Origin of the sequence: Rhodoferax sp. BLA1 (assembly GCF_013416775.1) — a bacterium.
Classification (GTDB): Bacteria; Pseudomonadota; Gammaproteobacteria; order Burkholderiales; family Burkholderiaceae_C; genus Rhodoferax.
Genome location: NZ_SZVI01000003.1, coordinates 1 through 56,929, shown reverse-complemented (window position 1 = coordinate 56,929; position 56,929 = coordinate 1). Strand labels below are relative to the sequence as shown.

The 56,929-nt window shown below is 60.3% G+C and carries 52 protein-coding genes and 2 tRNA genes (1 of these 54 cut by a window edge); 21 read left to right on the top strand and 33 right to left on the bottom strand.

The window, feature by feature from the left end; genetic code table 11:
• Together FDG13_RS03805 and FDG13_RS03800 are read right to left on the bottom strand one after the other, a co-directional pair.
• Positions 1–131: the 5' portion of a lipoprotein insertase outer membrane protein LolB gene (locus FDG13_RS03805; protein WP_255435083.1), read on the bottom strand. 262 nt of this gene lie to the left of the window's left edge; the window shows 131 of its 393 coding nt (coding positions 1–131); it begins with the start codon at positions 129–131; its stop codon lies beyond the left edge, outside the window.
• A 122-nt stretch (positions 132–253) separates the two neighbouring features.
• Positions 254–1,984, bottom strand: a complete 1,731-nt coding sequence (locus FDG13_RS03800) for a tetratricopeptide repeat protein (RefSeq protein ID WP_180125489.1) — start codon at positions 1,982–1,984, stop codon at positions 254–256.
• 38 nt (positions 1,985–2,022) lie between these two features.
• On the opposite strand from FDG13_RS03800, the gene mutM reads away from it, so the two are divergent.
• The 3 genes from mutM to mutY all read left to right on the top strand — a co-directional run bounded on the left by mutM (position 2,023) and on the right by mutY (position 5,893).
• Entirely contained in the window at positions 2,023–2,838 is an 816-nt protein-coding gene (gene mutM / locus FDG13_RS03795; RefSeq protein WP_180125488.1) for a bifunctional DNA-formamidopyrimidine glycosylase/DNA-(apurinic or apyrimidinic site) lyase, read from the top strand.
• A 69-nt stretch (positions 2,839–2,907) separates the two neighbouring features.
• Complete coding sequence (locus FDG13_RS03790; RefSeq protein ID WP_180125487.1) at positions 2,908–4,857, top strand: dynamin family protein; 1,950 nt, start codon at positions 2,908–2,910, stop codon at positions 4,855–4,857.
• Positions 4,847–5,893, top strand: a complete 1,047-nt coding sequence (gene mutY, locus FDG13_RS03785; protein ID WP_180125486.1) for an A/G-specific adenine glycosylase — start codon at positions 4,847–4,849, stop codon at positions 5,891–5,893. Before FDG13_RS03790 ends, mutY begins: the two co-directional genes overlap by 11 nt.
• On the opposite strand, the gene rapZ is transcribed toward mutY, so the two are convergent.
• The 3 genes from rapZ to FDG13_RS03770 are packed head-to-tail and all read right to left on the bottom strand — an operon-like array spanning position 5,871 to position 9,332.
• Positions 5,871–6,779: an RNase adapter RapZ gene (rapZ, locus tag FDG13_RS03780; RefSeq protein WP_180125485.1), complete on the bottom strand. Its 909-nt coding sequence runs from the start codon at positions 6,777–6,779 to the stop codon at positions 5,871–5,873. The genes mutY and rapZ overlap by 23 nt on opposite strands.
• A gap of 1 nt (position 6,780) precedes the next feature.
• On the bottom strand, positions 6,781–8,433 hold the full coding sequence (gene recN, locus FDG13_RS03775; protein ID WP_180125484.1) for a DNA repair protein RecN: 1,653 nt from the start codon (positions 8,431–8,433) through the stop codon (positions 6,781–6,783).
• Complete coding sequence (locus FDG13_RS03770) at positions 8,430–9,332, bottom strand: NAD kinase (protein ID WP_180125483.1); 903 nt, start codon at positions 9,330–9,332, stop codon at positions 8,430–8,432. The genes recN and FDG13_RS03770 overlap by 4 nt, the downstream gene beginning before the upstream one ends.
• 145 nt (positions 9,333–9,477) lie before the next feature.
• Here FDG13_RS03770 and hrcA point away from each other — a divergent pair, with 145 nt between their 5' ends.
• The 3 genes from hrcA (at position 9,478) to FDG13_RS03755 (ending at position 10,685) form a co-directional block, all read left to right on the top strand.
• Positions 9,478–10,482 carry a heat-inducible transcriptional repressor HrcA gene (hrcA, locus tag FDG13_RS03765; RefSeq protein ID WP_180125482.1) on the top strand — a complete coding sequence of 335 codons (1,005 nt, stop codon included), beginning with the start codon at positions 9,478–9,480 and terminating at the stop codon, positions 10,480–10,482.
• Between the two features lie 23 nt (positions 10,483–10,505).
• Positions 10,506–10,582, top strand: a tRNA-Ile gene (locus FDG13_RS03760).
• Positions 10,583–10,608: 26 nt separating this feature from the next.
• Positions 10,609–10,685 (top strand) — tRNA-Arg (locus FDG13_RS03755).
• 93 nt (positions 10,686–10,778) lie between these two features.
• On the opposite strand, the gene FDG13_RS03750 is transcribed toward FDG13_RS03755, so the two are convergent.
• The 10 genes from FDG13_RS03750 to FDG13_RS03705 form a co-directional block, all read right to left on the bottom strand.
• The gene (locus FDG13_RS03750; protein WP_180125481.1) at positions 10,779–11,873 is read right to left on the bottom strand and encodes a tyrosine-type recombinase/integrase; all 1,095 of its coding nucleotides are present in this window, start codon (positions 11,871–11,873) and stop codon (positions 10,779–10,781) included.
• A 248-nt stretch (positions 11,874–12,121) separates the two neighbouring features.
• On the bottom strand, positions 12,122–12,571 hold the full coding sequence (locus tag FDG13_RS03745) for a hypothetical protein (protein ID WP_180125480.1): 450 nt from the start codon (positions 12,569–12,571) through the stop codon (positions 12,122–12,124).
• 120 nt (positions 12,572–12,691) lie between these two features.
• The gene (locus FDG13_RS03740) at positions 12,692–12,997 is read right to left on the bottom strand and encodes a hypothetical protein (RefSeq protein WP_180125479.1); all 306 of its coding nucleotides are present in this window, start codon (positions 12,995–12,997) and stop codon (positions 12,692–12,694) included.
• Positions 12,998–13,019: 22 nt separating this feature from the next.
• Positions 13,020–14,252 carry a phage/plasmid replication protein, II/X family gene (locus FDG13_RS03735; RefSeq protein WP_180125478.1) on the bottom strand — a complete coding sequence of 411 codons (1,233 nt, stop codon included), beginning with the start codon at positions 14,250–14,252 and terminating at the stop codon, positions 13,020–13,022.
• A gap of 946 nt (positions 14,253–15,198) precedes the next feature.
• Positions 15,199–15,954, bottom strand: a complete 756-nt coding sequence (locus FDG13_RS03730) for a helix-turn-helix transcriptional regulator (protein WP_180125477.1) — start codon at positions 15,952–15,954, stop codon at positions 15,199–15,201.
• A gap of 89 nt (positions 15,955–16,043) precedes the next feature.
• Entirely contained in the window at positions 16,044–16,541 is a 498-nt protein-coding gene (locus tag FDG13_RS03725) for a helix-turn-helix transcriptional regulator (protein ID WP_180125476.1), read from the bottom strand.
• A 424-nt stretch (positions 16,542–16,965) separates the two neighbouring features.
• Positions 16,966–19,251, bottom strand: coding sequence for a bifunctional (p)ppGpp synthetase/guanosine-3',5'-bis(diphosphate) 3'-pyrophosphohydrolase (locus FDG13_RS03720; protein ID WP_180125475.1), 2,286 nt, complete (start codon positions 19,249–19,251; stop codon positions 16,966–16,968).
• A gap of 92 nt (positions 19,252–19,343) precedes the next feature.
• Entirely contained in the window at positions 19,344–19,547 is a 204-nt protein-coding gene (rpoZ, locus tag FDG13_RS03715; RefSeq protein WP_180125474.1) for a DNA-directed RNA polymerase subunit omega, read from the bottom strand.
• Between the two features lie 26 nt (positions 19,548–19,573).
• Positions 19,574–20,194 (bottom strand): guanylate kinase, encoded by a 621-nt coding sequence (gene gmk / locus FDG13_RS03710; protein ID WP_180125473.1) that lies wholly within the window; start codon positions 20,192–20,194, stop codon positions 19,574–19,576.
• 6 nt (positions 20,195–20,200) lie between these two features.
• On the bottom strand, positions 20,201–21,118 hold the full coding sequence (locus tag FDG13_RS03705) for a YicC/YloC family endoribonuclease (RefSeq protein ID WP_180125472.1): 918 nt from the start codon (positions 21,116–21,118) through the stop codon (positions 20,201–20,203).
• A 77-nt stretch (positions 21,119–21,195) separates the two neighbouring features.
• Between FDG13_RS03705 and FDG13_RS03700 the strand changes: the two genes are divergently transcribed.
• From FDG13_RS03700 to FDG13_RS03675, 6 genes are all read left to right on the top strand, one after another.
• Positions 21,196–22,203 carry a serine/threonine-protein kinase gene (locus FDG13_RS03700; RefSeq protein WP_180125471.1) on the top strand — a complete coding sequence of 336 codons (1,008 nt, stop codon included), beginning with the start codon at positions 21,196–21,198 and terminating at the stop codon, positions 22,201–22,203.
• The gene (locus tag FDG13_RS03695) at positions 22,200–23,114 is read left to right on the top strand and encodes a PP2C family serine/threonine-protein phosphatase (RefSeq protein ID WP_180125470.1); all 915 of its coding nucleotides are present in this window, start codon (positions 22,200–22,202) and stop codon (positions 23,112–23,114) included. The genes FDG13_RS03700 and FDG13_RS03695 overlap by 4 nt, the downstream gene beginning before the upstream one ends.
• Before the next feature lie 24 nt (positions 23,115–23,138).
• Positions 23,139–23,861, top strand: coding sequence for a ribonuclease PH (gene rph, locus FDG13_RS03690; RefSeq protein WP_180125469.1), 723 nt, complete (start codon positions 23,139–23,141; stop codon positions 23,859–23,861).
• 50 nt (positions 23,862–23,911) lie between these two features.
• Positions 23,912–24,511 carry an RdgB/HAM1 family non-canonical purine NTP pyrophosphatase gene (gene rdgB / locus FDG13_RS03685; protein ID WP_180125468.1) on the top strand — a complete coding sequence of 200 codons (600 nt, stop codon included), beginning with the start codon at positions 23,912–23,914 and terminating at the stop codon, positions 24,509–24,511.
• A 447-nt stretch (positions 24,512–24,958) separates the two neighbouring features.
• Positions 24,959–26,197 carry a radical SAM family heme chaperone HemW gene (gene hemW / locus FDG13_RS03680; protein ID WP_180125467.1) on the top strand — a complete coding sequence of 413 codons (1,239 nt, stop codon included), beginning with the start codon at positions 24,959–24,961 and terminating at the stop codon, positions 26,195–26,197.
• 122 nt (positions 26,198–26,319) lie between these two features.
• Positions 26,320–27,018, top strand: coding sequence for an HPP family protein (locus tag FDG13_RS03675; protein ID WP_180125466.1), 699 nt, complete (start codon positions 26,320–26,322; stop codon positions 27,016–27,018).
• Positions 27,019–27,029: 11 nt separating this feature from the next.
• On the opposite strand, the gene FDG13_RS03670 is transcribed toward FDG13_RS03675, so the two are convergent.
• The 12 genes from FDG13_RS03670 to FDG13_RS03615 form a co-directional block, all read right to left on the bottom strand.
• Positions 27,030–27,455, bottom strand: coding sequence for a DUF1850 domain-containing protein (locus tag FDG13_RS03670; protein WP_180125465.1), 426 nt, complete (start codon positions 27,453–27,455; stop codon positions 27,030–27,032).
• Positions 27,456–27,483: 28 nt separating this feature from the next.
• Entirely contained in the window at positions 27,484–29,514 is a 2,031-nt protein-coding gene (locus FDG13_RS03665) for a TRAP transporter permease (protein ID WP_180125464.1), read from the bottom strand.
• Positions 29,515–29,648: 134 nt separating this feature from the next.
• Positions 29,649–30,602, bottom strand: a complete 954-nt coding sequence (locus tag FDG13_RS03660) for a TAXI family TRAP transporter solute-binding subunit (protein WP_180125463.1) — start codon at positions 30,600–30,602, stop codon at positions 29,649–29,651.
• A 93-nt stretch (positions 30,603–30,695) separates the two neighbouring features.
• Positions 30,696–32,354: a response regulator gene (locus FDG13_RS03655; RefSeq protein ID WP_180125462.1), complete on the bottom strand. Its 1,659-nt coding sequence runs from the start codon at positions 32,352–32,354 to the stop codon at positions 30,696–30,698.
• 115 nt (positions 32,355–32,469) lie between these two features.
• A complete protein-coding gene (gene ureG, locus FDG13_RS03650; RefSeq protein WP_180125461.1) occupies positions 32,470–33,132 on the bottom strand; it encodes an urease accessory protein UreG in 663 nt (220 codons plus the stop codon).
• A 48-nt stretch (positions 33,133–33,180) separates the two neighbouring features.
• Positions 33,181–33,858 (bottom strand): urease accessory protein UreF, encoded by a 678-nt coding sequence (locus FDG13_RS03645; protein ID WP_180125460.1) that lies wholly within the window; start codon positions 33,856–33,858, stop codon positions 33,181–33,183.
• A gap of 21 nt (positions 33,859–33,879) precedes the next feature.
• Entirely contained in the window at positions 33,880–34,470 is a 591-nt protein-coding gene (ureE, locus tag FDG13_RS03640; protein WP_180125459.1) for an urease accessory protein UreE, read from the bottom strand.
• A gap of 60 nt (positions 34,471–34,530) precedes the next feature.
• On the bottom strand, positions 34,531–35,010 hold the full coding sequence (locus FDG13_RS03635) for a GNAT family N-acetyltransferase (protein ID WP_180125458.1): 480 nt from the start codon (positions 35,008–35,010) through the stop codon (positions 34,531–34,533).
• 5 nt (positions 35,011–35,015) lie between these two features.
• Positions 35,016–36,779 (bottom strand): urease subunit alpha, encoded by a 1,764-nt coding sequence (ureC, locus tag FDG13_RS03630; protein ID WP_180125457.1) that lies wholly within the window; start codon positions 36,777–36,779, stop codon positions 35,016–35,018.
• A 140-nt stretch (positions 36,780–36,919) separates the two neighbouring features.
• Positions 36,920–37,225, bottom strand: coding sequence for an urease subunit beta (locus FDG13_RS03625; RefSeq protein ID WP_180125456.1), 306 nt, complete (start codon positions 37,223–37,225; stop codon positions 36,920–36,922).
• A 10-nt stretch (positions 37,226–37,235) separates the two neighbouring features.
• On the bottom strand, positions 37,236–37,829 hold the full coding sequence (locus FDG13_RS03620; protein ID WP_180125455.1) for a HupE/UreJ family protein: 594 nt from the start codon (positions 37,827–37,829) through the stop codon (positions 37,236–37,238).
• Between the two features lie 32 nt (positions 37,830–37,861).
• Positions 37,862–38,164: an urease subunit gamma gene (locus FDG13_RS03615; RefSeq protein ID WP_078366433.1), complete on the bottom strand. Its 303-nt coding sequence runs from the start codon at positions 38,162–38,164 to the stop codon at positions 37,862–37,864.
• Positions 38,165–38,312: 148 nt separating this feature from the next.
• On the opposite strand from FDG13_RS03615, the gene FDG13_RS03610 reads away from it, so the two are divergent.
• The gene (locus tag FDG13_RS03610) at positions 38,313–41,954 is read left to right on the top strand and encodes an ATP-binding protein (RefSeq protein ID WP_255435082.1); all 3,642 of its coding nucleotides are present in this window, start codon (positions 38,313–38,315) and stop codon (positions 41,952–41,954) included.
• Positions 41,938–42,942 (top strand): response regulator transcription factor, encoded by a 1,005-nt coding sequence (locus tag FDG13_RS03605; RefSeq protein ID WP_180125454.1) that lies wholly within the window; start codon positions 41,938–41,940, stop codon positions 42,940–42,942. The genes FDG13_RS03610 and FDG13_RS03605 overlap by 17 nt, the downstream gene beginning before the upstream one ends.
• Positions 42,943–43,012: 70 nt before the next feature.
• Here FDG13_RS03605 and FDG13_RS03600 read toward each other — a convergent pair whose 3' ends face one another.
• On the bottom strand, positions 43,013–44,059 hold the full coding sequence (locus tag FDG13_RS03600; protein WP_180125453.1) for an SGNH/GDSL hydrolase family protein: 1,047 nt from the start codon (positions 44,057–44,059) through the stop codon (positions 43,013–43,015).
• 352 nt (positions 44,060–44,411) lie between these two features.
• On the opposite strand from FDG13_RS03600, the gene FDG13_RS03595 reads away from it, so the two are divergent.
• The 4 genes from FDG13_RS03595 (at position 44,412) to FDG13_RS03580 (ending at position 50,774) form a co-directional block, all read left to right on the top strand.
• Positions 44,412–45,941 carry a diguanylate cyclase domain-containing protein gene (locus FDG13_RS03595; protein ID WP_180125452.1) on the top strand — a complete coding sequence of 510 codons (1,530 nt, stop codon included), beginning with the start codon at positions 44,412–44,414 and terminating at the stop codon, positions 45,939–45,941.
• A 216-nt stretch (positions 45,942–46,157) separates the two neighbouring features.
• Positions 46,158–47,711, top strand: a complete 1,554-nt coding sequence (locus tag FDG13_RS03590; RefSeq protein WP_180125451.1) for a diguanylate cyclase domain-containing protein — start codon at positions 46,158–46,160, stop codon at positions 47,709–47,711.
• Positions 47,712–47,952: 241 nt separating this feature from the next.
• Positions 47,953–49,572 (top strand): PAS domain-containing methyl-accepting chemotaxis protein, encoded by a 1,620-nt coding sequence (locus FDG13_RS03585; protein ID WP_180125450.1) that lies wholly within the window; start codon positions 47,953–47,955, stop codon positions 49,570–49,572.
• A 110-nt stretch (positions 49,573–49,682) separates the two neighbouring features.
• Positions 49,683–50,774, top strand: coding sequence for a low specificity L-threonine aldolase (locus FDG13_RS03580; protein ID WP_370528154.1), 1,092 nt, complete (start codon positions 49,683–49,685; stop codon positions 50,772–50,774).
• Positions 50,775–50,782: 8 nt separating this feature from the next.
• Here FDG13_RS03580 and FDG13_RS03575 read toward each other — a convergent pair whose 3' ends face one another.
• Both FDG13_RS03575 and FDG13_RS03570 read right to left on the bottom strand, forming a co-directional pair.
• Positions 50,783–51,283 carry a cytochrome c gene (locus FDG13_RS03575; protein WP_180125449.1) on the bottom strand — a complete coding sequence of 167 codons (501 nt, stop codon included), beginning with the start codon at positions 51,281–51,283 and terminating at the stop codon, positions 50,783–50,785.
• Positions 51,284–51,378: 95 nt separating this feature from the next.
• Positions 51,379–51,876 carry an Lrp/AsnC family transcriptional regulator gene (locus FDG13_RS03570; RefSeq protein ID WP_180125448.1) on the bottom strand — a complete coding sequence of 166 codons (498 nt, stop codon included), beginning with the start codon at positions 51,874–51,876 and terminating at the stop codon, positions 51,379–51,381.
• A gap of 114 nt (positions 51,877–51,990) precedes the next feature.
• Between FDG13_RS03570 and FDG13_RS03565 the strand changes: the two genes are divergently transcribed.
• Entirely contained in the window at positions 51,991–52,647 is a 657-nt protein-coding gene (locus FDG13_RS03565; protein WP_078366425.1) for a YitT family protein, read from the top strand.
• A 60-nt stretch (positions 52,648–52,707) separates the two neighbouring features.
• Here the strand turns inward: FDG13_RS03565 and FDG13_RS03560 are convergent, their stop codons facing one another.
• Together FDG13_RS03560 and FDG13_RS03555 are read right to left on the bottom strand one after the other, a co-directional pair.
• On the bottom strand, positions 52,708–53,664 hold the full coding sequence (locus FDG13_RS03560; protein WP_180125447.1) for a TIGR01212 family radical SAM protein: 957 nt from the start codon (positions 53,662–53,664) through the stop codon (positions 52,708–52,710).
• Between the two features lie 57 nt (positions 53,665–53,721).
• A complete protein-coding gene (locus FDG13_RS03555; protein ID WP_180125692.1) occupies positions 53,722–54,651 on the bottom strand; it encodes a LysR family transcriptional regulator in 930 nt (309 codons plus the stop codon).
• 100 nt (positions 54,652–54,751) lie between these two features.
• Here FDG13_RS03555 and FDG13_RS03550 point away from each other — a divergent pair, with 100 nt between their 5' ends.
• Together FDG13_RS03550 and FDG13_RS03545 are read left to right on the top strand one after the other, a co-directional pair.
• Complete coding sequence (locus FDG13_RS03550) at positions 54,752–55,351, top strand: FMN-dependent NADH-azoreductase (RefSeq protein WP_180125446.1); 600 nt, start codon at positions 54,752–54,754, stop codon at positions 55,349–55,351.
• Between the two features lie 70 nt (positions 55,352–55,421).
• Positions 55,422–56,294, top strand: a complete 873-nt coding sequence (locus FDG13_RS03545) for a pirin family protein (RefSeq protein ID WP_180125445.1) — start codon at positions 55,422–55,424, stop codon at positions 56,292–56,294.
• Here the strand turns inward: FDG13_RS03545 and FDG13_RS03540 are convergent.
• Entirely contained in the window at positions 56,260–56,781 is a 522-nt protein-coding gene (locus FDG13_RS03540; RefSeq protein ID WP_180125444.1) for a GNAT family N-acetyltransferase, read from the bottom strand. The two genes, FDG13_RS03545 and FDG13_RS03540, sit on opposite strands and share 35 nt — an antisense overlap.
• Positions 56,782–56,929 lie beyond the last annotated feature (148 nt).

Below are 56,929 nucleotides of genomic sequence, written 5' to 3'. Positions count from 1 at the left end.
GCCGTGCTGCCCAGTGGGGTGAAGAACTGCAACTCGCCCTGCGCCGGGTTGCCCTGCAATTCAAAGGCTGCACTGAAGGACTGGCCTTGTTGCGATACCGCCTTGGCATCCTCCTGCACACGCAAGGACAAACGCCCGCGCCAGATCAGAGGTTCAAGACCATTTTTGCCCCTAGCCCTTGTATTGCTTGCACACCCAGCTGCTAAAAATATAGCTGACAATATGCCCGAGGCGAGTACGGCGCGGCGACTCTTCACAGCGGAACACGCAGGCGTTGGATGGTGTCGCTGAGGGTGTCGTTGTCGGGATTGATTTTGAGACCATCACGAAACACCTGGATGGCCTCTTGCTGCTGACCCGCTTGCCACAGTACCTCGCCCAAATGGGCGGCAATTTCAGCGTCTGGCCGCTCTTTGTACGCACTGCGCAACAGCCGCACAGCCTCGGTGAAGTTGCCGCTGCGGAACTCGGCCCAGGCCAGGCTGTCGGTGATAAAGGGGTTGTTGGGTGAAAGCTCCAGGGCTTTTTTGATCAGTGTGATGGCTTCGGGCAGCCGCATGTTGTGGTCGGCCAGCGAATAACCCAGGGCGTTGTAGGCGTTGGCGTCATCCGGCCGGGCTGCTATCAGTGTACGCAACAGACGTTCCATCTCAGCCAGGTTGCCCAGTTTCTCATGTGCCATGGCCAATTCGTAGAGAAGTTCGAGGTCGTCGGGAAACTGTGTGGTGAGTTGCTGCAGTCTGTCGCGCGCACGGGCGTAGAGTTTTTCATCCCGCAGCAGCTGCACCTCGGCCGAGCGTTTGAGACCGGCGTCGGCATCCGAGTTCTCGGGCAGACTCTGGATCAAGCTGATGGCCTCGTCCACCCGGCCTTGTTTGGCGATCAACGCGGCCCGGCGGACCTGTGCACGCAACACATCTTCCGGGTTGTCGATCCGTTGCAACCAGGCCTCGGCGGCTTGGAGATCCTTGCGCTGTTGCGCCAGCTGCGACAAGGACAAAAAGGCTTGTGAGCGGCCGCGTTTGGTCTCTGCTGCTTGTTGCAGCGCAGGCTGGGCGTCAACCAGCTCCAGGTAACGCTGGAACTGTCTTTCAGCCAGGGCAGACTGGCCAGCCTGCATGGCCAATGCGCCGTCAATCAGCCAGGCATCGGGGTAGTCGGGGGTGTCGGTCCGGATGGTTTGCAACTGGCGCTGTGCTTCGTCTTCGCGTCGGTTTTTCAGCAGAACCTTGATGTAGGCCATGCGGAACTCTGGCCGGGCATTGGGCAAATGTTTCTTGACCAGACTCTCGGCCTGGGGCGTCTGTGGCTGCATCAGCGACAGCGCCAGAAGCGCCGGGTGTTCGGAGCGTGGGTCCATGGCCAAGCCCTTGGTGGCGGCATCCAGGGCCTTGGTGTTGTCATTGGCGGCTTGCCACAAACGCCCGACGACGGCCCACGCGGTGGCGCCCAAGCCTGGGTCGCTGAGCCAAGGGCTCAGGGCTTTTTGGATGGTGGAGGCTGCCAGTGGCCGATCACTCATGCGCTCAAATGCTTGGGGCAGAGACCAGATCAAATCACGTCGCTCTTTGGCGGGGGCCAAGCTGATCTCGCGTTTGAGGACCTCCTGGGTCTCGGCAACACGGTTCAAGCCGAGCAGAATCTGCACGACAAAATGGTTCGCTTCCCTGGAGTCGGGAATGGCCTGGCTCCAGGCTCTGGCGGCCTGCAGTGCGGAGTCGCCTGAGCGCGCCTGCAAAGCGACCTGAACCGCACGCCGAAACAACGCGGGCTCTTTGGTTTTTTGCGCCGCATCCAGCAGCAGCGAAAAAGCCGCCCCCGGCTCCTGCACGCGGGCGTTGATTTCACCCAGCAAGATTTCATAGAACAGAGGTGCGTCCAGTGCAGAGCGTTTGGAGACGGGCTCTTTGGGGCTGGCAGTCTGGGCATGTATCCCGAGCGAGCAGGACAGCAGCAGGGGCAGTAGGACGGATGTGAGGCGCATCCATTCATAATAATCCAAGCCCCAAGGATATTTGTCTCATGCCTGAATTACCTGAAGTAGAAGTCACCCGCCGCAGTTTTGTGGATGCCATTGAGGGCGCTCAGGTGTTGGCGGTATTCCTGGGCAAACCGCTGCGCTGGCCGCTCGCTTGCTTGCCGCAGGAATTGGTGGGCCGATCGGTCAAAACCGTAGACCGGCGCGGCAAATACCTGTTGATTGCATTGAGTCAGGGTTGGTTGCTGGTGCACCTGGGCATGTCGGGGAGCCTGCGTTTTGCCGCAGATCTGCCTGCTCCGGGTGTCCATGACCATTTTGAACTGCTCACCACGCGCGGTTGTCTGCGCTTGAACGACCCACGCCGTTTTGGTGCGGTGGTGTATGTGGAGAGTTTGAGCGCCTCTCTGGCGATCAAGCTACTGGGGCATCTGGGCATGGAGCCTTTGTCGGAAGCCTTTGAGCTCGGCCTGTTTGCCCAGGGCCTCAAGCGCCGGCAGGCGCCGATCAAACAGGTGTTGCTGGCGGGTGAGCTGGTGGTGGGGGTGGGCAATATTTATGCCTCCGAAGCCTTGTTTCTGGCTGGTATCCGACCCACCAGCCCAGCCCATACACTCAGCAGACCCAAGGTGACCAGATTACATGCGGCGATACGTGATGTGCTGGCCAGGGCGGTGGAGCAGGGGGGCAGCACTTTGCGCGATTTCTCCAGCAGTGACGGCAAACCCGGCTATTTCCAGCTGGAAGCCATGGTTTATGGCCGTGCGGGTTTACCGTGCAGGCGGTGTGACACGGTCATCAAACTGCTGCGCCAGGGCCAGCGATCCACGTTTTACTGCCCGACTTGTCAAAAAGCCTGACAAGTGTCGCGCAGGGGACGCGTTGGCGAGGGTGCTATATTGATCGACGACCCACGTTTTGGAGGCAGATTGGGAACTTCATTCAACGACAAATTTGACCAGCACAGTGCCTGGCGGCGTGAGTTTGCCTTGCGCCTCAAGCTGTTGTCCCAATGGTTGAAGGACCAAGATCTGCTGGATGCATCGGTGGAGGACCGTTTGCACCGGCTCGAAACCCAGGTGCGTGTCGACAAGGTGACTGTGGCCTTTGTGGCAGAGTTTTCGCGTGGTAAGTCGGAGTTGATCAACGCGATTTTTTTTGCAGGTTATGGTCGGCGCATCATGCCTGCCAGCGCCGGGCGCACCACCATGTGTCCCACCGAGATGGCCTACGACCCGGAGGTGCCACCGTGTTTGCGCCTGTTGCCCATCGAGACCCGCCTGCAGCCGCAGTCCCTCATGGAGTGGCGCCTGGCACCCGAGAAGTGGGAGCGCCTGGAGCTGGAGGTCAACAACCCGAAGCAACTGGCCGAAGCTTTTGCCAAAGTGGCAGAAACCCGCCGTGTCACCCAGGACGAGGCGCGTGCCCTGGGCTTCTGGCACAGCGACGATGGCAACGTGATGCCGGATGCCCATGGCCTGCTGGAGGTGCCCAAGTGGCGCCACGCCTTGATCAACATCGCCCACCCTTTGCTCAAGCAGGGCCTGGTCATTTTGGATACACCAGGCTTGAATGCGATTGGTGCCGAGCCTGAACTCACGGTCAGCCTGATCCCGCAAGCGCAGGCGGTGGTGTTTATCCTGGGCGCCGACACCGGGGTGACCCAATCTGATCTGTCGATCTGGCGTGAACACCTGGTGGAAGACGGGCAAGACCTGTCCACACGCCTGGTGGTGCTGAACAAGATCGACACCTTGTGGGACGCACTGGACAGCCCGCAGGAGGTCCAGGCACAGATTGAGCGCCAAAAACGCGGCTCGGCCGAGATTCTGGGTATTCCCGTAGACCAAGTGGTGGCAGTGTCGGCCCAGAAAGGCCTGCTTGCCAAGGTCAAGAACGACGCAGCGCTGCTCAAACGCAGTTGCCTGGAGCAGCTGGAAGACGCCTTGAGCCAGGACATCATGGGGCGGCGGCAAAAAATTCTGGGCGCTGCGGTGACCCGTGGTATCACTGCGCTGCGCGGAGAGACCGGTCGCTGTGTGCACATCCGCCGCCGCGACCTGACCGAGCAGTTGCTGGAACTCAAAGGGCTGCAGGGCAAGAACCAACCTGTGATCAAAAACATGCGGGCGCGGGTGGCGCAGGAGCAGGCCGAATTTGATGCGGCCGGCGTCAAAATTCACGCGGTGCGTTCGGTGCATTTGAAACTGATTCGGGAAATTTTTGGTTTGCTCGGGCCCAAGGCACTCAAGGATGAGATGGCACAGCTGACCGCCGCGCTCAAACAAAAGGGCTTCAAGCTGGGCATCAAGCGCTCATATGGTGAAACCTTCGATCGCTTGCGTGCCAATTTGCGCCAAGTGCATGCCAAGGGGCTCGACATCCACGCCATGTTGGCGGCCACCTTTTTGCAGCTCAATACCGAATACGGCTTTTCGCTGCAGGTGCCCGATGAGCCACAGATGGAGCCGTACCTGAGTGACCTTGACCTGATCGAGCGCAGCCATGTGCAATACCTCGGTATCGGCAATGCGTTCAGACTGGCGCAGCCCGAGTTTGCGGATCGTCTGGTGCGGGCGCTGAGCACCCGCATGCGCACCGTCAATGAGACCGTGCTGGGTGATATTGAGGCTTGGAGCAAATCGGCTGCGTCACAGCTGGACTCGCAGCTGCGCGAACGACGCAGAAACTTTGTGCGGCGGCTCGAAGCGATTGACCGTATCGGCCAGGCCTCAAGTGGACTCGACGAACGCATTGAGGACATCAATGCTCGCAGCACCGAGTTGGATCAGGTTGAACTCAAGCTGGTGGAGTTGACCGACTCGCTGCTGCAGATGACCACCCCCGCGCGTTTTGGGGTGGCCGTGCATGCCTCCTGAGTTGGTCGCGCAGAACTTTGCGCAGAGATTGGTGGACTGGCAGCGTGCCCACGGCCGGCACGACCTGCCCTGGCAGGCCACGCGCGAGCCCTACCATGTCTGGCTGTCTGAGATCATGCTGCAGCAAACCCAGGTGGTCACCGTGCGCGACTACTTCACCCGGTTTGTGGCGCGCTTTCCAAACGTGGCGGCGCTGGCGCAAGCGCCGCTGGACGATGTGCTGGGCCTGTGGAGTGGTCTGGGTTACTACAGTCGCGCCCGCAACATGCACCTGTGTGCGCAGCAGGTGATGGCGGTGCATGGTGGTGCCTTTCCCCGCACTGCGGCGCTGTTGCAGACCCTGCCGGGCATTGGCCCGTCCACGGCGGCGGCGGTGGCATCGATCTGTTTTGGTGAACGCGTGGCGATTCTGGATGGCAACGTCAAACGGGTGCTGACACGTTTCCTGGGTTTTGAGGCTGATCTGGCACTCTCTGCCAACGAGCGGTTGTTGTGGCAGGAGGCCAACCGCCTGCTGCCTGACCATGACCTGGCTCATACCATGCCACGTTACACCCAGGCCATCATGGACCTGGGGGCCACGGTTTGCACTGCCAGAAAACCCACCTGCGCTGCCTGTCCGTTCCACGGACAATGCCGGGCTGAAGCTTTGGCTCGCCAGGAAAATTTTCCGGTCAAAACCCGCAAACTCAAGAGAACGGCGCAAACGATCTGGTTGCTGTGGGCCGTGTCGGACGATGCTGCAGTCTGGCTGAGCCAACGGCCCACACCGGGCGTCTGGGCGGGTCTGTACTGCCTGCCTCTGTTTGGTGACCGGGAAGCCTTGTTGGCCAGTGTGCCACCGGCGCGACACAGTCAGCTGCAAGACCAGCCGGTGTTTAAGCATGTGTTGACACACAAAGACCTGTATTTGCATCCGGTATCTGTGGTGTTGCCAAAGGGCTCACCACCGGATGTGGCCGGCGCCTGGGTGGAGGCTGAACGCTGGCCAGGTCTGGGTCTGCCAGCACCGATCAGGAAGTTGCTGACGGGCTAAAACGGGCATCCATTTCACGGTGCCGCTTGAGTGTGACCCAGTGTGGCGCAAACAAGGCGGTGAGTTGCTCCACCAGGTACACCGAGCGGTGTTGCCCGCCGGTGCAGCCGATGGCCACGGTCACATAACTTCGGTGGTTTTGCGCCAGATCGTTCATCCAGTTGTTCAGGAAGGTGTGAATCTGGTCCAGCATGCGCTGCACCTCGGGTTGCCGCTTCAGGTAGTCGGCCACCGGCACATCCTGCCCGGTCAGGGCACGCAGTTCGGGCTCGTAATGTGGGTTGGGCAACATGCGCACATCAAACACAAAATCGGCGTCACTCGGGATGCCGCGTTTGAACGAAAAGGATTCAAACACCAGCGTCAGTTGTTCACCGGGCGCGGCGATAAAGGCTTTGACATAACTCTGCAGCTGTGTCGGACGGATCACACTGGAGTCGATCACATGCGCCTGCATGCGCAGGTCGCTGAGCAAATCACGCTCTAGCTCGATGGCATCGGCCAGCGCATGGCGTTGGTCCAGCAGGGCATTTTCCGGTCCGCCCCGGGATAACGGGTGGCGCCTGCGGGTTTCGGAGAAGCGGCGAATCAGCGTTTCGGTGGTGGCATCCAGAAAGATGGAATCCACCTGCAGCCCGCGCGCCTTGAGCTGTTTCAACTGCTCAGGCACCAGTGGCAGCGAGCTGGCGCTGCGCACGTCGATGGCAATCGCCAGATGTTTGGCGTGGTGGGCATGCTCCAGATCCACCAGCTGCATCAGCAGCTCAGGTGGCAGGTTGTCCACACAATAAAAACCCAGGTCTTCCAGCGCGTGCAAGGCCACCGATTTGCCCGAGCCGGACATGCCGGTGATCAGCACAATCTGCACATTTGGGCTGGTGTTCATGTCAGGCTCCCTGCACTTGCAGCATGTCGCGCGCATGGCTGAGGGTGCTGGCCAGGATGCGTTCACCACCCAGCATACGGGCCAGTTCGGTGACGCGCTCTTCGCCTTTGACCGGGGTGACCGAGCTGACGGTGGCGCTGCCCGCCAGTTGTTTGCTGACCACCAGGTGCTGGTCGGCACAAGCGGCCACCTGCGGCAGATGGGTCACCGCCAGTACCTGCCGGTCGACCCCGAGCTGGCGCATCAGCCGGCCCACGGTTTCGGCCACGGCACCGCCGACACCGGCGTCGACCTCGTCAAAAATCAGAGTTTGGGCGGTGCCCAGTTGGCTGGTGGTGACGGCAATGGCCAGCGCCAAGCGCGACAACTCACCACCCGAAGCCACTTTGTTGACCGGGCGCGGGGTGCTGCCGGCATGTCCTGCCACCAGGAACTGGATGTCTTCCAGCCCAGTCATCAAAGGCTGGCTCGCAGGCTGGATGGCCACTTCGAACTGGCCACCTTGCATGCCCAGCCCCTGCATCGCCTGGGTGATGGTTTGGGCCAGCTTGGGGGCTGACTTTTGCCGAGCCCGGGTTACCTTGCCAGCCTCCACCTGATAACTTTGCCAGGCAGAGGCCACCGCACCCTCCAGCGCCTGCAGGTCGGCCGCGGCGTCCAGCGCACGCAGCTGAGCTTTCCAGCCAGACAACAGGTCCACCAGTTCCTCCGGGCTGCGCTTGTAACGGCGCGCCAATGCCACCCACAGCCCCAGGCGTTCATCCAGCGCACTGAGTCGATCCGGGTCCAGCTCGGTTTTGCGCAGGTAGGCACGCAGTGAATGCACCACATCCTCCAGCTGCGCCAGGCTTGATGCCAAAACCTCACTCAGCCCTTTGAATATGGGCTCTATGTGCTCTTGTTTTTGAAGTTCGTCACATGCACTGCCGGTCAGGCTGCTGGCACTGTTGTCGGCCTCATCGAGCGCCTGCAAGGCCGATTGCGCAGCGTCCAGCAGGGCCTGGGCGTTGGAGAGGCGGCCGTGCTCGGCATTGAGCGCGGGCCATTCGTCTGCGCCTGGGGCGAGTTTTTCCAGTTCACCAATCTGCCAGCTCAAGCGCTCACGTTCGTTGAGCAGTGAGTCCTGCGAGGCGCGGGCCTGTGCCAGCTGGTCCTGGGCGGTGCGCCACAGCTGCCACTGCACCGACACGACATCGGTGGCCACCTTGGCATAGGCGTCGAGCAGGCCACGCACCGACTCCGGGCGCGTCAGGCTTTGCCAGGCGTGTTGGCCGTGAATGTCAAGCAGCTGTTCCCCCAAGGCGCGCAACTGGGTGGCGGTGGCGGGGCTGCCGTTGATCCAGGCGCGGCTTTTGCCCTGGGTGTCGACGGTGCGGCGCAGCAGCAGGCTGCTGTCATGCTCGAACCCTGCCTCGTCCAGCCAGCTGGCCACGCTGGTTGTGGCCTCGAATTCGGCACTGACGTCGGTGCGGGCCGCACCTTCGCGGATCACACTGACATCAGCGCGCCCGCCGGTCACGAGTTGCAGGGCATCCACCAGGATGGATTTGCCGGCGCCGGTCTCACCAGTCAACACGGTGAAGCCGTTGGCCAGTTCCAGGTCAAGTTCGCTGACGATGACAAAGTCGCGCAAGACGATGCGTTTGAGGCTCACGTTGAGGTTACTCCTTCGTTCCAATGCAGTTTTTCGCGCAGGGTATCAAAGTAGGACCAGCCCTTGGGATGCAAAAACCGCACATGGTGGTTGGACCGGGTGACTTCAATCCGGTCACCATGCATCAGGGACGCCAGAGATTGCTGGTCAAAACTCGCGCTGGCATCCCGGCCAGCTACTATTTCAATAGCTATATGCGATGTGTTGGCAAGGACTATCGGCCGATTTGACAATGTGTGTGGGGCAATCGGTACCATCACCCAGCCGGGAATGGATGGATGCAGCAAGGGGCCGCCCGATGACAAGGCATACGCTGTTGACCCGGTAGGTGTGGCAATGATCAGCCCATCGGCGCGCTGGTTGGCGACAAAATGGCCATCCACTTCCACGCGCAACTCCACCATGCCCGAGGTGGCGCCACGGTTCACCACCACATCGTTGAGTGCCGTGGCGTTGTAGACGCGGCGCCCGTCACGCATGACCCGGCCGCTCATCAGGCTGCGGTGGTCTTCCACATATTCACCACGCAACATGTCGCTCAGACACGCGGCAAAGTTGTCGTAACGGATGTCGGTGATGAAACCCAGGCGGCCCTGGTTGATACCAATCAGCGGCACACCATATGCGGCCAATTGCCTGCCAATGCCCAGCATGGTGCCGTCACCACCCACCACCAGGCCCAGGTCGCATTGTTGGCCAATTTGTGGCACGGTCAGCGTGGGGTAACGCGTCATGCCCATGTTGCGTGCGGTATCTGCCTCCAGCACCACGTCACAGCCTTGGTCGTGCAGAAAATGGGCCACCGCTTCCAGCGCAGCACGCGCGCTGGAGACGGCGGCGGCACTAGCGCTGGTCTGGTATTTGCCGATCAGGGCAACGAGCTTGAATTTGGAGTCCATCTGCAAATTACAACATCAAAGACCCGGCCGCTTTGTGTCGCCTTTGAAAATAGCGGCAATACATTCAAGGGTGTCAAACATCGCGCCGGTTTGAAGAGACATTTGAGTCGGGTTGCCCGAGTTCAGATGTCCGTAAAATCACCACATGCTGGATGACCGTGCCAAGTTATTACTCAAAGCGCTGGTTGAGCGTTACATCGCTGATGGCCAGCCGGTGGGGTCGCGCACCTTGTCCAAGGCCTCTGGTCTGGAGCTCTCACCCGCCACCATTCGCAACGTGATGTCTGACCTGGAGGATTTGGGTCTGATCGTCAGCCCACACACCTCCGCCGGGCGCATTCCCACCGCGCGCGGCTACCGCTTGTTTGTGGACACCATGTTGACGGTCCAGCGCAATCCGTTTGGTGAACACAGCCTGGCCCATGACCAGCCGCAAAAGGTGATTTCCAACGCGGCCAATCTGCTCTCCAGCCTGTCCCAATTCGTGGGTGTGGTGGTGGCGCCGCGGCGCACCACAGTGTTTCGGCACATCGAATTTTTGCGGCTGTCCGAGCGGCGTTTGCTGGTGATCATCGTCTCGCCGGAAGGGGATGTGCAAAACCGGGTGATCTTTACCGAGGTGGACTACGAGCAGCAACAGTTGGTGGAGGCGGCCAATTTCCTGAATGCCAACTACATCGGCCTGGACATCGAACAGGTGCGCGAACGGCTGAAAAACGAGGTGGAGTCCTTGCGTGCAGAGATTGCCAGCCTGATGACAGCCGCCGTGGCAGCCAATTCCGAGGTGTTGTCTGAAACTGCAGACGAGGTGATTATTTCGGGTGAGAGAAACCTGTTGTCGGTCAGCGACTTTGCCAACGACATGGGCCATTTGCGCCGTGCATTTGACCTGTTTGAGCAAAAAGCCCAGTTGATGCGTTTGCTGGACGTGACTGGCCGCGCCGAGGGTGTGCGCATCTTCATTGGCGGCGAAAGCCAGGTGATTCCATTTGAGGACCTGTCCATTGTCAGCGCACCCTACGAGGTTGACGGCCAGGTGGTTGGTACCCTCGGTGTGGTTGGTCCCACCCGCATGCCTTATGACCGCATGATTCAAATTGTGGACATCACCTCCAAACTGGTCAGCAACGCGCTGAGCCACCACAAGTAGCCCCTACAATTGCCGGTTCGGTTGGGGCGTTAGCTCAGTTGGTTAGAGCAGAGGACTCATAATCCTTTGGTCCACAGTTCAAGTCTGTGACGCCCTACCAATTTTTAGGCTATAATTGATAGCTTAGCGGCTGTAGCTCAGTTGGATAGAGTACTTGGCTACGAACCAAGGGGTCGTGGGTTCAATTCCTGCCAGCCGCACCAAACGACAAGCCCTAGAACAGAGATGTTCTAGGGCCTTTTCGTTTTTGCAGTCGCCACCTACTTGCGTGACTTTCTGCGTAACTTTCCCCCAATTCAACCATTTACCACCCGCAGCAAGGTTGTCCGGTCAACGGTGAATGCAACTTTATTGGCAGCGTCCACCAGTCTGGCGACCGTCGCCGTGGCGTAGTGCTGGGGCATACCTTCAATCGCATGGCCCAACAACAGCGCCCGATCTTCTTCACTTACCCCGGCATCGCGTAGCCGTTGGCCGTAGGTGTGGCGCAGATCATGCACGCGCACTTTTGCCAAACCAACTGCTGCCCGTGCGTTTTGCCAGCCGGTGTTGTTGATGGTCCCAATGCGACCCGGCTCGTGACCAGGTGCAGCGTACACAAAAACAAAATCCGAATGCTGCCCACGGCATGCCTCCACGATGCTCCAAGCCGCATCATTCAAAATAAGCACGTGGTCGCGCTGGCCTTTGAATTCTGCTGCCGGGATCACAAAAACACTGCGTTTTAGCTCCTTCACCTTCACTTCCCAGCTCCACCGCAAACCGCACACGTTGTTGTCGCGTGCGCCTGTGTTCAAAGCAAACAGCACCGGCCGCTGCAAGTGTGATGCCAATGCCGGAACCAGCTTGGCCTGTTCTTCCCACGAAAGCGGGTAGGGTGGTCGGCGTTGCTGCGTTTCGTCCAACATCTCGATCAGGGGTGCCGTTGAAAGCCATGGTTTGCCGTTCTCCCTCCATACCCTTGCCGCTCGGTTCATCACCGTCCTGACCACCTCAAGGCTACGGTTCACCGTGGCGTTTTTTGCACCATCTTCAACCCGCTCATCTTTGAACGACTCCATTGCCTCATTGCACACATCGCGCATGGCCATGGAACCGATGTAGGGCAACAAGATGCGGACGTGGTAGCCAATCAGATCGAGCGTTCGCACTTTGCGTTGCTGGCACTCGGTCAGGTACTTTGCCGCACCATCTGCCCACAAGCGATCAGAGCCTGCTCGAAGTTGCTGCTGCCGACCGATGTCGAGCTGGGCCTGGCGCTCCCTGAGCCACGCTTCAGCCGCGTCTTGTGAGACGTTGCCGAGCCGCTGGAAGATGCGCTCCCCCCGGTACTGCTTGTCAATGATTCGCTCTGTACCTTCGAGCTGAATCCCTTTTGTTCGGGTTCGCATAAATTTTCTCCTTTTCCACGGTTGCGACCCGGACGCCCACGAGCTGCAATATACGCCTCAACCCATGAATCCAGCTCCAGGCGATCAAAGCCAATGCCGCGATCACCAACAGGGATTTCAGTCAGGAAGGGCCTCACGTCTTCGTCAAAGCGATTGCGATCCATGCCGAGGTAGGCTGACGCGTCGCGGTGGCGAATGATGCGGGGGAGAAATTGCAGCGTCACGGCAAATCCAGAGTGGCCGCGGTTTTATCTTGAAGCGAGTCGCTTCAGTGTGGCGCGATCAGCATGCGCAACTGTGTTGCTTTCATCAAGCGGTTCGCCCCAAGTGTTCAAACGCCATTCCTTCAGCTCTGGAAGTTGGTCAAAGTAGGCCTCGTTTGCAGAGCCCGTTTGGAGCTTTCGCAGGGCTGTCACGATATCTTTTGCGCACTGATATTGCTCGGTCAGTATGTGAATGCGCTGGTAGAGAAGTCTGATTTCGTTGACTTGGTCAGTGTCGATCAGAGATCGCCCGTATTGAGTTTCCCAATAGAGCGCCAAAATTGCAGCACGGGGAGCGTTTTCTTCCGCGAGCCAACGCCACACAGTTCGCTCCGTGACGTCCAGAAATTTTGCTACCAATTTGGGGCCACCCAACTCATGAACAAAAGCCCCGAACATAGTTGCCCCACGAATGCAATTTTCAGCCTTGATCATGATTGACTCTTTTGATATTGGCCCCGGTGCTGCTCATTTGCGGTAAGCTGCCGGAGCCGGTCATGGATGGTTTTTGTGAATCGGTGAGCGCTCTTGTGTGTCAGCACCTGAGCGCTTTTTTCATCGTGCTTGTGCCAAGGTGAAGGCCTGTACGAATTTGGCCTGTGTCACCACAACGGTGGCTTGCCCGTCCTTCCCCGGCTTGGTGCGGGTGTTGATTTGATAGATGCCTGGCGCCTTGTTTTTCTTGACTTCCATGAAAACTTCTTCACTGGCGGCGACCTTCATCGGGGCATCTCCCACGGCTGTTTCTGTTTCTACTTGGTAGTCATTGATAAAGTGGACATTGCAACCTTTGATCGTCTCGCCTTTGTCGCTGACAAAGTCGTATTTGGAGGCACGGAGGATCAGGACTGTTTCGCTCATGATGGTCTTTCGGATTTCGGCCTTATGTGGCCAGTTGGAGTAAACCGCGCTCGTAACTAAACGCGGGGACTTCGCGCACCAGGCATTTGCAGCGCCTTGGGTTTGCACGAACTGGTGAGAAGTCAGCAGGCAGCATTTGCCCCTGACGTTCAATAAGTTGCATGTCGGTGGCCAGCCAGGACACACCGCTATCGACAAGCTGCTTGCGACGTCGGTAAAAGGTGGGCCGGGTGAAGCGCTTTTTCATGTCGTCTTCGCCGTGGGTCGCCAGCCCCAGCCAGAACCCGTGCAGTAGTCCCGCCAGCTCCTGGGTGAAGCGGGCATCGAGACGGTCTCGAACGGCCATGCTGGTGCGCACGATCTGGACGGCTCCACTGCCTTCCCGCAGCAGACGATGAATTTCCTTGTCGAAAACGGCTTGCAGGTACTCCGTGGTGATCTCGCGAACCTTGGGTTTGTGGCCAAAGTCGTAATCCAGCTTTTCGGCGTGCAATTCGACTTCAGCCCGAAGCCGGTTATTTGCCAGCCGCTGCAATGCTGTGAGCCTGCGTGATGCCTTGTTGTTTGCCCATTCAACCGGCGCGCCATTGGGCCGGTTTTGCTGGTACTCACTTCGCAGCACATGAAAAAGACGCTTGCGGTCGTTCTTCTGGAACTCTGGCCCCTTGTGATACAGCTTGATGGTGGTGGTCGTGCCCGGAACGAAGATGGACTCGTTGCTGTACTTCTGCATCTTTCGGCGTGGAAAGGCTACGTGATAGATGCCCTCGAAGAATTCTTGAACGGCCTGGTATGGCAACTGAAAATTTTCAGCCCAGTCAACCCGCTGGACCGTCCAGTTCGCCACGGGTGGCAATGTGACCCCTAGCAGTTGCTGCAACAGGGCTCTGACGCGTTCGCATGCCCCTTGCATGTCTTCGACCACACCATAGACGTTTTGGCCGTTGATGGCCTTGGCGACTGAGCATTCGACGATCAGGTAGGGGTCGCTGACGTGCCACTCGGGTTTTCCGCTTTTTGACTTTGTGCAGTCCTCATACATAGGCTTGACCATGATCCGCGAATCGAATGAGCCGCGCAGATTGGTGCGGGTGATCTCCCAGACGATCTCGCCGGTGTCGTTCTGCATTCGGCAGTAGCTTTCGCCCTGGGCCTTGATTCGGTCAACGATGGAGCGGTGCATATAGGGTGACTTGAGCCTGACCGTATCGAGTCCCATGGGCGTTTTCACTTGGTTGAATGGAATCTCACTCATGAGACTGATACGGGGTGTTACTGCCCGTGAAGAGGTAAATTCGAGCCGTTTTCCGGGCCTGCTCCAGGGCAGGTGATGCGCCATCTTTTGACCGCGAAAATGGCGTGCGCTGCCTGGTGGTGCCGGTGGCTGGAACCATGTTTCGCGAAATTTGTTGGATGGCCGGTCGCCGCCATGGGAAACCCGCCTCAAATCGGCCTGCGTTCATGACTGCACTCCTGGCCACAGCAACGCCAATTCAAATGGCCAGAGGTAGAGAAAAACGCCTTCCTGGTCAACATGGAAAGACGCCGCTTCGTCCGAGTTGGAGATAAATCGAAAATGAAGTGATGGCATGTTCAATACCTCGTGCGTTAAAGGCTGGCATGGTTAAGAGATGTGCGCTTTGTCAAGAAAGCGGAATGTGGACCGTCAAACGAAATGTCAAACCCGGCGGCTGACCAGACGCGCAAATACGCGTCAAACGTCACGGCCTGCGCAAAGCGTCTGACGTGCAGATCGGCCGGCAAAACTGAGCGTGAGAAATCTGGAAGGACAACCGCAAACTTCAAATTGGCGGGCAGACAGCCTGCGGTGCTGCGAACGGGAACTGATGGCATAGAGCCAAGTGCGCCACCATGTGAGCTGACGGGGTTCCCTCCCCCCCACTTGCACATTCGTGCGCGTGGGTGCCCCGGTCGGCGGCCTGTGCCGCCCCGCCATGGGTGGCCGCTTGGTGCGCTAGCGCTGCCTGTTTATCACGAAGGTGCATGCCACCGCCTGAGCGTGTCAAAGCAGCAGCGGGACGCGATGGCCGGAAGGCATCAATCCTGCGGCCCTGTGGGGCGATCAAGATGTCTTCCAGAAGCTCGGGGAACAGGTCCCCGAGTGGCTTGAAGCAGCCATGCACAGCCGCGACTTGTCGCGGGCTGTTGGCCTGTTGGACAAATTGGCTCACAGCAGCCCCTTAGCCAACAAGCGCTTGCAACACCTCCACGGGTTCGGCGCGACCCTTGCGGCGCGCTTGTGCTTTTTTGTCGTCGTCAATTACGGCGCTCTGCATGTCGGACATTGCCAGGCACATCAGATCACCAACAGTTTTCGCGGTTGAACTGCCGGTGCTCGGGTTGACTGGCAGTAGCTCGCGGCCCATAAGCCGGGCATATAAAACGCCGTTTTCGGCCAAGCTGCGCATCATGGCAATGGCCTTGGCTTGCGTTCCAGAGTCGGGGCTGTCGCTCAAGAATCCGCAACTGATCTTCTGATCTGCGCCTGCGGTGACTGCGGCTTCGTTGGCCTCGATGCAATCGAAAACGCGGTCAACCTGGTCGCTTTCGAGCAGTGGTGTGATGCGCATGAACTGCAGGTTTGCAGTTTGTGGGCGTTGCAGTTTTCCAGGTTTTTCCGAGGTGGAACCATCGGTTTCCATTGGAGAACCACCAGTTTTCCCGACAATGCCAGCAGGGAATACATCGCCGCGAGATTTGGCTTTTGCACCGGGTGTGTCTTCGTCGTTGAAGTTGTAGCCCTGACCCTCAAAGAACTCGCGCAAATCTTGGAGGAACTGATTGTCGGGGACGTAATTGCCGGTCTCAAAGCGTTTGAGCTTGTGACCTGGCAGGTTCGATTGCTCTGCAGTTTGAGCTTGGCTCATTCCGAGAAAGTTACGAGCAGCGCGGGACTTGTTAGGGGACAGCGCAAGTTCAGAAAAGTCGATAGTCATTTGGAATCTTTCTAGGTTGTCAAAACAGCAAAATCGCTGTAATGTCAACTATAACTGAAAGTTTCCAAAAAAGTAAAACTATTTTTTAATCAACCTTTTTGGTTCTTCACTTGTTCACGCATTTGCTCTATTTCGGATTGGAGTGCCGCTTGTGCCTCAACGATATGCCCAGTCATTGTCAAGAGGACATCCTCTGAATCTGTCAGTAGCTCCCGCACTCGCTTTTCTCCATGGCGTGCGATTACCAAGCCTTCAACAAGTGTTTGAATCGCCTGGCGTTCAGTGAAGGTAAGGAGTGCAGTCAAGCTAGCGAGCCTAAAACGATTGATACGCTTGTCCTCATCTTCCAGCCCATTAAACAACTGCTCATTACTTGGTGCGTAAGGGGTTTCCGTTCCCCACAAAAGCATGTTGGGTGAGATTTTCAATGCCTGGCATAGCTCCCGAAGTTCCCGTGCGCCGGGAAGCGTACGACCGGTCTCGTACCCTTTGATCGCTGATAGTGAAACTCCGCTTTTCTCGGAGAGCTGTGACTGAGTCAGACCAGTCAAGCTTCGTGCCTTGATCAATTCAGCACCGAATGACACGGTTTCGGGTAATGGTGGTAGGTGAGGGTTTGACACGCTAAATATCTACTGCAAATATGAACACCCCTAGGATACACGTCATCAGGTTGATCATCAACGCGTGACTTTTGCGTAACTTGAAAAATCGCTCAGAGGCATTTTTCTGCAAATCAAAATGGATGGGCGTCCGTAAGTCATTGATTTGTAATAAGACGGTTCAAATTCAGCAGGCTACGAACCAAGGGGTCGTGGGTTCAATTCCTGCCAGCCGCACCAAACGACAAGCCCTAGAACAGAGATGTTCTGGGGCTTTTTCGTTTTTGAGCTCAATGGAGCGGCCTAACGTTACATGCCGGGTGATGTGTCACCCGGACAAACGATGTCACTGGTCATTTTCTCAATGGGAGCCACGGAGTTTTTCTACTCGCGTGTCAGGCGAATCGGCTTATGCAGCGATGGGGGATGTGTTTTTAGAGCGCTGAACTTTCAGAACCGCAGCGGTACGGCGCAAATGTTTGAACACGGTTTCAAGCTGGCTCAAATCACGGACAGCAATGACAAACCTCAGCTCCATCACCCCATGGGACGACTCATTGGTCATGTCCACCTGTGTGATGTCTGCTTCGCCGGCTGCCAGCGCGCTGGCGACACGGGCCAACACGCCTTTGCCATTGGTGACGGTGACCACAATTCCCGTCTCGAAGGTCCGCATGGGTTCATCGGACCATTCCACACTGATAAAACGTTCGCTGTCTTTGTGGTGAAGTTTTTTGGCTACTAGGCAGTCGCCTGTGTGGATCGTCAACCCCTCACCACGACCCAGGTAACCCACAATGCTGTCGCCAGGAATCGGGCGGCAACAGTGGGCAAAACGCACCGAAGTGCTTTCGCTGCCATCAATGGAAACACTACCTTGGGATATGTTCTCGCCGGCCACAAAACGCTCCCTGGTCAGCAGCAGGGCATCGGGCTTTTCACCGCTGTCAGCGAGCAACATGGCCAGACGTTTTGCGACGATGCTGGCGATGCGTTTGCCCAGGCCAATGTCTGTCATCAGTTCGGCTTGGGTTCTGTTACCACTGAAACGCAACAACTTGTCCCATACAGCAGCTTTGAGGCCAGAGTTGTCGGGCAAATTCTCGATGCCTTCTGCACGCAAGGCCTGGATCAGCATTTTTTCGCCGAGGCTCTCTGACTCGGTCTGGGCCAAGGTCTTGAGGTGTTGGCGTATCTTGGAACGTGCGCGCGCTGTCCTGACAAATCCTAGCCAGGCAGGGTTGGGCGTGGCTTCGGGTGAGGTGATGACCTCAATCACGTCGCCGTTCTTGACTTCGGTGCGCAAGGTCACGGGTTCGTTGTTGATTTTGGCCGACAGGGTGTGGTCACCCACATTGCTGTGGATGGCGTAGGCAAAGTCGACCACGGTGGCACCGCGCGGCATGGCCATGATCTGGCTTTTGGGTGTGAACACGTAAACCGCATCTGGAAACAGGTCAACCTTGACATGTTCCCAGAACTCTGTGGCATCGCGGTTTTCGTCCTGGATGTCCAGTAGAGATTGCAGCCATTTGGACCCCATGCGGTCGTTCTGACTGACGTCGTCGTGGGCGGCTTCCTTGTACAGCCAATGCGCCGCTACACCGGTTTCTGCCACCAAGTGCATCGCTTCGGTGCGCAGTTGAAACTCAACGTTGATGCCAGACGGACCCACCAGCGTGGTGTGCAACGACTGGTAACCGTTGATTTTGCTGATGGCAATGTGGTCTTTGAACTTGCCCGGAACCGGCTTGTAGAGCTGATGCAGCAAACCCAAAGCGGTGTAGCAGTCAACCAGATGCGGGACGATGATGCGAAAACCGTAGATGTCGGTGACCTGGGCAAAGCTGAGGTTTTTTTCCTCCATCTTTTTGTAGATGGAGAAGATGGTTTTTTCGCGCCCGGCAATCCGCACCGGCATGTCGTGTTGTGCGAAGGTGTTGTCCAGGTCGGCATGCACCTTTTGAATCAGGTCACGGCGGCGGCCGCGCGCTTTGGCCACTGCTTTGGTCAAAACGCTGTGTCGCCAGGGGTTCAGGTACTTGAAGGACAGGTCCTGCAATTCGCGGTAGGTCTGGTTTAACCCGAGGCGGTAGGCGATGGGGGCGTAAATGTCTAGCGTTTCTGAGGCAATGCGCCCCCACTTTTCGCGTGGCGCATCTGACAGGGTGCGCATGTTGTGGGTGCGGTCAGCCAGCTTGATCAGGATGACGCGCACATCACGTGCCATGGCCAGCAGCATTTTTCGAAACGACTCGGCCTGGTTCTCTTCGCGGGTGTTGAAGTGCAGTTTTTCCAGCTTGGTCAAACCATCGACCAGTTCCGCCACCGAGGTGCCAAAACGTTCAATCAGGTCCGACTTGGCGATGCCACAGTCTTCCATGGCATCGTGCAACAGGGCCGCCATCAAGGCCTGGGCGTCCAGCTTCCACTCGGCACATTGGGCCGCCACGGCGATGGGGTGGGTGATGTAGGGCTCTCCGCTGTTGCGCAGTTGGCCCAGATGGGCTTCGTCGGCAAAGCGGTAGGCTTGTCGCACGCTGGCCAGATCGGCCGGGCTCAGATAGTCCAGTTTGTTGGTGAGGCTCGCCAGACTGGCTGCAGCCGCATTCATGCCCGCCGAGCTAAGCGCCTTGGGGGCGGATTTGGGTTGGGTGGGGTTGACAACGGAAACTGGTTGGACGGGGGTGCGCATCCCTGAAATATAGCCTGCGTGCAAGCATATGGCACAAATGAAACAAAAAAGCACCGCAGAGCGGTGCTTGATATGTCAGCGTGTGCGTGAATTCAGAGCGGCACTTTTTTCAACATCTCGATGCCAACCTTGCCTGCTGCAATTTCGCGCAGGGCGGTCACACCCGGTTTGTTTTTGCTCTCGACTTTGGCGGTGTGGCCTTGGCTCAGCATGCGGGCACGGTAGGACGCAGCCAACACCAGCTGAAAGCGATTGGGAATCTGCACCAGGCAGTCTTCAACAGTGATACGGGCCATGACTTCTCCAAAACCAGGTGGGCGCACTAAGAAATATGCAGTGCTTTGAATGTTTCAGCCCTGGCACGGCGCTGTGCCAGGTACTTGAGTCGTTGAGCGTGGACGATGGATTTGAGATCAAACACGGCCCGGTCAAACAACTCGTTGATTATAACGAAGTCAAACTGGTTGACCTGCGCCATCTCCAAAGCCGCGTTCTGCAGCCGGACTTCAATCACGGCAGGGGTGTCTTCACCACGCCGCTCCAGCCGCGAGCGCAACTCATCCCAGCTGGGTGGCAGGATAAAGATGGTGACGGCGTTGGCAAACACCTTCTTGATCTGCAGCGCACCTTGAAAGTCAATCTCCAGAATCACATCGGCGCCTTGGCTCATGCGTTCTTCAATGGCTTTTTTGGAGGTGCCGTAGCGGTGGTTGTGGACATGTGCCCACTCGACAAAGGTGTCGGCCTGCACCATGGCATCAAACTCGGTGTCTGGCACAAAAAAATACTCACGCCCATGTTTTTCCTGCCCGCGGGGTGCGCGGGTGGTGTGTGACACCGAAGGTTGTACATGGGAATCGAGTTCCAGCAAGGCCTTGACCAAGCTGGATTTGCCAGCCCCGCTGGGGGCGGCGACAACAAAGAGGTTTCCGGGGTAATCCATAGGCGCTTATTCTATGTTTTGCACCTGCTCGCGCATTTGCTCGATCAGCACCTTCATATCCACCGAAATGTGGGTCAGTTCCAGCGCGGCCGACTTGGAACCCAGTGTGTTGGCCTCGCGGTGTAATTCCTGGATCAGGAAGTCCAGCCGTTTGCCGATATCGCCACCTTTTTTGACCAGGCGCTCCAGCTCGTCCAGATGAGAGGCCAGTCGGGTCAGCTCCTCGGCCACGTCGATGCGGATGGCAAACGCGGTGGCTTCGGTCAGCGCCCGGTCCTGGGCCATCTCGGATTTGGCCTGGCCGTCGGTGAGTTCCATCGCCTGCGCCCAGCGGTCCAGAAAACGTTGGCGTTGTTGTGTCACCAGCAGCGGGATCAGCGGCTCGGCCTGGGCGGCCAGCGCACGCAGTTGTTGGATGCGGTCAAACAACATGGCTGCCAGCCGGGTGCCTTCACGTTTGCGCGCGGCCATGAGTGCGTCGAGCACCTCGTCTGCCAGTTGCAGTGTCTCGGCCTGCCAGTCCTTGCCGGGCTGGGATTCGTCTCCTGCCAGCCGGATGACTTCGGCCACGCTGAGTGGCTGCGCCGACGGCAGCCAGGCTTTGACATGGTCCTGAATGGCGTTGAGGCGTTGCAGCAGCCGGGTCGACGGCTCGGTGACCACACTGGTGCTGGTGCTCTCGATGGACGCCCGCAGCTCCACCTTGCCGCGTTTGAGCTTGGCATTGAGCTTCTCGCGCAGGGCGGGTTCGCAGGCGCGCAACTCTTCGGGCAGGCGGAAAGACAGGTCGAGAAAGCGGCTGTTGACCGCCCGGATTTCGATGCCCAATCGGCTGGTGGCGCTGCTTTTGCCATCGCCCTCGGCGCTCTCTTTGGCCGGGTTATGCTGGGCACTGGCGTAACCGGTCATGCTGTAAACTGACATTGCGGTTCTCTTCAAAAAATGTGCTTTTGAGAATAACCCGGTTCTTGCCCCGCTTGCGGTTTCCTGATTAAAAAATGATGTCCAAGGTCAAACCCTCCCCACTGCCCCCCGGAACCTTCATTGGTGGTTATCAGGTCGTTCGCAAGGTGGCAGCGGGTGGTTTTGGTGTGGTTTATCTGGCCACCGACAACGACGGTCAGCAGGTGGCCATCAAAGAATACTTGCCAGCCTCGCTCACCACGCGTGACCCGGGTGATCTGGCGCCGCAGGTGGCGCCCGAAAAGCTGTCGCTGTACCGCCTGGGGCTCAAGAGTTTTTTCGAAGAAGGCCGCTCGCTGGCCCAGATCTCCCACCCGTCGGTGGTGAGCGTGATGAATTTTTTCCGGGAAAACGACACGGTTTACATGGTGATGAACTACCTGGAGGGCGCTAGCCTGCAGGACTTCATCCTCACTGCGCGTGATCTGAAGCAGCCCAAGGTGTTCCGTGAGTCCACCATCCGCTCGCTGTTCGAGGAGATCTTGCGCGGCCTGCGCATCGTGCACCAGCACAAGATGCTGCATCTGGACATCAAACCGGCCAACATCTTCATCACCGACGACAACAAGGCGGTGTTGATCGACTTTGGTGCGGCGCGTGAGGTGCTCAGCAAAGAGGGCAACTTCATCCGCCCGATGTACACGCCCGGTTTTGCCGCGCCCGAGATGTACCGGCGCGACAGCACCATGGGCCCGTGGACCGACATCTACGCCATCGGCGCCTGCATGTTCGCCTGTATGCAGGGTTATCCGCCCAACGAGGCGCCGCAGCGCGTCAACACCGACCCGATGGCCGCCGCCTGGAAACGTTTGCAGGGCGTGTATTCCGACAACCTGATTGAGGTGGTGCAATGGTGTATGGCGCTGGACCCGCTGACCCGGCCGCAGTCGGTTTTTGCCTTGCAAAAAGAGCTCAACAGTCCCGGTGAGCGGCGCTACACCCGCCTGAGTGTGGGTGAGAAGGTGCGCCTGCAGTTTGACAACATGGTGACCGGCACCAAAAAGACCGTGCTCAAGGCCACCGAGCCGAGCAAAAAATCCAAATGAAATTCTCTGTCTTCCAGGTCAGCCGCAAAGGTGGGCGCGACAAGAACGAAGACCGCATGGGTTATTGCTACACCAGCAGCGCCGCCATTTTTATGCTGGCCGACGGCATGGGTGGGCATCCTGAGGGGGAGGTGGCGGCGCAGCTGGCGATCCAGGCCATTGCCGCCTTGTTCCAGAAAGAAGCCAAGCCCGAACTCGCTGACGTGAACCGTTTTCTGGACGACGCGGTGCGCTCGGCGCACCGGCACATCCTGCGTTACGCCATGGACCATGCCATGCTGGATGCACCACGCAGCACGATTGTGGTGGCGGTGATCCAGAACGGCGCCTTGACCTGGACCCACTGTGGCGACTCCCGGCTCTACCTGCTGCGTCGGGGTGAGCTGCTGACACGCACGCGCGACCACTCGTTGCTGGAGCAAGACCTGATCAAACCCGCCACGCTGCGGACCGACGCCGCTGCCAACCGCCATGTGTTGTTCACCTGCCTGGGTTCACCCACCAAACCGCTGTTTGCGGTGGAGGGACCGGTGAACCTGCAGTTGGGCGACCGCATCATGTTGTGCTCAGACGGCCTGTGGTCTGCGGTGCCCGAGCCCACCCTGGTGTCCGAGCTGCTGCACAAACCGGTCGATGTGGCGGTGCCCGACCTGGTGGAACAAGCGCTGCGGCTGGCTGGCCCCACGTCCGACAATGTGACCTGTCTGGCGCTGGCCTGGGAAACCCCTGACGAGCTGCCGTCCACCCGGGGCTCGATCACCACCGACTCGATTCTGGATGGTGTGTTTGCTTCGACCGTGCAGGCCGGTTGGTTGGATCCGGCCACCGACGATCTGGATGACGAGGCGATTGAGCGCTCGATTGCCGAGATCAACGCGGCGATTCGCCGCTCGGCCCTGAAAAAAGCCTGATTTTTTGTTTCACAAGGTTCTGCCATGACTGACTTTTCACGTTCAGGCGCGCGCGCCGTCGACGCCCTGCGCCCGGTGACCATCACCCGCCACTACACCATGCATGCTGAGGGCTCGGTGTTGATTGCCTTTGGCAACACCCAGGTGTTGTGCACCGCCTCGGTCGAGGAAAAAGTGCCGGGCCACAAGAAAGGCAGCGGCGAAGGCTGGGTGACCGCCGAATACGGCATGTTGCCGCGCGCTACCCACACCCGCAGCGACCGCGAGGCCGCCCGTGGCAAACAGTCAGGTCGCACGCAAGAGATCCAGCGCCTGATTGGCCGCGCCTTGCGCAGCGTGTTTGATCTCAAGCTCTTGGGCGAGCGCACCATCCACCTCGATTGCGACGTGATCCAGGCCGACGGGGGTACCCGCACGGCGGCTATCACCGGTGCGTTTGTCGCCGCGCAGGACGCTGTGCACTGGCTCGTGGAACAGGGCAAGATCACGCAGTCACCGATCCTTAACCCAGTGGCGGCCATTTCGGTCGGCATTGTGCAGGGCACACCGCTGCTGGATCTGGAGTATGTGGAAGACTCGGCCTGCGACACCGACATGAATGTGGTGATGACTGGCGCTGGCCACTATGTGGAAGTGCAGGGCACCGCCGAGGGCGCCGCCTTCACCCGTGCCGAGATGGACGCGTTGTTGGCGCTGGCCGACAAAGGCATTCGTGAGCTGATCCAGTTGCAAATCGCTTCTTATTAATTTGATAGCTGTAAGCCCTTTATTTATAAGGGCTAGATACCAATTTTTATATGAAAATTGTTTTGGCATCCAACAACCCCGGCAAGCTGGCTGAATTGCAGGCCATGTTTGCGCCGCTTGGGTTCGAGCTCATCACCCAGGGCAGCTTGGGTATCCCCGAGGCTCCCGAGCCGTATCACACCTTTATTGAGAACGCGCTGACCAAGGCACGCCACGCGGCTGCGCACAGCGGCCTGCCCGCCGTGGCGGATGACGCCGGTTTGTGTGTGGATGCTTTTGGCGGTCTGCCCGGCGTGCAGACTGCCTATTACGCGACCCAGTTTGGTTACCCCAAGAGTGACGACAACAATGTGCGCGCGTTGCTGGAGCAGATGGCGGGTATAGAGAATCGCCGTGCTGCCATGGTCAGCACCCTGGTGGCGGTGCGCAGCCCCGAAGACCCGGAACCGCTGGTGGCGGTGGGCCGTGTCGTGGGCGAGATTGCGCGCGAGCGGCTGGGCTCCAACGGTTTTGGCTTTGACCCGGTGATGTTTATCCCCGCGTTTGGCCAGACCTTTGCCCAGTTGCCCACCGAGGTGAAAAACGCCCACAGCCATCGCGGCCGCTCTGCCGCCGCGATGGTGGCGCTGATGCGTGAGCGCTGGTTGTGAGTGGTGCGGACGCGACGAGCTTTGTTTGGTAGTCCAGGGGCACGAGGCACCAGACTGCCACTGTTGGCCTACTTCGTTGGTGCAACCCGCGAGTCGGAGCCTTTGGGCGGCTTCCTCATACTGGGGTACCAGAAATCGTCAGCCGCCCAAAGTCCCCGCCTCGCTGGACGCTCACCAAGTCAAGCGCTTGGCTACTCAGCAAACAAGGCTATGAAGTCATCACCCATCCTGCATTCTGCTTTTGGACTTCCAATGCTGGCGTTCCGACAGAATCGCGTGGCAGTTGCAGGGGTCGACCGCCGATTTCTGGTACCCCAGTATGAGGCGGGCGCCCCCTGCGGCTGCCGCGCGGGGCTTACCACAGCTCAAGTAACACAGACCAAGTACAACAACCTCAAGCACCACAAGCGCATCCTGACCGTGCCCTGAAACATATCCACTGAACAGATGATCCCCATCCATTCCGAGCCAGGCAGCCCCGAGCAGCCGGTGCAGCCGCACGACATCCAGCACTACATGCGCCCGGGCACGCTGCAACTGGGCAGCTTGCCGCCGCTCTCGCTGTATGTGCACCTGCCCTGGTGCCTCAAGAAGTGCCCGTACTGCGACTTCAATTCGCACGAACAGCGTGCAGCTGACCTGCCCGAGCAGGATTACCTCAACGCGCTGATGGCCGATCTGGAGGCCGCGCTGCCGCTGATTTGGGGCCGCAGTGTGCAAACCGTTTTTATTGGTGGCGGTACCCCCAGCCTGTTTTCACCGCAAGCGATTGACCAGTTGATTGCGGGCATTCGTGCCCGCCTCAGACTCGCGGCAGACGCCGAGATCACCTTGGAGGCCAATCCTGGCACCTTTGAGAAAGACCGCTTCAAAGCCTTCCGCGCCGCCGGTGTCACCCGCCTGTCGGTCGGGGTGCAGAGTTTCAACGACAGCTACCTCTCCATCCTGGGCCGTGTGCACAATCGGGCTCAGGCCCTTGCTGCGCTTGAGGAAGCTGCTCTTAACTTTGATACCTTCAACCTGGACCTGATGTACGCCTTGCCGGGTCAGACGCTCGATGATTTGCGCACCGATGTGGCCACCGCGCTGTCGTTTGCGCCGCCACATCTGTCGATCTACCACCTGACGATCGAGCCCAACACCTTTTTTGCCAAACACCCGCCCGCCGCCGTGGACGACGATCTGGCGGCCGACATGCTGGACTTGATCTCCGAGCTGACCGGCCCGGCTGGCCTGCAGCGTTACGAGGTGTCGGCCTACGCCCGGCCTGGCCACCGTTGTGCCCACAACCTGAACTACTGGCAGTTTGGTGACTACCTGGGTATTGGCGCCGGTGCCCACAGCAAGCTCAGTTTTGCCCACCGCGTGCTGCGCCAAGTGCGCCTGCGTGACCCGGCGCGTTACATGGCGCAAGCGCTTGCGGGCAGCGCCATCGCTCAGGAGAACGAGGTCAAACGTGCTGAGTTGCCGTTTGAGTTCATGCTCAACGCGCTGCGCCTGGCTGACGGTTTTGCGCTGCCTCTATTTGCCGAGCGCACCGGCTTGCCCCTCAACGCGATCACCGCTGCCTTACAGGAAGCCCAAGCGCGGGGCCTGATGGACAGCGACCTGGCCCACGCCCGGCCCACGACCCGTGGTTTTGACTTTTTGAACGACCTGCAGGCGCTGTTTTTGCCCAAAACCTGAGGCGCTGTCTGGCCGTCGGTCAAGTCAGGGCGTTATAGCGTCGATAACAGACACAATGGCCGCTGGGCCACAGCCTTGGGCGGGGTCAGTCGCAGGGCAGCAGTTTTGGAGAAGCACACACCATGTTTTCGGTCTACGGCATGCAAGGGCGTTTGTTTCGCGGCAGTCTGGAGCAGTTGCGCCAGGTGGGCGGTGTGGGTGCGCTCACGCGCAGCCGCAGCCTGCTGCCGACCGAGCAAGAGGGGCGGGATCGGCTGGCCGAGTCATCGGGCGCGTTTGTCGAGTCGGCGGCTAACAAAGCCGAGGGTCGCAACGCCGGTTGGGAGGACAGCCGCCGCGCTGCACTGTCGGCCTACACCGAGACCCGCGACGGCAGCACCACGCGCCAGCTCTTGACCCGGGTCAGTGACCTGATGAGTCAGAGCATCATCATCCTCAAAGACAGCGCCACGGTCTTGCAAGCTTGGCAGATATTGAGTGAAAAAGGTGTTGGCCAGGCGCCGGTGGTGGATGCCAACAACCACCTGGTGGGGCTGCTGACCCGGGCTGATTTGCTCAACCCCGAACGCCTGCCCTCACCCGACAGCCACGCGCTGGCCTGGCGGGCGCTGATGCTGCAAAACGTCAAGGACATCATGGTCACACCGGTGCCCAGTGTGGCTCCTGACTCGGACATCCGCCGGGTGGCGCGGGTGCTGCTCGATACCGGTTTGCCAGGCCTGCCGGTGGTGGACGAGCAGGGGCTGGTGGCGGGTTTTATCTCGCGCTCGGACATCCTGCGTGCGGTGGTGACCGACCCGCCGCTGGACTTGTGGGGCTGATTCTCCCCCGGTTATTGCATGCCAAAACAGGGCTTAGCCCTTGTCACACCTGCGTCACTAGCTATGACATTTGAGAGTGGTTGGCAGCGCCTGGCCAGACACCAGTCGTAGTCTGGCGTGAACTCGGAGCGTGTCAGCAGCAGCTCGGGCACCGTGGTTGTTGTGGGTGTGTAGATGTACCAGCCGTTTTGTAGCACCGCATCGGGCGGTGGCTCCATGCCGGCGCCAGAGCCTTTGATCCGCGCCTGTAATGCCCGCAGCACCGGTGGCTGGTCGGGTGCACTGCCGGGGAGAACCGCGTAATCTTCTTCCCAGCGCTGCTTTTCAATCGAGTGGGTCCAGGCCAGGGTGAAACGCTCTGTGGCCACAAACACCGGCGGGGCTTGGCCACTACTGCTGGCGAGTGTGAAGCAGATCCCCAGAACCCAAGCCGCCATGTTGCCGCCCGCGTGCCTGATGACCGACTCAGGCCGGGGACGTCCTGGCGCTGCGGCTGCGCCACACATGCCATGCCACAAAAACCGCCACCGCGCCAAAGCCGATTTCATCAGTGAGCGGCAGCGCCACCACCAGAAAGCTGGCCGCCACCACGGCATAAACGCGCTCAAACCAGTTCAGCCGGGTGATCAGGAAACCAATCGCACCGGCGCCCCACATGCCAATGGCCACCAGTGCCTTGAACACCACATACGCTGTGTCGGCCCAGTCGCCACTTTGCAACATCAGCGCCGGGCTGTAGACCGCCATGAATGGCACGATGAAACCCGCTACGGCGATGCGCACCGCTTGGATGCTGATCTTCAGGCCACTGGTATGCGCAATCGGTGCTGCCGCAAACGCCGCCAGTGCCACCGGGGGCGTCAGGTCAGCCATGATGCCAAAGTAAAACACAAACATGTGTGATACCAGCAGCGGCACCCCCAGCTTGAGCAGCACCGGCGCGGCCAGTGAACTGGTGATGATGTAGTTGGGAATCGTCGGGATGCCCATGCCCAGCACCAGGCAGATCAGCATGGTGAGAAACAGCGCCAGAAACAGGCTGCTCTCACCCACACTGATGATGCGCCCGCCCAGCTCGGCGGCCACACCGGTCAGGTTGATCATGCTGATGATCACCCCCACCAGCGCGCAGGCCACCGCCACCGGCAGCGCGTGGCGGGCACCGTCCACCATGGCCTGTAACGCCACTTTGCGGGTGTCGGCGCCAACCTGCCGGATGTAGCTGATGGCCACCAACACCGCCACCACCCCAAAAAAAGTGCCCACACCAAACTGGAAAAAGCCCGCGCAGGCCAGCCCCAGCAGCACCCAGAACAGAGCGCGCAGCGCCCGCCCGTGTACACCGGTCATCACCGCCGCACCAAAGATCAGCACCACAGTGAGTGCCAGGCCCACGGTGCCGGAAAACAGCGGTGTGTAGCCGGAAAACAGCAGCAGCACCAACCCGATCAGTGGCAGCAGCAAATACCAGCGGATGCGCAACGCCGCCCAGGGGTCGGGGCATTCGCTTTTGGGCAGGCCCAGCAGGCCCTTGCGGCCCGCCTCCAGATGCACCATCCAGAACGCGGTGGCAAAGTACAACATGGCCGGGATCAGTGCCGCCTGCACGATGGCCACATACGGCACATCGATGGTTTCGGCCATGATGAAGGCCACCGCCCCCATCACTGGCGGCATGATCTGCCCACCCATGCTGGCGGTGGCCTCCACCCCACCCGCAAAGGCCGGGCTGTAGCCAAAACGTTTCATCAGCGGAATGGTGAACTGCCCGGTGGTAACCACATTGGCGACACCAGAGCCGTTGATGGTGCCCATCAGTCCGCTGGAGATCACGCTCACCTTGGCCGGGCCACCACGGGTGTGGCCCACGGTGCCCATGGCAAAGTCGGTGAACAGGGTGATCATGCCGGCCTGTTCCAGAAACGCGCCAAACAGGATGAACAAAAAGATGTAACTCGACGACACATAGGTGGGTGTGCCGTAGATGCCTTCGGTGCCAAACCCCAGGGCGCCCACAATCTGGTCCAGCCCGAAGCCACGGTGTGCCAGGGCGCCGGGCAGATGTTCACCGAACAGGCCGTAGAGCAAAAAAATGCCGCAGATGATCGGCAAGCCCCAGCCCATGACACGCCGTGCTGCCTCAAACACCAGGGCCACCGTCACCACACCCACCACCCAGTCGGCGGGAATCAGCTCACCGGCGCGCTGGGTCAGGTCGGCCTCATACCACCAGTGGTACAGGCTGAACACAAAACCAGTGCCGCCCAGAACCCAGCCCAGCACCTTGCCCAAGCCGCCCAGTCGCGCATGGTCTTCCCATGGCGGGTACAGGGTGAAGATCAGCAGCAGCACAAAGCCCACATGCACCGTGCGCACCACCTGGCTGGTGAGTGGGCTGAAAGCCGCTGTGATGAGCTGGAAGCTGGAGAAGGCCAGTGCTATCCAGAAAATAGCTGTTGGCCCTTGTTTATCTGCGGCTGGAGTTGAATTTGTCATATAAAGCAATGAAGCCTCAAGCGGCCTGAACCCGGCGCTGGGCTGATGTGACCCTCAAAGACAAAGGCATGCTGACCAGAGGATCCACTTGCAGAGCAGCCCGCGCGCGCGGGCATGCAGAGCCCGCTCAAACCTCATTTCAACAAGCCAACTTCGCGGTAATACTTCTCGGCACCCGGGTGCAGCGGAATGGGCATGCCTTTGGCCGCGTTCTCAGGTTTGATGGCCTTGGCCGCGTTGTGGGCCGCGTACAGGGTGTCCAGGTTGTCGTAGAGGCTCTTGGTCATCTGGTAGGCCAGCTCATTTGACACACCGGCGTGGGTGACCAAAAAGTTGGGGATGGCGGCGGTCGCCACATCGGTGGTCTGGCCGGTGTAGGTGTTGGCGGGAATGAGAGCAGGCTGGTAGGCCGCATCACCCACCTTGGTGACCACCTCGGCGGGCACCGGGATCACCGTGATCTTGATCGACGTGGCCAGGTCACGGATGGAGGCGACCCCCAGGCCGGCGGACTGCAGGGTGGCATCGAGCTGGCGGTTTTTCATCAGCTCGACCGATTCACCAAAAGGCAGGTACTCCACCTTGCCCAGGTCGGCATAACTCAGGCCAGCCGCTTTGAGAATCGCGCGGGCGTTGAGCTCGGTGCCCGATTTGGCAGCCCCTACCGAGATGCGTTTGCCTTTGAGGTCAGCCAGCGTCTTGATGCCGGAGTCGGCATTGGCCACGATCTGGATGTAATTGTTGTAGGTGGCCGACAAGCCACGCAGTTTGTCGAGCTTGGTTTTGAAGCCGGCCTCTTCGTCGCCTTTCCAGGCGTCAGAGACCGAGTCGCCCAGGCTGAAGCCTAGTTCACCGCGACCTGCCTGCAGCAAATTCAGGTTTTCTGCCGAGGCCTTGGTGACCTGCGCGGTGGCGCGGGCATTGGGGATGGCTTTGGCGTAGATCTGCGACAGTGCCACGCCCAACGGGTAATACACGCCACTCTGGCCACCGGTGAGCACGTTGACAAACTGCTGCTGCGCCAGCGCGTGGTTGGAGGCAGCGGCCATCAGGCCAACGAGCAGGCACAGGGTTTTCAAGAATCGCATGGACAGTTCTCCTGAAAGGCAAAACGGCCATTATTTGGCAGGGCTGGGCACGGTCCTGCTAGTGTTTTCCCCCGGGTCGGGGTGCTGGCTGTTTTAAGCTGTTGTGGCCGGTGTCGAGCTTTTTTCAGCAGCGCGCAAGGTCAGCCCGCCGGCCTGGCGTTTGGGTTCACCCAATGCTGCGCGCGTGATCTTGGTGTTGTAGTGTGTGCGCAACTGTTGCACCATGTGGCTCAGTTCGGCGGCATTCTTGATCTTGTCGGCATACCGGTGCATCACCAGATAAGCGGTTTCAATCAGTTTGCCACTGAGTGTTTCCTGGCCATGGCGGATCAGTTCAATCACCGCCGCCTGCGGGTCACCACGCATGCTCATGGTCATTGCGGTTTCGGTCAGTTTGAGGATGCTGGTGTGGGCTGTGCGCACCAGTTCCGCATAGGGCGGGTAAATTGCCGCCGAACCCGCCAACAGCTCGGCCAGGGCGCGCGTGCCAGCAAAACGTTTGCCCACCGTGTCCACCACCTGTTCCACCTCGTCGAGCTGGATCGTTTTGTTGGCCAACTGGGCCAGCAAGGCCAGCAGGTTGGCGGCCGACTCAAAATCGAAATCAGGTGACTTGATGCGTTGGCATTGGCTGCGGATCGACGTCACAGCCTGTACAAATTGCCCCTGATCAATCAGATGCAGCGCCTCCACAATGCCGCTCAGTCGCTCCTGGCGCGCGTTGCCAGGGCGGCGCTTGATGAGGCGGGCAAAGTCATCACGGCAGCGTTGCAGGCCTTTGCGGTTACCCGACTCAAAACGCACCAGCGCCAGCAGCACCAGGGTCTGGCAGTCAAACATCTTGGAGTACAAACCGATGCGGGTGGTGCGGTCCAGCATGGCTTCGGCGCCTTGGCGGTCGCCACAGTAGTAACTCATCAAGCCCAGGTTTTGCAGCCGGGTGATGGAGGCCGGTGTCATGTCGCTGGCCAGTTTGTAGGTGCTCAGCGCCGCGTCAAATTTGCCTTGCTCGAACTGGGCACGCCCCATCACATCGTAAGCGTCGGTGTAGTTGGGTTCTTCGCTGATCAGGTTGTCCAGCACGCTGGTGGCGCGGGTCACCTGGCCTTCGTCCATGAGCGCACGCGCCACGCCGAGTCTGGCCCAAGGCAATGTCTTGGCGGCCACCACCGCCTGGTAGAGTTTTTGTGCCTGCGCGTATTTGCCCAGGCGCAGCATCAGCTCGGCGCCGACACGTGCCGCGTATAACCAGAACAAGCCTTTGCTCTCAAATCGCTGTTGGCACAAGCTGGCTGCGGTTTCGAAGTCCTCTGCCTCAATGGCGCTGAAGATGTCCTGCAGCGATGTTTTGCGAAAACGCGCCTGGTGCAGTCGTTCGGCGAGCTGGTTGGCCTTGTGCGGTTTGAGCAGGTAGCCATCCAGTGCTGACTCAGCCGCCTCAGCGACCTTGGCGTAGGTGGCTTCACCGGTGACCATGATGAACACCGTTGCAAACGGCAGCAGCTGGTTGCGCCGCAAATCGTCGAGCAGGTCTTGCCCGGTCATGGTCTCGTTCTCAAAATGTAATTCGCACAAGACCACGTCAAAGTTGCGAAATTCGAGCTGACGCCGGGCGTCTTGCAGGCGGGCGACCTGCACCACGCGGCCCATGCCAAAGTCACGCAGCTGTGACACCAGCATCGAGCGTGAGGTGGGGTTGGCGTCGATCACCAGCGCGGTGCTGGTGGACAGGTCGTCCTCAGGCAGGATCACCGAGGGGTCCTGATGGGGGACAAGTCCCGTGTTGGATGCTCACCTTGCTGCCTCCTTGTGGTGCTTTTTCAAAATCATAGCACCCGGCCAGCCGTAGGTCAGCGCTGGCGCGGTCTCAGCTGGTGACGAGCAGGCCGCGCACCTCGATAAACCGCACCACCTCATCGAGCCCGGCCAGGGTTTTGAGGTTGGTCATCACAAAAGGTTTGAGCCCCTTGGGCGTGCTGCGCATGCGGGTGGTGTCTGCTGCCATCACCTCCAGGTTGGCACCCACGTGCGGCGCCAGGTCGGTCTTGTTGATGACAAACAGATCACTTTTGGTGATGCCGGGGCCACCTTTGCGAGGGATTTTTTCACCGGCGGCGACGTCGATCACGTAGATCGTCAGGTCCGACAACTCGGGGCTGAAAGTGGCGGCCAGGTTGTCGCCACCGCTCTCGACAAACACGATGTCTGCATTGGGGAAGTCCACCAGCATGCGGTCGATGGCCTCCAGGTTGATCGAGCAGTCTTCACGGATGGCGGTGTGCGGGCAGCCGCCGGTCTCGACACCCAAAATGCGCTCGGCAGGCAGGGCGCCGCTCACGGTCAGCAGGCGTTGGTCTTCCTTGGTGTAGATGTCGTTGGTGATGGCCACCAGGTCGTACTTCTCGCGCATGGCTTTGCACAGCATCTCGAGCAGCGTGGTTTTGCCGGAGCCGACCGGCCCGCCGATGCCGACGCGCAAAGGCGGTAATTTTTTGGTGCGGTTGGGGACGTGGTGCAGGGGTGTAGTCATGGCTATTTGCTATTTATAGTAGAGCTATCAGCCCTTATTGAATAAGGGCTAGGAGCGGAAAATCCTTGAATATTGCGACTCGTGCTGGGCGCTCAGGATCGCCAGCATGGGGGAAAAAGCCTGGCGGTTCTCATCATCCAGAGCCAGCGCCAGATCCACCGCCGCAGGGATGTTCGCTGCCAGGGCCGAGAGGATGCGCTGGCCAGAACTCTGACCCAGCGGCACCGCCTTGATCGCGGCCTGCATCATGTTCTCGGCCCAGCCAAAGCTGTTGGCCAGCAGACAGTCGCGCAGCGGTGCGCCGGTGGCACTTGCGGCCAGCGCAAAGGCCAGCGGGTAGGTCGGTTGCAGGTTCGCGAGCAGGGCGATCTGCTCGGCTTGCGCGGTGGTGTGGTTGCGTAACCACTCCAGCAGGCTGCGGCCCATTTGCTCACTTTGTGCGCGTAATTCGCTGCTTTCGCGGGTTTGCAAGACCCAGGCATTGAGCTGCGCGATGCGGGTGTGGTCTTGTTGTTGCCAAGCGGGAATGGCGTGGGCGATCACCGCCAGGTCGGCACGCGCCAGGCTGGTGTGGAGCTGCTCCACCAGCCAGTCCGATGCTTCTGTTTCGCTAGTGACCAGCCCAGCATCCACGGCGGCTTCCAGGCATTCTGAATACGAGAATCCGCCAATAGGCAAGGCCGGTGAGGCCAGCCACATCAGCTGCATCAGGCTGCTGTCGTGCATGCGTGATGTGCTCGCTGGCGCTCAGTGGTGGTGGCCGCAACCGGGGCCGTGCACGTGGGGCTTGGGCGCCTCGGGGCTGGCCGGTGGTGTGTGCACATGGTCATGGCTGTGATCGTGGTCGTGTTCATGCCCGTGGTGGTGGCCACCAAAATGGCCGCCGGTGGCGTAGGCGCCGTTTTCGGGCTCAAACGGCTCGGTCACTTCGGTCACGATCAGGTGCATGGCGCGCAACATGTTGGTCAACACATGGTCGGGCTCGATCTTGAGGTGATCGGGCTTGAGCTCAATCGGCACATGCCGGTTGCCCAGGTGGTAGGCGGCGCGGATCAGATCGAACGGCGTGCCGTGGTCGGGGCAAGTGGTGATCTTCAGCACAGTTTGTGCCGCCGCCCAGACCTTGATCAACGAACCGTCATGCGCCACCAGCACGTCACCACCGCGCGCGACCGTGCCGCGTGGCAAAAAGATACCAAGTTGGCGGCCAGTGGAGTCGGTCGCGTCAAAACGGCTTTTCTGACGGACATCCCAGTCCAGCTCGACGGTACTGGCACGTTTGAGCAACGCTGCTGCCAGACCGGCGCCTTGGGGAATGAGTTTGGAGACGTGAAGCATGGTGAGGACGCAAAAGGGGGAGAAGAGGCGAATCGTACCGCTGGATCGGCGTGGGAGCCATCAGCACAGCGCGGGTTCGTCGGCTGTTAATGCCTTGGTCATGAACAGACTGTACGGGTCCAGCACATAGTCGGCAAATGGCCCACATTCCACAAAACCTTCGCTGGCATAGAGCTTCTGGGCCGCCACAAAGGGCGCCGGGGTGCCGGTTTCCAGGCTGATGCGCTGGAAACCCTTGGCCTGTGCTGCAGCGAGGATGTGCCGCAACATGGCGCGCGCCACGCCCTTGCGCAGATGGCTGCGGGCGGTGCGCATGGATTTGAGTTCGGCATGGTCCGGGCTCAGTTGCTTGAGGGCGCCGCAGCCCATCAGTTCATCACCGTCCCAGGCGGTCCAGAAGGTGATGTCGGGGTGGCGCAGGGCGTTCAGGTCAAGCGCGTGCACACTCTCGGGCGGGGAGCTTGAGTGCATGTCGTCCAGATGCTCTTGCAGCAGGGCCTGGATGGCTTCGCCCTGCAAATCGTCGATACGAATGTCCATGCGGCTCAAAACAGGAAGTATCGTTGTGCCATAGGCAGGCTCACCGCAGGTTCGCAGGTCAGCAGTTGGCCGTCAGCACGCACGCTGTAGGTCTGGGCGTCGATCTCCATGGTGGGCAGGTAATGGTTGTGCACCATGTGCTGTTTGCGCACACCGCGGATGTTTTTCACCGCACTCAAGGTTTTTTGCAGGCCAAAACGTTCCTTAATACCGGCATTCAAACCCGCCTGCGAGACAAAGGTGAGGGAGCCACGCGCCAGCGCGCCGCCAAACGCCCCAAACATCGGGCGGTAATGCACCGGCTGCGGTGTCGGGATGCTGGCGTTGGGGTCACCCATGGCGGCCATCGCGATGAAACCGCCTTTGAGGATCAGCGCCGGTTTGACACCAAAAAATGCCGGTTTCCAGACCACCAGATCAGCCCATTTGCCGACCTCGATGCTGCCCACCTCGTGGCTGATGCCGTGGGCAATCGCCGGGTTGATGGTGGTTTTGGCAATGTAGCGTTTGGCGCGGAAGTTGTCGTTGCGCTGGTTGTGTTCCACCAGCGCGGCCTCGGACTGGATCGCGCCCAGCACCAGCGGGGGTGCCAGCCAGCCACGCTGCTGTTTCATCTTGCTGGCGGTTTGCCAGGTGCGGATGATGACCTCACCGACACGGCCCATGGCCTGGCTGTCGCTGCTCATCATGGAAATCGCGCCCAGGTCATGCAACACGTCTTCGGCGGCGATGGTTTCCTTGCGGATGCGGCTCTCGGCAAAGGCCAGGTCTTCGGCAATCCCGGCGTCCAGATGGTGACAGACCATCAGCATGTCCACATGCTCATCGAGCGTGTTGACGGTGTAGGGCATGGTCGGGTTGGTCGAGCTGGGCAAAAAGTTGGCCTCACCCACCACGCGCAGGATGTCGGGCGCATGGCCACCACCGGCACCTTCGGTGTGGAAGGCGCACAGGCCACGGCCTTTGGTGGCGGCGATGGTGTTCTCGACAAAGCCCGATTCGTTGAGGGTATCGGAGTGGATCGCCACCTGGGTGTCGGTGGCGTCGGCCACGTCCAAGCAGTTGCTGATGGCCGCGGGTGTGGTGCCCCAGTCTTCGTGCAATTTGAGGCCAATCACACCGGCGTTGATCTGCTCGTGCAGCGCGGCGGGCAGGCTGGCGTTGCCCTTGCCCAGGAAACCCAGGTTCATCGGGAAGGCGTCGGCCGCCTGCAGCATGCGCTCGATGTTCCATGGCCCCGGCGTGCAGGTGGTGGCAAAGGTGCCGGTGGCAGGTCCCGTGCCGCCACCCATCATGGTGGTGACACCGCTGGCCAACGCCTCTTCGATCTGCTGCGGGCAGATGAAGTGGATGTGGCTGTCGATGCCACCCGCAGTGACGATGTTGCCCTCGCAGCTGATGACCTCGGTGCCCGGGCCGATGATGATGTCCACGCCGGGCTGCACGTCGGGGTTGCCCGCCTTGCCGATGGCGACGATGCGCCCACCTTTGAGGCCAATGTCGGCTTTGACAATACCCCAGTGGTCCAGGATCAGCGCATTGGTCATCACGGTGTCCACCGCGCCCTCAGACCGCATCTTTTGCGATTGCGCCATGCCGTCGCGGATGGTTTTGCCACCGCCAAATTTCACCTCTTCACCGTAGCTTCCTGCGGCCAGGGTGTAGTCCTGCTCGACCTCGATGATCAGGCCGGTGTCAGCCAGGCGAACCCGATCCCCGGTGGTCGGACCAAAAATCTCGGCATAGGCGCGTCGTCCAATCGTGGCCATAGTTACTCTTTCAAAAATGCGTATGAAGATGGATTGGTGTGCTGATGTTTGCCTGCAGTTGGTGGGTGGCCGCGATGCTTGGGGGAGCGTGATTCCGTTCGTGTCCGCCGGCCTGCGGCCTCCTCCTTGACCTCACTGCATCACAACGCCCCCTGCGTCAACCCGCGAAAGCCGTAAACGATGCGCTCCCCCGCAAAATCCACCAGCTCCACCGTGCGCTGCTGGCCGGGCTCAAAGCGCACTGCCAGTCCTGATGCGATGTTGAGCCGCATGCCCTGGGCGGCCGCGCGGTCAAAGCTGAGCGCGCCGTTGGTCTCGGCAAAGTGGTAGTGCGAGCCAACCTGAATCGGCCGCTCAGAGGCGTTGGTCACCACCAGGGTCAAAGTGCGCCTGCCGGTGTTGAGGCTGTGTTCACCCTCGTCGGTGAAAAGTTCGCCGGGAATCATGTTTGCGTCCTCAGACTTGACTGAACAAAACCAGACCGGCGACGCTGAGTAATCCGCCCAAGCTGCCGAGCACGGTCGCGCTGCGATTGTTCAGCCAGCGGCGAATGCTCAGGCCGATGCTCACACCACCTAGGTGCAACATGGCCGTGGTCAGCAAGAAACCAGCGGCGTAACCCGCAAATCCGCTGGCCGGTGCTTCGGCGCCATGTGCCAAGCCATGCAACGAGGCGACTGCGGCAATCAGTCCCAAGCCCAAAGCCTTGGGCATGGGTGTGCTGGCCAGCACCAACATGGCGCCAAACAGCGTGACGGACAGCGCAATCGCGTGTTCCAGATAAGGCACGGTGAACCCGCTGGCCCCTAGCACTGCACTGAGCACCAGCGCCAGCAAAAAAGTGGCTGGGCCTTGCCAAGCTTTGTTGGTCGGCAGCGCACTGACCGACCAGACACCCACTGCCATCATGGCCAGCAGATGGTCAGCGCCAAACGGGTGAATCAGGCCTTCCATCAGGCTTTGTGTGCCATGACCGGTATGGGCGCTGGCCCCTGTAGACAGGGCGCAAGCAGCTGCAAAAAGCAGAGCGGACTTGGTGGATTGACGCATCAGAATTGCTCCAGTAAACCAAAAAGGGGTGTTCAGACGATTGGCTGGTGTACGGTGACCAGCTTGGTGCCGTCAGGAAAGGTGGCCTCGACCTGGATGTCCGGGATCATCTCGGCGATGCCGTCCATCACATCGGCGCGCGTCAGCACCGTGCGGCCTTCACTCATGAGCTGGGCCACGGTTTTGCCATCGCGTGCGCCCTCCATGACAGCGGCGCTGATCAGGGCCACCGCCTCAGGGTAGTTCAGCTTGAGGCCACGGGCCTTGCGCCGTTCGGCCAGCAGAGCAGCGGTGAACAGCAGAAGTTTGTCTTTTTCACGAGGGGTCAATTCCATTTCGTTTACTCATTGCTGGGGTCATTAGCTCGTGCGGCCGCTGACGCGTGCCGAACACGAGGAGTTAATTCCATTTCGTTTCACTCAATGCTTTGAAGAATTAGCTCGCGCGACCGCAAATGCGGTCCTAACACGTGGTGTGAGTTCCATGCGAGGCATTATGCAAAAGCTGTGCCGTACGCTGGGCTGGTATGGCAGGTGGCACGAAAACTGCACGTTCTGGCCTGTGACAAACGATGTATTTCCCCCTTCTGTTGCCGTGCCCCATTCCGAACCCAAGGCGCCCCAGCGCATCACTTTGGTGCGTCGGGACTACAACGGCTGGGTCGCGCGTGAAACCCTGGAAGACTACGCGCTGCGTTTCACCCCGCAGCGTTTTCGTAAGTGGTCGGAATGGCAGGTCGCCCAGACTGCGCTTGGTGGTGCCGCTGCGTTTTTGATACTGGAGGCGGTGGGCGCCACGCTGCTGGTTCAGTACGGTTTTGTCAACGCCTTCTGGGCCATTCTGGCCACCGGGCTGATCATCTTTCTGGCCGGCCTGCCGATCAGTTATTACGCCGCCCGGTACGGGGTGGACATGGATTTGCTGACCCGTGGCGCGGGTTTTGGCTACATCGGCTCGACCATCACCTCGCTGATTTACGCCACCTTCACCTTCATCTTTTTTGCCCTGGAGGCCGCGGTGATGGCCTATGCGCTGGAGCTGGCGCTGGGCATTCCACCGCGTTGGGGTTACCTGGTGTGTGCGCTGGCGGTGATTCCGCTGGTGACCCACGGGGTGTCCACCATCAGCCGCCTGCAGGTTTGGACGCAGCCGCTGTGGCTGGTGATGCTGGTGGTGCCGTTTGTGTATGTGCTGATGCGCGACCCGAACGCGTTTGCCGGTGTCACGCACTACATTGGTGACAAAGGACTGTCTGAGGGCTTTAGCCTGCCGCTTTTTGGTGCTGCGCTGACGGTGGGGGTGGCGCTGATGACCCAGATGGGTGAGCAGGCCGACTACCTGCGTTTTATGCCGGTCAAAACCAAGGCCAACACACGGCGCTGGTGGCTAGGGGTGCTGGCCGGTGGGCCGGGCTGGGTGGTTTTGGGTGTGCTCAAGATGCTGGGCGGCGCGCTGCTGGCCTATCTGGCCATTCAGAATGCGGTACCCACCGACCGTGCGGTCGACCCGAACCAGATGTACCTGGCGGCCTACGAATACGTCTTTCCGCACTACGGCTGGGCGGTGGCGGCAACTGCCTTGTTCGTGGTGCTGTCGCAGCTCAAGATCAATGTCACCAACGCTTATGCCGGGTCGCTGGCCTGGAGCAACTTTTTCTCGCGTCTGACGCACAGCCACCCGGGGCGGGTGGTGTGGGTGGTGTTCAACACCTTGATCGCCTTCATGCTGATGGAGATGAATGTGTTTGCCGCATTGGGCGAGGTGCTGGGGCTGTACTCCAACATCGCGATTGCCTGGATGATGGTGGTGGTGGCGGACCTGGTCATCAACAAGCCGTTGGGCCTGTCGCCACCGGGCATCGAATTTAAACGCGCGCACCTGTACGACATCAACCCGGTGGGGGTGGGCGCGATGGTGCTGGCGTCGACCCTGTCGATCACCGCGCACCTGGGTTTTCTGGGGCCGTTGGCGCAGGCGTTTTCAGCGCTGATCGCGCTGGGCACGGCGCTCGTCGCATCCCCTTTGATTGCCTGGGCAACGGGTGGCAAGTACTACCTGGCGCGGCCCAGCCCTCATTCCAGCCTTTTCCCAGAGGGAGACACGGCCAAAACAGACAGCGGCAGTTACCAACGCTTGCGGGTCAGCACCTGTGTGATTTGTGAGCGCGAGTACGAGGGGCCAGACATGGCGTTTTGCCCAGCCTACCAAGGGCCGATCTGTTCGCTGTGCTGCACGCTCGACGCGCGTTGTGGTGACCTGTGCAAACCCCACGCCAGCCTGGCGAGCCAGTGGCAGGCTGCCCTGCGCTGGTTGTTGCCTCAACCCGCCTGGGCGCATTTGGACAAAGGTCTGGGCACATTCTTGATGCTGATGCTGGTGATTGCGCCGCTGCTGGCCAGCGTGTTCGGGCTGCTCTATCACCAGGAAACCCGAACCTTGGCCCAGACTCTGAGCAGTCCGCAGGCGCTGCAATCAGCCATGGATGTGTTGCGCGCGGGTTTCTTGAAAGCCTATATGGCGCTGATCCTGATTGGTGGTCTGGTGGCCTGGTGGGTGGTGCTGGCGCACAAAAGCCGCCTGGTGGCGCAGGAAGAGTCCAACCGGCAAACCCATTTGTTACTGCGCGAAATCGATTTGCACCGCCAGACCGACGAAGCCCTGCAACGCGCCAAACAGGTGGCTGATGAGGCGCGCGCGGCGGCAGACCAGGCCAACCAGGCCAAGAGTCGCTATATCAGCGCCATCAGCCACGAACTGCGTACACCGCTCAACAGCATCCTGGGGTATGCCCAACTCATGGGGGAAGACGCGGGCATCCCGGCGCACCGCAAACAAGCGGTCAGCGTCATCAAACGCGGGGGTGAACATTTGCTCTCACTGATCGAAGGCACGCTGGACATGGCTCACATTGAGGCCGGGCGCCTCACCCTCTTGGTCAAACCTCTGCTCTTTGCCGATTTTGTGAGCGATATTGCCAGCCTGTTTGAGTTGGAGGCACAAGCCAAGGGCCTGACCTTCCTCTGTGAGGTGGATGGCAACCTGCCGACCGTGGTGCGTGCTGATGAAAAACGGGTGCGCCAGATCCTGATCAATCTGGTGGGCAATGCCATCAAGTTCACAACCCAAGGGCAGGTCACGCTGCGAGTGAGTTACGCGCGTGAGATGGCGGTGATCGAGGTGGAGGACTCCGGCCCGGGGCTGTCCGAGTCCGAGTTAACACGCATCTTCGAGCCCTTCACACGTGCCCAAGGTGCGGGTAATGCCGCACCTGGCGCCGGTCTGGGTCTGACCATTGCCCGCATGTTGACAGACCTGATGGGTGGCCAGATGACGGTGACCAGCACCCCCGGCATCGGCTCCACCTTCAAGGCCAAGCTGTTTTTGCCCGAGGTCAGCAGCGCACTCGACAACTCGGTGTATTCCCCTGCTTCCAAACACCAGAACCGGCTGTTTGTGCGCCGCCCGCGTCGCGGTTACATCGGGCCACGGCGGCGCATTCTGGTGGTAGACAACGAGGAGGCCGACCGCGAGGTGCTGGTCAAGCTGTTGCAGCCGCTGGGTTTCGATGTGCGCACCGCCGCCAATGGCCACGACTGCCTAGACCTGCTGGCCGCCGGTTACGCGCCCGAGGTGATCCTGATGGACCTGGCCATGCCCGGCATTGACGGCTGGGAAACCATCCGCCGCTTGCGGGCGTTATTGGCGGAAAGCCCAAATCCTGCCCCATTCATTGCTATTGTTTCTGCGAACGCGTTTGACCGTGGGCTGGACAACGACCTGGGCGTGCCGAGTGAGGATTTCATCCTCAAGCCGGTACGCCACATTGACTTGTTGGACTGGCTGGAGCGCCGCCTGAAACTCAGCTGGCTGGAAACCGCCGCCCCCGCCGCAGAAGACACCCCCCGCCAGACTACCGAGCTGGTGGTGCCACCCAAACCACAAGTCGACGCGCTGCGTGAGCTGGTGGTGCTGGGTTATTACCGCGGCATCCTGAACCAGCTCGACAACCTCGAACTCAGCCACCCGCACTGCGCGCACTTTGTGGCGGGCATGCGTGAGTTGGCCAAGCAGTTCCAGTTCGAAGCCATGCTGACGCAATTGAGCAGTTATGCCAACGAAAACTAATTTACAAAGCGCCTTGCCGCGCCCGATGCTGGACCGCACGCTGGACCGTGCCAACAGCGATGTGGTGCTGATTGTTGACGACGTGCCCGACAACCTGGCGGTGTTGCATGACGCACTGGACGAGTCCGGCTATACCGTGCTGGTGGCGATCAACGGCGAGGCCGCGTTACAACGCGCCGCCCAGGTGCTGCCCGACATCATCCTGCTCGATGCGATGATGCCCGGCATGGATGGTTTTGAGGTGGCACGCCGCCTCAAGAGCCTGCCGCAGACCAGCCACATCCCGATTGTTTTTATGACCGGCCTGACCGAGACCGAACACCTGGTGGCCGCGCTCGAATCCGGCGGCGTGGATTACGTCACCAAACCGATCAAGCCCAAGGAGGTGCTGGCGCGTATGGCGGTGCATTTGCAGGGCGCGCGTGAGCGGCGCCAGGCCCGCAGCGCACTCGACGCTTTTGGTTACGCCAGCATCACGGTGCGAGTGAGTGACGGCAAACTGATGTGGCAGACCCCGCTGGCGCGGGAGCTGCTGGCGCGTTATTACGGCACCGACGCCCCCATCACCCCGGAGCCGGTGCTGGTCTGGTTACGCCGCCATGTGCAAGCCAAAGAGCCTTTGACCGAGCCGCCGCGCCTGAGTGTCGAGCATGGCGCTAACCGCCTGACCTTCCGGCTGCACCAGCAGATTGGGGACAGTGAGGGTGGTGGCGACTGGCTGATCATCATGCAAGAGGTCAGCGAGTTGAGTGTGATTGAGGCCATGGCGCTGAGCTTCAAACTCACCCCGCGCGAGGCCGAGGTGCTGTACTGGGTGGTCAAAGGCAAGATCAACCGCGACATTGGCGACATTGTTGGCAGCAGCCCGATGACGGTCAAAAAACACCTGGAGCGGGTGTTTGCCAAACTCGGGGTCGAAACCCGCACCGCCGCCGCCGGTTTGGCCATGAGCCGCATCAAACAGCTGCATCCGCAGTTTGAGGGTTAGTGCAGTGTTTTTAAGCCTTTTGGCATTTAGCCCTTATATATCAAGGGCTGATAGCTATACCTTTTGATAGTCAGGCCACAGCGGATAGGGCCTTTGGCAGCCAGGCTGGTTGGGCGCCAACGCGGCGCTGCTGCGACCGCCAGCTCAGCCCCAGCAGCAGCAAAGCCAGTGCCATCAGCCACAGGCTGGCTGGCTCTGGCACATCAATAGCCGCGGCAAACTGGGCGCCCAGGATGGCATGCCCGACGGTGGTGGGGTGCACACCGTCCCAGAACAGCCAGCTGTCGGGGTTGCAGGTGCCGTCCTGAAGATGTTGCACACACTGCTGGGTGACATTGCTCATGCCGTATTTGGCAGGGTTGGCAACCACGTCACTGAGGGTGCCAAAGGTGTCAAACTGGGTGATCTCCACCTGGTTCAAACTTTGGTCAAGCAAAGTCAATGCGTCGGCCAGTGCCAAATTGAAGGCAACAGTGAGTGCCGTCAGGTTGGTATTGCCCAGAAACCCCGGTGTGTTGCCCAGATCGGGCATGTTGGGAACCAGGAAGTGGGTGGCTCCTTCAGCGAACAGCTTGGCGATGGCGTTGGTGATGTTGTTGACGCCTATGGAAATCAACTGGGGATTCGATGCATCCAAAAACACGTCGTTGGGAAAGGCCCAGACCACAAACAGCGATTCATCGGGCACAAAACAATTGGTGCAGCTGTTGGCAAAGCTGTCGACCTGGTTGGTCACGCCACCTTGCGAACCAAACCAGCCTTGGAGAGCGGGTGGAGTGCTGGGATTGAACGCGTTGAAATTGGTGCTGCCGCTGGTGGCGCCACCCAGAGCGTAATTGCTGCCGCCCAAGCTGGACGGTTTGAAGCTGGTGTCGCCCGGGTGATACGCCTGCCACAGGTATTCCACCGCCGTTGGCCCGTTGGAATAACGGGTGGCGGAATAGGGCGGTGGCGGGTAGGAGCCTGGTAAACCGGAGCCAGCGTAGTTGCCGCCATCAGAGAGTGAGTCACCAAACACAAACAGTTGGTTCAGGGCCTGCAAACCGGCGTGGGCCGACAGGGGCGCTGTCAGCATGAGGGCGGCGGTGAACAGCAGCCTGCGTAGGGAAGGTGTCATGGTGTCTCCTGTGATGGACGCAGAACCTGAATGGCATCGGCCGACAATCTCCGACCGGGCTGCGATTGTTCAAACAAGGCGTGCCCTGTGTCAATCCAGACAAGCCTTAGGTAGGGGAATACAGGCTTGCTCGACAATGCCCGATATTTTTGTATGCCAGCCCTTGTCAAAAAAGGGCTGATTGCTCTATTTACAGTAGCGGATGTCAACCCGTCGGGTGGCTGCCGTGGCGCCACCAGGGTGCAGACCCATCACTTCAGGTGATGGCCCAAGCCACACGTTGCCAAAAACGACCCATGGATCAACACAGAACACAGGAGGACGTCAGATGGGACTGAGAAGGCGCATTTCTGTGTACTTGATCAGCGTCTTGGCTGTGCTGGCGGTGCTGACGCTGAGTGCTTTGCGTTGGCACAGCCACCAGCGGGCTGTCCAGCTGGAAGTGGCGGAGGCGCATGGGGAGTTGAAACGGCTGCTGAGCCTTTTCCACGCCAGCACCCTCAGGCTCAACGGCACATTGCAGCCTTGGGCCAACTGGACCGGCCTGCATGATTACCTGCTCGATCGCCAACCGGCATTTCGCCAGAAAGAGCTGGACTTGAAGGTGCTGAGGGCGGTCCAAGTCGATTTCTTGGTGTTATTGGACCTGGACAGCCAGTTGATCGACATGATTGAGGTGCCCGGTCGCCAGGGTGACACCCCGGCAACCGGCACTTTCCGGACCCAGTCTCAGGCGTATCCGGCCTTGGCGAAGTCCTCAGCCCATTCCCGTGGCTGTGGTGTCATCAGGGTCGGCAAGCAGGTGGCACAGGTCTGTGTCAGCCCGGTGTTCAAAAATGGGGGTGAGGGCAGTTCGAGTGGTTTTGCGGTGATGGGGCAGTGGGTTGATGATGCCTTGACCCAGCAGATTTCGCGGCTCTCGGGTGCCCGTTTCAGCGTGGTTGATCTGCCAGACCCGGCCCTGACTGCACCGTCCCAGTACCAGGGGGAGCCGGTGTTCAAGAAGGAGGCGGTGACGCTGGTGGAGCACGAGCGGGTTCTTGAGTTGCGTTACCCGATCACCAACATCTTTGGCCAACCGATTGCCGAAATCCGCATGGAATGGCCGCGCTTGCATGAGCAAATGGCCGACATCGGCTTGCACGCCACACAGACGGTGGTGATCGGGTTGATGGTGGTCTGTGGTGTGGTGCTGGCGCTGCTGCTGGATCTGGTGGTGGTGCGGCGGCTCAAGCTGTTGCAGGAGGAGCTGGCGGGTATTGTGGATTCCAAACGCTGGGCCGGTGAGGTGTCGGTCAGGGGCGGGGACGAATTGGCAGAACTGGCGCGTTACACCCAGGAAGTGGTGGCCGTGGTGCACCATCAGGTGCAGGAGCTCAAAAATCTGTCGTTGACGGATACCCTCACCGGGCTGGCCAACCGGCGGGCTTTTAATGATCGCCTGGAGCACATCCTGGCCCAGTATGCCCGGCAACAGCTGTCTGCCGCCCTGATCCTGATGGATGTGGACTACTTCAAAAAATACAACGACCGTTATGGCCATCCGGCGGGTGACGAGGCGCTCAAGGCCATTGCCCAGTGCCTGCGCAGCGCCTTGCGGCGTGAGCTGGACCTGCCTGCGCGGCTGGGAGGTGAGGAGTTTGGGGTGTTGTTGCAAGGGGTGACGGCCGAGCAGGCCTGTGCGGCAGCTGAACACATCCGCCTGGCTTTGCAAAACATGGCCCTGGCGCATGAGGCCAATCCGCCACTCAAGGTGATGACCATGAGCCTGGGCGTGGCCGTGGTGACGGACGCCGACACCGCAACAACGCTCTACCACCGCGCCGATGCCGCGCTTTACCAAGCCAAACACCAAGGCCGCAATCAGGTGACTTTGGCCTGAACACAGCGGCTGAGCTGGCGCGCAGCTTCAAACGACTGTACGCGTGGGTGACGGTTTTTGTAAGGTTTTTTGGCCTCTAGCCCTTTTGTGAAAAGGGTTGATAGCTCTATTTTTTGGTTGCTGTTTAAAGATGTTGTATCCATTTGTGCAGCATAGTGGACAATTGTCGGTTTGTGTCCAGATTGACACATAAGACACCAAACAGGAGCCATTCAATTGGGTTTGAGACGGAGAATTTCGCTTTACCTGGTCAGCATCCTGTCGGTGTTGGCCTTGCTGACCCTGATCGTGCTGCGCTGGGGCAGCCACGAGAAAGCGGCGCAGCAGGAAGAGGTGGAGGCGCGTGCCGACCTGCACCGCCTGATGAGTACCCTGCAGGCACGCACGCTGGAGGTCAACGGCACCTTGAAGTCCTGGGCCAACTGGACCGCGCTGTACCAGCATCTGCTGCATCGCACGACGCAATTCCGCCAGAATGAGCTGAGTGTGGACGCCCTGGCGGTGGCCGACGTGGACTTTTTGCTGCTGCTGGACCTGCAGGGCAAGGTGCTTGACATGAGTGAGGTGCCGGGCGCGCAGGGCGAAACACCGGTGACCGATGAAACCCAGCAGCGTGGTTATGCCTACCCTGGGTATGCGAACTTGTCGCCCACAGGCCGTGGTTGCGGTGCCATCAAGGCCAGAGCGCGGGTGGCCCTGGTGTGTTTCAGCCCGGTGGTAGACAGCGAAGGCAAAGGGAGCCCGCGTGGTTTGGTGGTGATCGGGCAATGGCTCAGCGACGAGATGGTCCAGCAGGTGTCTGAACTCACCGGCATTCGTTTCAGCATTGTGGATGTGCCCAATGCGCCGCTCATTGTGAAATCCCCGCTGGTGGTGGACAACGTGTTTCGCCAAGAGCTGGTGCAGGTGATGGCGCATGAGCACGACATTGAATTGCGTTACCCCATCACCAGCCTGTTTGGCAACGACATCGCCCAGGTGCGCATGAGTTGGCCACGCCGACACGCCCAGCTGGCCAGCAGCAGTTATGACACCACCCAGGCCGTGGTGATTGCCCTGATTCTGACCTGTGGGGTGCTGCTGGTGCTGCTGCTGGATCGGGTGGTGGTGCGACGGCTCAACCGTTTGCGGGAGGAGTTGGCGCTGATTGTGGACTCCAAGCGCTGGACCGGGGAGGTCACCGTCAGTGGCCACGACGAAATGGCCGCCTTGGCGCGTTACGCCCGAGAACTGGTGACCGTGGTGCGTCATCAGGTGCAGGAGCTTAAAAACCTGTCGCAAACCGATGCCCTGACCGGTTTGCCCAATCGGCGCGCTTTTAACGAACGGCTGGAGCACATGCTGGCGCAGTACGCCCGGCAACAGTTGCCCGCGGCGCTGATCCTCATGGACGTGGACTACTTCAAGAAATACAACGACAGTTATGGCCATCCGGCGGGTGACGACGCCCTGCAGAAAGTGGCCCAGTGTTTGCGCAGCTGTTTGCGCCGTGAGCTGGACCTGCCTGCGCGCCTGGGGGGTGAGGAGTTTGGTGTGTTGTTACTGGGGGTGAGCGCCGAGCAGGCGGTCGCGGTCGCCGAGCAGATCCGTGCCCATTTTCAAGGCATGGGCATCGCGCACCGGGCCAACCTCCCCTTGGGGGTGATGACCATGAGCCTGGGCGTGGCCGCTGTCAGTGCCACAGACACCACCACCTCGCTTTACCGTCGCGCCGATGCAGCGCTCTACCAGGCCAAAACCCAGGGCCGAAACCGCGTGCATCAGGCCTGAGCCCGCGCGGGCCAACACCTTGTTTGTGTGAGGTGGTGGTTTTTTTGAGCACTAGAGGGTAATCACAGCTGTACCTGAGCAGCACTTTGAAGTAGTCTGCGTGGCAGCCCACTTGTAACGGGGAGTTACAGACACGGCAGCATAACCTTGACAAGCTGCTGTCTGGGGCGAAAGCAGATTCAGTCATAACAAATAGATTTCGCGTTGGTCTTCCAAATTTTTCCGAATGAGGAGCCAGTTCATGCGCAGCAATTTGCCTGTGTCCCAGCAGGAATTTACTTTTCCACCCCACCAAACCCTGGTATCTGTCACCGACCTCAAGGGGCGCATCGTGTATTGCAACACCGCGTTTGTTGAGGTGAGTGGCTACTCCACCGCAGAGCTGCTGGGCCAGCCCCACAATCTGGTGCGCCACCCTGACATGCCGGCGGAAGCTTTTCGCGACATGTGGGAGACCATCCAGGCCAAACAACCCTGGAGCGGTCTGGTCAAGAACCGCCGCAAAAATGGCGACTACTACTGGGTGCGTGCCAATGCCACCCCGATGATGGATGGTGAGCAGATCACCGGCTACCTGTCGGTGCGGACCTTGCCCTCGCCCGAGTCTGTCAAGACCGCAGAACAGCTGTACACCCGCATGCAGGCACAAGCCAAGTCGGGCAGCCAGACCCTGCGGCTGCATCGGGGTCAGGTGATACGGACCGACTTGGCCGGGCGCTTGTTGCGCCTGATGAACCCCAGCCTGGTGGCCAGGCTCGCGCTGATGCAAGTGGCCCTGATGGGCTTGCTGGTGTTTGCTGCATCCATGGGGCTGAGCTGGATGGGGTTGCTGCCCCTGGGCTGCCTGGCTGCGGCCTTGTCGGTGTGGGCCAACTGGCACATGACCATCCGCCCGCTGGCCGATGTGTTGGCCGATGCCAACCAGTTGGCCGCGGGTGACCTCACCCACAAGGTGGCTGTGCGTGGCAGCGGCGTTTTTCGCCATTTGCAGCAGGCCTTGATGCAAATGTCGGTGAACCTGCGCACCGTCGTCACGGATGTGCGTGATGAGATAGACCGCCTCAGCACCTCGGTGCAGGAAATTGCTGCGGGCAACCATGACCTCTCTGCCCGCACCGAATCGCAGGCCGCCAGCCTGCAAGAGACGGCCGCTTCCATGGAGGAGATCAACAGCACCGCTCAGCTCAGTGCCGCTTCAGCCAGACAGGGTGCAGACATCGCGCAGGAGACCAGTGCTGTCACATCACGCAGCAACCAGGCTGTGAGCTCTGTCGCCCAGTCCATGCAGGACATCTCCGAGTCCTCCCGGCGCATCACCGACATCATGCAGCTGATTGAGGGGGTTGCTTTCCAGACCAACATCCTGGCCCTCAATGCGGCGGTGGAGGCGGCCCGTGCGGGTGACCAGGGGCGCGGCTTTGCGGTGGTGGCCTCGGAGGTTCGGGCGCTGGCCCAGCGCACCACGGCGGCCGCCAAAGACATCAAGCAGCTCATCACCCAATCCACCGCGCGTGTGAGTGTGGGCAGTGAACAAACCCAACTGGCCCTCACCAGAATGCTCAGCGCCCAGGAGTCGGTGGACAAGGTCAACACGGTGCTCGGTGAAATCACCCGCGCCTCGGAGGCGCAGACCTTGGGAATCTCCCAGATCAACGAAGCCATTGTGCAGATGGACACCATCACCCAGCAAAATGCCGCCATGGTCGAGGAACTGGCGGCCACCGCCAGCTCTCTGTCGCAGCAGGTGCAGTCTGTGCGCAGTTCCCTGCGTTTGTTCCGCTTGCGCGCAGGGGAGGCCACCTTGGAGCAAGCGGATGCGGTATCGCTGCGGCGCGAGGGCAAACAAATGATGCTCAACTGAGCGCGCCGCCCTGCGCCAAGGCGCTATGCGGTTCTGCTATCGTCTGCCTTCGCCAGGGTGGCGGTCAAACAGGTTCTGGGCGACGCTGCCGGCAGAAAGGCCATGTTTTTGTGACAGTCCCGAACACCCATGCCGCCGCGACCCAGCGTGTGGCCCGACAACAATTTGCCAGTGACAACTACGCAGGCGCCTGCCCTCAGGCAATGCACTGGCTCGGTGAAGCCAATGCCAGCGGCCACGAACCCGCTTATGGTGATGACCGCTGGACCCAGCGCTCCACCGACATGCTGCGCCAGCTGTTTGACATCGAATGCGACGTGTACTACGTCTTCAACGGCACCGCTGCCAACTCATTGGCGCTGGCGTCCTTGTGCCAGAGTTACCACTCGGTCATCTGCAGCCCGGTGGCGCACATCGAAACCGACGAGTGTGGTGGCCCCGAGTTTTTCTCCAATGGCTCCAAATTGCTGGTGGGTGAGAACCAGTCGCCCGCGGCGCAGCTCGGCAAACTCACACCAGAGGCGATCCACACCCTGGTGACCAAACGCAGCGACATCCATTACCCGCGCCCGCAGGTGGTGTCGATCACCCAGGCGACTGAAATGGGCACGGTCTACAGCTTGGACGAGGTGCGCGCCATTGCCTGGATGGCGCAGAAACACAACTTGCGGGTGCACATGGACGGCGCCCGTTTTGCCAACGCGGTGGCCCATTTGGGCTGTTCACCGGCCGACATCACCTGGCGCGCCGGGGTTGACGTGTTGTGTTTTGGTGGCACCAAAAACGGCTTGCCGGTGGGTGAGGCGGTGGTGTTTTTTGACCGCAAACTCTCTGAAGACTTTGCCTGGCGCGTGAAACAGGCTGGGCAACTCGCCTCCAAAATGCGTTTTATCTCGGCGCCCTGGGTGGGTCTGCTGGAAAACGATGTGTGGTTGCACAATGCCCGCCACGCCAATGCGATGGCACAGAAACTCTACACCGGCATGTTGTCGATTGCCGGTGTCACCACCTTGCATCCGCCGCAAGCCAACGGCGTTTTTGCACAGTTGCCGCCAGAGGCAGTGGATGCCCTGCAGGCCAAAGGCTGGAAGTTCTACCAGTTCATCGCCGGTGGCGGTTGCCGTTTCATGTGTGCCTGGGACACCGCCCCCGAATCGGTGGAGGCCCTGCTGGTCGACATGCGCTCGGTGATGGCTGGTTAAGCTGCCGCCTAGGGCTGCGGACGCCCCTGGCCTTGTGTGCCGTTGGCGCGGGCGCTCAGGTAGGCAAACAGGTCGGTGATGTGCGCAGTCACGCGTGGCTCGCTCTGCCACGCGGGCATGTCCACCACCGGGCCACGGCGCTGGATGATCTGGTCCACCAGTTGGTCCAGTGCGGCGCCTTCCTGGCGGGCCTGGCCGGGTGGCAGGTTCCAGTCATAACGTTGTAACACCAGGCCAACAAAACGGCGTTGGCCCATGTCGTACACCCGGGGCAGCAGATCAGGCGCCACAGCGGTGCCCAGCGCGTCGGGGCCGTGGCACTGGGCACAGCGGTCCTGAAACACCCGCCAGCCGGTGTAGACCGAGCCGGGGGCCCGGGTTTCTTGAGCAAGTTCTTGCGCGGGCTGTTGGTTGTCGATTTCTACGGCGCAGCCTGTCAGTATCAGGGCTGAGGTGATAGCAGCTGCAGACAACAGGCTTGAGCCGGAACAGGCGATGGATTGGGTCATGATGGTCTCCCAGAGTTGACCGTACCGTGTCACTGCAAACCAGTGTAGGTTGGCCCTGCTGCACTTGCAAGCCCGATGCGGAAGACCGCTTGCGCTCAGCGCCCCACCTGGCCCAACGGCAGCTCGGTGCTGCTTTTGATGCTTTGCAGCACGATGTTGGAGCGGATGTTGTTGACCACCTTGATGCGGGTCAGGCGTCGTAACACCGATTCGGACAGCTCACTCAAGCTGGCCGCCACGATTTGCAGGATGTAGTCCGACTCACCGGTCACCGCAAAACACTCCAGCACCTCGGGGAAGGCCGCAATTTCCTGTTCAAAGGCGGCGCCCTCGTCTTCACCGTGGCGCGCCAGCGTCACATAACTGATGGCGCGCACGCCCAGGCCGATACGTGCCGGGTCCAGCAGCGCCACGGTGCGCCGGATGATGCCGCTGGCCTGCAGCCGGGTGATGCGGCGACTCACCTGTGACGGTGACAAATGCACCAGCTCACCGAGCTGCTGGTGGGTGGCGCTGGCGTCTTGCTGCAAGGCACTCAACAAGGCCACATCGTATTTGTCGAGCAGTGAATCGTCATTGATTTGATTTTTCATGCACAAATTATGCACTTGGGTGTGATTGAGTGCATCAATATGCAAACCTGTTGCGGCGTTATGCGCCTACCATGCCTGCCTTGCCTATTGCCAGGCGCTTTCGCGCCAACGACCATGCCACCGTCCGCCCCCACACCTGCTGTCCCCCCCGCGACCCTGAGCCCCGAGGCCTTGGAAGCGCTGCGCCACAGCACCCGTGAAGATGTGCAGGCGCTCTTGACCGCCACGCTGTTCATGTCGTTTGCGGTGCTGATGTTCAGCCACACCGGCCTGCTCACTGGCGGCACGGCCGGGGTGGCGTTTTTGATCCACTACGCCACCGGCTGGAGCTTCGGGCTGGTGATGTTTGTGGTGAACGTGCCGTTTTACGTGCTGGCCTGGCAGCGCATGGGCCGGGCTTTTACCCTCAAGACCGCCTTGTCGGTGGGCCTGCTGTCGGTGATCGTGACGCTGCTGCCCCGGGTGGTCAGTTTTGACACGTTGTCACCGGTGTTTACCGCGGTCATGGGTGGGCTGCTGATGGGGGTGAGCATCCTGATCCTGTTTCGCCACCGCGCCAGCCTGGGCGGGTTCAACCTGCTGGCGCTCTATTTGCAGGACCACTTTGGCTGGCGCGCCGGTCGGGTGCAGATGGCCATGGACGGGGTGATTTTGTTGTGCTCGTTTGCGGTGGTGGACTGGCAACATGTGGCGCTGTCGGTGCTGGGCGCTTTCATGCTGAACCAGACCCTGGCCACCAACCACCGCAAAGAGCGCTATGTGGCGCTGTGAGCGTTTGTAGATAAATACTGCCTCTAGCCCTTTTATTTAAAGGGCTTGCAGCTATTGTTTTTACTGAGTTGGCTGGTAACGGCAACCCTGCCAGCTGCCGCGCCGGGCCAGTTCGGCAGAGATGCGGGGCGCCAGTTCAGACAGGCGCACATTCCACTCGGGCGCGAGTTTTTGTGACGGTGGCACCTCGCTGCCCACACGTTGCAAGAGGATGTGCGGTGCCAGCCGCTCGATGAAATCGGCCAGCAAGCCGATGCATTCATCTTCCCCCAGCAGCGGCACCGACTCTGGGTCACGCCGCCAGTCACGCGCCAGCAGGGTGCCGCGCACCACCTGCAGTTGGTGCAACTTGAGCGCGTGGATCGGCAGGGCTGAGAGCAGGCGCGCACCGTCGAGCATGCTGTCCACCGACTCACCAGGCAGGCCTAACAACAGGTGCGCGGTGACTTCCAGCCCGCGTGCTGCGGCGCGCTGGATCGCATCCACACTGCAGGTAAAGTCATGGCCGCGGTTGACACGGGCCAACACCGCGTCATTGCAGGACTCGACGCCCATCTCCAGCTCGATGATGTGGCTGCGCGACAGCTCTGCCAGGTAGTCCAGCACGGCATCGGGCAGGCAGTCGGGCCGGGTGCCAATCGCCAGGCCGCTGACCTCCGGGTGGGCCAGTGCCTCGTCATAACAGGCGCGCAGGCGCTCGAACTCGCCGTAGGTGTTGCTGTAGCTCTGGAAATACGCCATGTAGCGCTGTGTGTTCGGGTAACGCCGCCGCAGGAAATTGAGCCCGGCGTTGATCTGCTCGGTGATGGACTGCTGGGTGTCGAGATACCCCGGTGTGAAGCCGTCGTTGTTGCAAAAGGTGCAGCCGCCTTTGCCCAGCAGGCCGTCGCGGTTCGGGCAGGTGAACCCGGCCAGCACCGACACCTTTTGTACACGCCCGCCGTAACGGGTTTTGACGTGTTCGTTCCAGGCGTTGTAACGGCGTTCACCAAACGGGCAAGGGGCGTCTTGAGTCATCGGGTCAGTGTTCCAGGCCGGGTTGCGGCGGGGGCGCAGTATGCCTCATGCAAATGTTCATTCGGCCAAGGCGCCGTGGCTGCCGCCCAGCGCGGTCTGCAACATGTCGATGAAGACCCGGGTTTTGGCGGGCATGAGTTTGCGCCCCGGAAACACCGCCCAGGCCACCGGGCTGGGCAACACCCAGTCGGGCAAGACACGGCGCAATTCGCCACGGCGCACATCGGGCAACGCAAAATAGTCCGGCACTGCGGCAATGCCGACGCCGGCCCGCGCCAGGCGGATCAGCAGCTCGGGCGCATTGGCGGTGGCGCGCCCGGGCGGCACCGCTTGCCAGCGCTCCTCACCACGGGTCAGTGTCCAGGGGACGGGCTCGCCATTGCCACCCAGCAGGCGCACCGCGTCATGCTGGGTCAGCTCGGCTGGGGTCTGGGGTTCACCATGTTCGGCCAGATAAGCGGGTGCGGCGTACAGGCCGCTGGAAAACACCGCCAGCCGCCGTGCGGCCAGCAGGTTGTCATCGGGCAAATTGCCAATACGCACCGCCACATCAAAACCCTCACCAAGCAGGTCCACCCGGCGCGGCGACAGATCCAGCTCCAGCGAGATGCCCGGGTGCATCGCCACAAACGCGGCCAGGGTGTCGGCCAGCAGCAGGTTGGCAAAGTCACTCGGCATCGAGACCCGCAACCGCCCACTGGGCAGGGCCTGGCGCTGTTCTCGCAGTGCCACCACCGCGCCCACCTCAAGCGCCACCTGGCGTGCGTGGTCCAGCAGCTGCTGGCCAAACTCGGTCACCGTCTGGCGCCGGGTGGTGCGCAGCAGCAGGCGCTCACCAAGCTGGGTTTCCAGGGCCGAGATGCGCCGTGACACGGTGGACTTGGGCCAGCCCAGCCGCTCTGCGGCCTTGCTGAAGCTGCCCAAGTCGGCCACGCGGGCAAACACCAGCAGGTCGTTGGGGTCGATGTGGGGGGTGGATTGTTCCATCATGACAACAATGTTATCCAGTTTGAGGTCTTCCCAGTGAGATTGGCAACAAATACAGTACACCCATCGCCCCCAACCCACCTCAGCCAAGGAGCCTTTCATGAACATTCTGCAAATCAATGCCAGTGCCCGCCGTGAAGGCGCCAACTCCACCCGTGTGGCCAACAGCATCGTGGCCCGCCTGCATGTGGCCAACCCCGGCGCCACCCTCACCGTGCGTGACCTGGCGGTGACGCCGCACCCGGTGTTGGACGAAGCCGCGCTGGGCGCCTTGTTCACCCCGGCTGAGCAACGCACACCCGAGCAGGCCGCCCGTGTGGCGCTGGATGACGCGCTGATTGCCGAAATCCAGGCGCACGACACCATCGTGCTCGGTGTGCCGATGTACAACTTTGGCGTGCCGGTGCAGTTCAAGAGCTGGATCGACGCGATTGCCCGCGCGGGTGTGACCTTCCGCTACACGGCCAATGGCCCTGAAGGCCTGCTCAAAGGCAAAAAGGTTTATGTGGCGCTGGCCCGTGGCGGCCTGTACCGTGACACGGCCAACGATTCCCAGGTGCCGTACCTGAAGGCGGTATTGGGTTTTCTGGGCCTGACCGATGTGCACTTCATTTATGCCGAAGGTTTGGCCATGGGGCCCGAGGCCAGCGAAAAGGGTTTTGCCCAGGCTGAGGCCGACCTGCAGGCCGCACTGGCCTGAGTGAGTGACAAAAACCGGTTCTAGCCCATATGAAACAAGGGCCTCTTGCTATCAATGAAAGGATAACGCCATGAACACCACAGTACACACCACCACCGTGACGCACCCGCGCACCGTGGAGCGTCTGGTGGCCGGGCAGGCCACCTCGGACGGCGCGGGCGTCAAACTCACACGGGTGCTGACACAAAACCTGCAGCGTCGGCTGGACCCGTTTTTGATGCTTGATGCCTTTGGCAGTGACCAGCCCGACGACTACATTGCCGGTTTCCCGGACCACCCGCACCGGGGTTTTGAGACCATCACCTACATGATTGCCGGGCGCATGCGCCACCGCGACAGCGCGGGCCACGAAGGACTGCTCGAAAACGGTGGTGTGCAGTGGATGACCGCCGGCCGTGGTGTGATCCACTCCGAGATCCCGCAGCAGGAAGATGGCGTGATGGAAGGTTTCCAGCTCTGGCTGAACCTGCCCGCACGCGACAAGATGATGGCCCCGTGGTACCGCGACTTCAAGGCCGCTGACCTGCCCAAACTCACCACCGAACAAGGTGTGGCCGTGACGGTGATTGCCGGTGCCAGCCACGGTGTGGGCGGTGCGGTGACACGCGACGCCACCGCGCCGCTCTACCTGGACATCCATCTGCCTGCCGGATCGCGCTTTGAGCAAGCCGTGCCCGCAGGTCACAACGCCTTTGTGTACGTGTACCGAGGCGAGGTGAGCATCGCCGGCCAGACGGTACCGGTGCAACGTATGGCCCTGCTGGCCAACAGCCCCGAGGCCGACGGTGTGGTGATCGAAGCGTCTGCCGATGCCAAGGTGTTGTTGATCGCCGGGCAGCCACTCGGTGAACCGATTGCCCAGTACGGCCCGTTTGTGATGAACACCCAGCAAGAGATCTACCAAGCGCTCAGTGACATGCGCGACGGGCGTTTTGGCGAGTAACGTAAGGGGGCACCCCGCAGTGCATGTAGGTCACCGAAAACGGCAAGTGGGCAAAGTCTTGGGTCTCGGCAGTCACAAAACCAAGCTGGCCATACCAATGTTGCAGCGCGATGTGCTGAGCAATCACCCCGATGCTCACGCGCTGGCAAGCGGCGGCGCTGGCCACCTGCAACACATGTTGCACCAGCTGCGCCCCCACACCTTGGCGCTGCTGGGCGGGTAACACCGACAGGCGGTTCAGGTAGGCCAGCCCCGCGCCTGCGGTTTCAAAGGCCACGCAGCCGATGGGGCCGGAATCAACCTCTGCCAAAAAGTAGCACGCTCCCCGCGCCATGTCGGCCAACACCCAGTCTGCGCTGCAGAACGACGGGTGTTTGGGGCAGTTCTCCACAGTCAAACCAAACTGTGTGGCCACATCGCGGTTGGCGGCGCTGATCAGCTGGGCCAGGGTGCTGGCGTCTTGGGGGCTGGCGGCACGGATGTTCATGGCATTCTCTGGATCATTTAGGGCTATGTCTGAATTAGCTGTTGAAGTTCTGGACAGCAACCCAAAGTGTGGGAGAAGAGCGGTGATGGAGGTGCGACATGAACCAAAGGGACTTCGCCAAACTTCTGAGCCAACTGGCATGTCTGAG

Coding starts and splice junctions, on each gene's coding strand:
- FDG13_RS03800 (WP_180125489.1), bottom strand. CDS start 1,984: ATGCGCCTCACATCCGTCCTACTGCCCCTGCTGCTGTCCTGCTCGCTC.
- mutM (WP_180125488.1), top strand. CDS start 2,023: ATGCCTGAATTACCTGAAGTAGAAGTCACCCGCCGCAGTTTTGTGGAT.
- mutY (WP_180125486.1), top strand. CDS start 4,847: ATGCCTCCTGAGTTGGTCGCGCAGAACTTTGCGCAGAGATTGGTGGAC.
- rapZ (WP_180125485.1), bottom strand. CDS start 6,779: ATGAACACCAGCCCAAATGTGCAGATTGTGCTGATCACCGGCATGTCC.
- FDG13_RS03770 (WP_180125483.1), bottom strand. CDS start 9,332: ATGGACTCCAAATTCAAGCTCGTTGCCCTGATCGGCAAATACCAGACC.
- hrcA (WP_180125482.1), top strand. CDS start 9,478: ATGCTGGATGACCGTGCCAAGTTATTACTCAAAGCGCTGGTTGAGCGT.
- FDG13_RS03750 (WP_180125481.1), bottom strand. CDS start 11,873: ATGCGAACCCGAACAAAAGGGATTCAGCTCGAAGGTACAGAGCGAATC.
- FDG13_RS03745 (WP_180125480.1), bottom strand. CDS start 12,571: ATGATCAAGGCTGAAAATTGCATTCGTGGGGCAACTATGTTCGGGGCT.
- FDG13_RS03740 (WP_180125479.1), bottom strand. CDS start 12,997: ATGAGCGAAACAGTCCTGATCCTCCGTGCCTCCAAATACGACTTTGTC.
- FDG13_RS03735 (WP_180125478.1), bottom strand. CDS start 14,252: ATGAGTGAGATTCCATTCAACCAAGTGAAAACGCCCATGGGACTCGAT.
- FDG13_RS03730 (WP_180125477.1), bottom strand. CDS start 15,954: ATGACTATCGACTTTTCTGAACTTGCGCTGTCCCCTAACAAGTCCCGC.
- FDG13_RS03720 (WP_180125475.1), bottom strand. CDS start 19,251: ATGCGCACCCCCGTCCAACCAGTTTCCGTTGTCAACCCCACCCAACCC.
- rpoZ (WP_180125474.1), bottom strand. CDS start 19,547: ATGGCCCGTATCACTGTTGAAGACTGCCTGGTGCAGATTCCCAATCGC.
- gmk (WP_180125473.1), bottom strand. CDS start 20,194: ATGGATTACCCCGGAAACCTCTTTGTTGTCGCCGCCCCCAGCGGGGCT.
- FDG13_RS03705 (WP_180125472.1), bottom strand. CDS start 21,118: ATGTCAGTTTACAGCATGACCGGTTACGCCAGTGCCCAGCATAACCCG.
- FDG13_RS03700 (WP_180125471.1), top strand. CDS start 21,196: ATGTCCAAGGTCAAACCCTCCCCACTGCCCCCCGGAACCTTCATTGGT.
- FDG13_RS03695 (WP_180125470.1), top strand. CDS start 22,200: ATGAAATTCTCTGTCTTCCAGGTCAGCCGCAAAGGTGGGCGCGACAAG.
- rph (WP_180125469.1), top strand. CDS start 23,139: ATGACTGACTTTTCACGTTCAGGCGCGCGCGCCGTCGACGCCCTGCGC.
- rdgB (WP_180125468.1), top strand. CDS start 23,912: ATGAAAATTGTTTTGGCATCCAACAACCCCGGCAAGCTGGCTGAATTG.
- hemW (WP_180125467.1), top strand. CDS start 24,959: ATGATCCCCATCCATTCCGAGCCAGGCAGCCCCGAGCAGCCGGTGCAG.
- FDG13_RS03675 (WP_180125466.1), top strand. CDS start 26,320: ATGTTTTCGGTCTACGGCATGCAAGGGCGTTTGTTTCGCGGCAGTCTG.
- FDG13_RS03670 (WP_180125465.1), bottom strand. CDS start 27,455: ATGGCGGCTTGGGTTCTGGGGATCTGCTTCACACTCGCCAGCAGTAGT.
- FDG13_RS03665 (WP_180125464.1), bottom strand. CDS start 29,514: ATGACAAATTCAACTCCAGCCGCAGATAAACAAGGGCCAACAGCTATT.
- FDG13_RS03660 (WP_180125463.1), bottom strand. CDS start 30,602: ATGCGATTCTTGAAAACCCTGTGCCTGCTCGTTGGCCTGATGGCCGCT.
- ureG (WP_180125461.1), bottom strand. CDS start 33,132: ATGACTACACCCCTGCACCACGTCCCCAACCGCACCAAAAAATTACCG.
- FDG13_RS03645 (WP_180125460.1), bottom strand. CDS start 33,858: ATGCACGACAGCAGCCTGATGCAGCTGATGTGGCTGGCCTCACCGGCC.
- ureE (WP_180125459.1), bottom strand. CDS start 34,470: ATGCTTCACGTCTCCAAACTCATTCCCCAAGGCGCCGGTCTGGCAGCA.
- FDG13_RS03635 (WP_180125458.1), bottom strand. CDS start 35,010: ATGGACATTCGTATCGACGATTTGCAGGGCGAAGCCATCCAGGCCCTG.
- ureC (WP_180125457.1), bottom strand. CDS start 36,779: ATGGCCACGATTGGACGACGCGCCTATGCCGAGATTTTTGGTCCGACC.
- FDG13_RS03625 (WP_180125456.1), bottom strand. CDS start 37,225: ATGATTCCCGGCGAACTTTTCACCGACGAGGGTGAACACAGCCTCAAC.
- FDG13_RS03620 (WP_180125455.1), bottom strand. CDS start 37,829: ATGCGTCAATCCACCAAGTCCGCTCTGCTTTTTGCAGCTGCTTGCGCC.
- FDG13_RS03615 (WP_078366433.1), bottom strand. CDS start 38,164: ATGGAATTGACCCCTCGTGAAAAAGACAAACTTCTGCTGTTCACCGCT.
- FDG13_RS03610 (WP_255435082.1), top strand. CDS start 38,313: ATGCGAGGCATTATGCAAAAGCTGTGCCGTACGCTGGGCTGGTATGGC.
- FDG13_RS03605 (WP_180125454.1), top strand. CDS start 41,938: ATGCCAACGAAAACTAATTTACAAAGCGCCTTGCCGCGCCCGATGCTG.
- FDG13_RS03600 (WP_180125453.1), bottom strand. CDS start 44,059: ATGACACCTTCCCTACGCAGGCTGCTGTTCACCGCCGCCCTCATGCTG.
- FDG13_RS03585 (WP_180125450.1), top strand. CDS start 47,953: ATGCGCAGCAATTTGCCTGTGTCCCAGCAGGAATTTACTTTTCCACCC.
- FDG13_RS03575 (WP_180125449.1), bottom strand. CDS start 51,283: ATGACCCAATCCATCGCCTGTTCCGGCTCAAGCCTGTTGTCTGCAGCT.
- FDG13_RS03570 (WP_180125448.1), bottom strand. CDS start 51,876: ATGAAAAATCAAATCAATGACGATTCACTGCTCGACAAATACGATGTG.
- FDG13_RS03565 (WP_078366425.1), top strand. CDS start 51,991: ATGCCACCGTCCGCCCCCACACCTGCTGTCCCCCCCGCGACCCTGAGC.
- FDG13_RS03560 (WP_180125447.1), bottom strand. CDS start 53,664: ATGACTCAAGACGCCCCTTGCCCGTTTGGTGAACGCCGTTACAACGCC.
- FDG13_RS03555 (WP_180125692.1), bottom strand. CDS start 54,651: ATGGAACAATCCACCCCCCACATCGACCCCAACGACCTGCTGGTGTTT.
- FDG13_RS03550 (WP_180125446.1), top strand. CDS start 54,752: ATGAACATTCTGCAAATCAATGCCAGTGCCCGCCGTGAAGGCGCCAAC.
- FDG13_RS03545 (WP_180125445.1), top strand. CDS start 55,422: ATGAACACCACAGTACACACCACCACCGTGACGCACCCGCGCACCGTG.
- FDG13_RS03540 (WP_180125444.1), bottom strand. CDS start 56,781: ATGAACATCCGTGCCGCCAGCCCCCAAGACGCCAGCACCCTGGCCCAG.